Origin of the sequence: Sphingopyxis chilensis, assembly GCF_035930445.1 — a bacterium.
Lineage (GTDB): Bacteria > Pseudomonadota > Alphaproteobacteria > Sphingomonadales > Sphingomonadaceae > Sphingopyxis > Sphingopyxis chilensis.
Genome location: NZ_CP142394.1, coordinates 1648144 through 1705814, shown reverse-complemented (window position 1 = coordinate 1705814; position 57671 = coordinate 1648144). Strand labels below are relative to the sequence as shown.

Below are 57671 nucleotides of genomic sequence, written 5' to 3'. Positions count from 1 at the left end.
TGCCTTTGCGGCCAACCCCGGTGTCGGCGTGCTCCAGGTCGATGGGAAGATGGTCGACGCGCCGCATTTGAAGCAGGCGCATCACATCCTGTCGCTGGCCGACTAAGCCTTCCGCCGAAAGGGCCGATGCCGCCGCATCCAGCCGCGACCGCGATGCCAGCTTTTCCTTAGCCCGCGCTCGGTCAGGCTTTCGAACATCTCGTCGGGGCTCGTCGGATCGAGCAGTTCATTCTCGGCGATGAATTCGTCGAACGGCCCCGGCTTGGTCAGGTCGAGCAGTTCGAGCGAACGGCCTTCGCCGCGAAACGCCTCGATCGTCGCGATCAATGACCCCGTCGCCTCGAAACGGCGGCTAACCTCGGCCGGGTCGATGTCCAGATGTTCGCCGATCAGCGATTCGCGCAAGCGGCGGATGACCGGCTCGACGCCGGCATTCGCGGGCAGCGCGGCGTCGATCGTCACATCGCATTCGCTGTCGAGCCCCATCGAGCGATTGTTCATATTGGCGGATCCGACGCGGATCATCCGATCGTCTACCACCGCGGTCTTGGCGTGGACATAGATGGCCTCGCCCTTCCTCGTCCGGGGGAAATAGACTTTCAGCCGATCGCCATGTTTCGCCTTCGCGATTTCGCGGACGAGTTGCACGCGCGCGGCGTCCATCGCCATCTGCTCGAGCCAGCCGTCGGCGGTTTCGGGCATCACCATCACGAATTCGGGTGGATCATCCTCGTTCAACCGCTCGGCGATCGCGGCGGCGATCTTGCCGCAGGTGAAATATTGATTTTCGAAATAGATGAAGCGCTTCGCCGCCGCGATCATGTCGAGGTAAAGCTGTTCGATCTCGCGGATTTCGCCGTAGCCGTCATATTCGGCGCGCGTGCGCGAGATGGCAACGTCGACGCCCTCGAAATCGGGTTCGAGGTCGTCGGGCCAATTCTCTCCCTTGCCTGTCAGATCGCGGAGAGGCTTTTTCGTCGCGCGCTGCCAGCGCTCGTTGCCGAGATCGGCGAGCGCACCGCCCACCGGTCCGGCCAGAATCATCGTGCTGTCGTGCCAGGGCATATAGGCCTTGCCGTCGGGCGCGGTGCGGTGCGTGTCGCCATCCTTGTGATCGCGCGTGTCCCAGCGGCGCGCGCCCACGTCGATCCCGCCGCACACGGCAAGATGGTCGTCGAACACCGCGACCTTCTGATGGTGGCTGCACCCAACCGGATGCGCGCTGTCGAGGCGGAAGCTGATCGAGCGCGTCAGTTTCCAACGCACGATCATCGACACGATGCGCGGCACCACGAACTGTTTGAGCCCACCGAAATTCCAGCGCAGGATATCGATGTCGCGCTCGGGCTTGTCCTGCGCGAGCTTCAGCAGATAGTGGCCGAGTGGTTCGCCCTTGCCGTCTTTATCGGGCTTCAGCGCGATACGCGGATCGAAATCCCAGCCGATCAGCAGGATACGCTCTTCCGCTTTCGCCATCAGCACTTCGAGCAGCGCGAAATAATCGGCGGCATCGACGATCATCCGCGCTTTGTTGGCACGTTCGATCCGCCAGCAGTTGCGGCCCTCTACAACGATCGGCGCGATATTCCCCATCGCCGCCGACACGCTTGGCGGCGGCGATGGTTGCATCGGCGGCACCTCAGGCGGCGAAGAATTGCTCGGGCGTCAGCGCCATCATCGCCTCGCTGCCCGCCTCGATCTTGCGGCGGAGCGATCCCGCATCGGGCAGGAAGCGCTCGCCGAAGTGGCGCGCGGTCACGATCTTGGCTTCGAGGAAGTCCTTGTTCCCGCGCCCTTCGTCCAACGCCACCTGCGCCGCCTCGGCCATGCGCAGCCACATCAGGCCCAATGCGACGATGCCCGTGATGTGCATATAATGGTGCGCGCCCGCGCCGACATTATTGGGGTTCGCCATACCATTCTGCATGAACCACATCGTCGCGGCCTTCAGTTCGCCATTCGCTTTTTCGAGCCGGACCGCGAAATCGGCCAATGCCGGACGATCCTTTGCCGCGGCGCATTCGGTATCGACGATAGCGAACAGTGACTGAATCGCGCGGCCGCCGTTCTGCGCGAGCTTGCGGCCGACGAGGTCCATCGCCTGGACGCCGTTGGCGCCTTCGTAGATCATCGTGATGCGGGCATCGCGGACATATTGGCTCATGCCCTGTTCCTCGATGTAGCCATGGCCACCGAACACCTGCTGCGCATTCGTCGCGACGTCATAGCCCTTGTCGGTGCCATAGCCCTTGATCACCGGGGTAAGCAGGCTGACGAGATCGTCGGCCTGTTGGCGCTCTTCCTCGGTTTCCGCGAGATGCGACAGGTCAACCTGGAGCGCGCCCCACAGGCACAGCGCGCGCAGCCCCTCCACCGTCGCCTTGCCGTCCATCAGCATGCGGCGCACATCGGGGTGGACGAACAGCGGGTCGGCCTTTTCCTGCGGGTCCTTCGGACCGGTCAGCGCACGGCCCTGGCGGCGGTCCTGCGCATATTGGACGGCGTTCTGGAAGGCGATGTCGGCCTGCCCCAGACCCTGAATGCCGACGCCGAGGCGCGCGGCGTTCATCATCACGAACATGGCGGCGAGCCCCTTGTTCTCCTCGCCGACCATCCAGCCCTTTGCCCCGTCATAATTCATCACACAGGTCGAATTGGCATGGATGCCCATCTTGTGCTCGATCGACCCGCACTGCAGCCTGTTACGCTCACCAGGCGAGCCGTCTTCGTTGACGAGGAACTTGGGCACGATGAACAGCGAGATGCCCTTGACGCTGTCGGGCGCGTCAGGGGTCTTTGCGAGGACGAGATGAATGATGTTGCCGGTCAGGTCGTGCTCACCCGACGAAATGAAAATCTTCGTGCCTGTGACGTCATAGCTGCCGTCGCCGTTCGGCACCGCGCGCGTGCGGATGAGGCCGAGGTCGGTGCCGCAATGCGGCTCGGTCAGGTTCATCGTCCCGCCCCATTCGCCCGAGATCATCTTCGGGACATAGGTCGCCTTCTGCTCCTCCGATCCCTTGACGAGGATCGCGGCGACGGCTGCCTGCGTCAGTCCGGGATACATTGCAAAGGCCTGGTTCGCCGCCATGCGATATTCCTCGACCGGGAAACCCACGACATGCGGCAGCCCCTGTCCGCCGAATTCCTCGGGCTGGGTCAGCAGCGTCCAGCCCGCTTCGCAATAGGCCTTATAGGCTTCCTTGAAGCCCTTCGGCGTCGTGACGCTGCCATCGTCGTGGCGCGTGCAACCCTCGAGGTCACCCGACTGGTTGATCGGGAACAGCACTTCCTCGCAGAATTTCCCCGCCTCGGTCAGCACCGCCTCGATCATGTCCGGTGTCGCATTGGCGAAGCCGGGGAGGTTTGCATAGCGCTCGACGCCGAGCACGTCGTTGAGGAGGAAAAGAGTGTCCTGCACAGGGGCGCGATAGACGGGCATGGGAAATCCTTCTGAAAAGCAGTTCTGGCGTGTCAAACTTGCCTGGGGAGAGGCAGAGGGTCAGTAGCCGCGCGGCCTATCAGGCCGCATCGACTTTCTTCACCATATCGATGAAGCGTGACAGCTCATCTACAGCGCTGTCAATATCGTCGCGCTGGCGGCGAAGCAGCGCGATGCGCTCTTCGCATTTTTCGATCGTCACCTGGCGCTGCAATTTGCGGCCGTCGCCGACGTCGTAAAGGTCGATCATTTCGCGAATGTCAGCGAGGCTGAACCCCGTCCGCTTTGCGCGCAATATCCACGCGAGCCGGGCGCGATCGCGCTTCGAATAGATACGCGACAGGCCCTTGCGCGACGGGCTGATCAAACCCTCGTCCTCATAGAAGCGCAGCGCGCGGGCGGTAACCCCGAACTCGGTCGACAAGTCGGTGATGCTGAATTGCTCGCGCCCCAGATGATCGGGCGTGTCGATATGGGCGTGGCCGTAAGGGTCGGTCATGCCGTTGAAACTAGTTTCCGTTGACGTGAACGTCAATAGCGCCGGATGGGGCGATTTCGGCGCGGGTCAGCCCGCACAGGGACGCGTGATATTGCCGTGTCGATCGCTGATCCGCAAGCCCCTGGCATCATCGGCGGACCAGCTCGCGCGCGGCAGGCGCAGGCCCGAAAGCGAGGCGCGGTTCGGGCACAGCCGCGCGCATTGCGGCGGCAGGCGTCCGGGGAGGCGCAGCTCATCCTCTTCCTCGTGGACCAGCGCCTCGCAGCCTTCCGCGCCGGCGAAACGCATCCGCCACTTGCCGCCCTCGCGCGTCATCGTTCCGGTCGCGAGGCAGGACAGGCTCGTCCCGAAGGACGCGGTGACCGCGAAGCGCCACTTCCCGGCGCTGTCGGGAGCGACGCACATCGCGTCGCGGCCAAGGTCGTGCCGGCGCTCGAACACGCCGGTCGGCGAGTCAGCATCGGGACGCACGATACCCCGCTCGCGCGCCGTGAGCTCGAGCGGATTGCTCGCGTCGACCCCCTTGCGGTCGGAATTGGGATCGGCCCGCTCGCAGCCGGCGAGCAGCATCGCCGTCAGCGCCAAAAGGATTTCAGCCCTGCGCATCGTCCACCAGAAAGGTCAGGCTGCCATCCGCCTCGATGCGGCGATAGAAGCACGAGCGGCGTCCGGTATGGCACGCCGGCCCCGCGGGCCTTACGCGCAGCAGCAGCGCGTCCTGATCGCAATCGACGCGCATCTCGACGAGCGTCAGGCCGTTACCCGAGGTTTCGCCCTTGCGCCACAGCGACGCCCGCGAGCGCGACCAGAAATGCGCCTGCCCCGTATCGCGCGTTTTTGCGATCGCCTCTTCGTTCATATGCGCGACCATCAGCAGGACGTGTGTGTCGGCGTCGGTGACGATCGCCGTCACCAGCCCCGCGGCGTCGAAACGCGGAAGAAATCGGTCGGTCGTGTCGCGCTGGTCATCCATGAAGCGCGCTTTAGAGCAGGATCGAAGCCGCTGCCACCCCGTCCCTTGCCATGCATATGACAATATCGTGATTAGGGGGCGACATTTGTGATCGCCCTCCCTATATGCGCCGCAGTCCCCCTTCCCCCTTGGATCGACATGCTGACGACCCACCCTTTCGACGACGACAAACTCCGCGAGGAGTGCGGCGTATTTGGTATTCATGGCGCCGATAGCGCTTCCGCGGTTGTCGCGCTGGGGCTGCACGCCCTGCAGCACCGCGGGCAGGAAGCCGCAGGCATCACCGCCTTCGACGGCAAGGATTTCCATACCCATCGCGCGATGGGCCATGTCGCGGGCAATTTCGATCGCGACGAGATCATCCGTCAGCTCGACGGCCCGTCGGCGGTTGGCCATGTCCGCTATTCGACGACGGGCGAGACCGCGCTTCGCAACGTCCAACCGCTCTATGCCGATTTGTCGACCGGCGGCTTCGCGGTGGCGCACAACGGCAACATCTCCAACGCTGCGGCTTTGAAGAAGGTGCTCGTCCGTCGCGGATCGATCTTCCAGTCGACCAGCGATACCGAGGTGATCATCCACCTCGTTGCGACGTCGAACTACCGCTCTTTGCTCGACCGCTTCATCGACGCGCTGAAGCAGGTCGAGGGCGCTTATTCGCTAATCTGTTTGACCGCCGAAGGCATGATCGGCTGCCGCGATCCGCTCGGCATCCGCCCGCTCGTCATCGGCAAGCTCGGCGATGCGCATATCCTGGCGTCGGAAACGGTGGCGCTCGACGTGGTCGGCGCCGAATTCGTCCGCTCGGTCGAGCCCGGGGAGCTGGTGATCGTCCGCGACGGCCAGCTGACCTCGCACCGCCCCTTTGCCGAGCAGTCGGCGCGCCCGTGTATCTTCGAATATGTCTATTTCTCGCGTCCCGATTCGATCGTCGACGGCACGAGCGTCTATTCGGTGCGCAAGGCGATCGGCGCCGAACTCGCGCGCGAAAATCCGGTCGACGCCGACCTCGTCATCCCCGTCCCCGATTCGGGCACGCCCGCGGCGATCGGCTATGCGCAGGAATCGGGCATTCCGTTCGAACTCGGCATCATCCGTTCGCACTATGTCGGACGCACCTTCATCCAGCCGGGCGACAAGGTCCGCCATCTGGGTGTCAAGCTGAAGCACAACGCCAACCGCGCGCTGATCGCGGGCAAGCGTATCGTGCTAATCGACGATTCGATCGTGCGCGGCACGACGAGCCTCAAGATCGTGCAGATGATGCGCGATGCCGGTGCCGCCGAAGTGCATATGCGCATCGCGAGCCCGCCGACCCAGCACAGCTGCTTCTATGGCGTCGATACGCCGGAACGCGCCAAGCTGCTCGCGGCACAAATGAGCGTCGGGCAGATGGCGAACTTCATCAATGCCGACAGCCTCGCCTTTCTGACCATCGACGGCCTTTACCGGGCACTCGGCGAAGCCGAGCGGAAGCAGAACGCGCCGCAATATTGCGACGCCTGCTTCACGGGCGACTATCCGACCACGCTGACCGATTTCGACGAGCATGGCCTGGAAGATCAATTTTCGCTGCTTGCCGAACGAGTTGTCTGACACAATGAATATGACGTCTGAAGAACTGGCGGGCCAGGTCGCGCTCGTCACCGGGGCGAGCCGTGGCATCGGCGAAGCCATCGCCGAATCGCTCGCCGCCCGAGGCGCGCATGTCGTGATCACCGCGCGCACCGCGGGCGGGCTCGAGGAGCTCGAAGATCGCATCCACGCCGCCGGCGGCAGCGCGACGATCGCGCCGCTCGACCTCACCGATGGCGACAGCATCGCGCGGCTCGCAAGCGCGATGGCCGAACGCTGGCAGCAGCTCGACATGCTCGTGCTCAACGCCGCGATGCTCGGCACGCTGACCCCGGTCGCGGCAATCGACGGCAAGGAATTCAACAAGACGCTGACGCTCAACCTGATCGCGCAACAGGCGCTGATCGCCAATTTCGACCCGCTGCTCCGCCGTGCCGCAAACGGCCGGCTGGTCGCGCTGTCGAGCGGCGTCGCGCGCGAGCCGCGCGCCTATTGGGGCGCCTATGCCGCATCGAAGGCGGCGCTCGAGACGCTGGTGACGAGCTATGGCGCCGAAATGCGCAATATCTCGGGCGTCCGCACCGCGATCCTCGACCCCGGCGGCACGCGCACCCAGATGCGCGCGCGCGCCTACCCCGGCGAGGATCCGCAGAGCATAAAGAACCCCGCCGCGGTCGGCGAATATGTCGCGAAACTGATGGTCGAGGGCTTCGAAAGCACGGCGTTCCATGCCTTGCCCAAGGTCATGGAAAAAGCTTAACGCCATCTTCGCTCTCCTGCGCTAAGACGCTCGCATAAGAGGGTTTGCGAGGGCGCGGGAATTATGACCAAGACTATTTTGCGATCGGCAATTTCCGCAATCATCGGCATCGTCGTCGCTTTCGGACTGCTCTGGCTCGCGCAATATGCCGGCAGCGAAATTTCCCCTGACGTTTACGATCCGGACAGCGGCGAAATCCTGATCCCCATCGGATCGACGATCTCGCTCATTGCCGGCTGGTTCATCGGCAGTTTTGCGGGCGGCTGGCTCGCGATGCGCGTGTCGGCGGGCACCGGTCCGGGCTGGATCGTCGCGGGCGCGGTCATTGGCGCGGCGCTCTATCGCGCGGTCACCCTCGCCGACAGTTGGTGGATCATGGCGCTGGCCGTCGCCGTACCGCTGTTCGCGGTCTGGCTGGCCCAGCGCGCGACGAGCATCGCCATCGACTGAACAATTGTCATCCCGGCGAAGGCCGGGATGATAAAAATCAGTTTGCAGCCTCTTCATCCACCGCCGCCTGCACGCTCTTGTAGAATGCTTCGCGCGCAGCGCCGACGCCTTCGGGATCGGTCGCGGTCGGCCAGTTGCCGTTCGATGCGATCACCAGCTTTCTCTTCGGATCGATGAAAATCCCCTGCCCGAAAATGCCCTGCGCGGCAAAACTGCCGTCGTCGTTCGTCCACCATTGATAGCCATAGCCACGTCCCGGCACGTCGATTCCCGCCTGCTTCGTGGTCGCCGACGCAATCCAGTCGTCGGGCAGCACCTTCTCGCCGCCCGCAACACCGCCGTTCAGGATGAACTGCCCAAAACGCGCATAATCCTTGAGGCTCGCCGACATGCAGCAGCCGCTGATCTCGTGTCCCGTCGGCCCGAGCATCCATACCGCATCCTGTTCCATACCGAACGGCTTCCAGATTTTTTCGGACAGATATTGTGACAGCGTCTTGCCGGTCGCGCTCGATACGAGCACGCCGATCAAATTGGTCTCGCCGGTCTTGTAAACCCACTTCGAACCTGCGGGTGCTTCGCGCGGTAAGCTCTTCATATAGCTTACAGTTATGTCTTCGCCCTCGACAGGCCTTTGCAGGTTGAACTGCGCCACGTCGGACTTGGGGTCGGTATAATCCTCGTTCCATTTGACGCCCGAAGTCATCGTCAGCAGCTCCCGCACGCTGACATCGTCATAGGCCGAGCCCTTGAGCCCCGGGATATAGGCGGTGACCTTGTCGTCGAGGCTCTTGATATAGCCGTCCTTCACCGCCGCGCCGACGAGAGTCGAGGTGAAGCTCTTCGCGACCGAGAAACTCGTCCAGCGCCCCGCGGCACCATATCCCAACGCATATTTCTCGAGCCGGATCTTGCCGTCCTGAACGATGATCAACCCGGCGTTGCGCTGCTTCGCCATATAGGCATCGACATCGGTGCCAAGATCGATCGGCGCACCCTGCGGCAGCGGATAGACCGCATCGCCCGCCTCTACCATATTCACGGCGACCTTTGGCACCGTCTCCATCGTGCGGAAGGCGGCGTCGCGTTGATCCTGGGTCCAGAACAGCACATTCAGATCCTTTGGCAATTGGTCGGTGGTTTGCGTGGTCGCGGGCGCGCTGCACCCCGCCGCCGCGGTGCACAGAAGCACCGCCGCCAAGAATCTTCGCATTTCGCTTCCTCCCCTGTTTTCAGGCCGTCTTTTCGAGCGTGACTTGCGCGACATCGATCCCGCCGCCACGAAAGCCGCCTTCGCAATATTGCAGATAATAGCGCCAGAGCCGGATGAATCGCTCATCGAAACCCGATGGAAGCTGATCGGCCGCGACCGCTGCGTCGAAGCGTTCGCGCCACTGGCGCAGCGTCTCGGCGTAATCGCCGCCGAAACGGCGCACGTCGCGCCATGCGAGCCCCCTCGCCTCCGCCAGCGCGCGAAAGCGGCTTTCGGAAATCAGGCAGCCGCCCGGGAAGATATAAGCCTGGATGAAGTCGCTGCTCGCCGCGTAGCGTTCGAACAGCGCATCGTTGATCGATATATACTGGATCGCCGCCTTGCCGCCGGGACGCAGCAGCCGGGCGATGGCGTCGAGATAGGCCGGCCAATAGGCTTCGCCGACCGCCTCGACCATTTCGACGCTCGCGATCGCATCATAGGGGCCCTGCACGTCGCGATAGTCGCAAAGCTCGATCCGCGAGCGTCCCGACAGATCGACCGCGTTCAGCCGCGCGTCGGCGATTTCGGCCTGCGCCGGCGACAGGGTGATGCCGGTGTAAAGTACATCATGCCGATCGACAGCGCGTTCGGCGAGCGCGCCCCACCCACAGCCGATTTCGAGCAGCCGGCTTCCCGAACGCAAGTCGAGCCGGTCGAGGATCGCATCGACTTTAGTTGCCTGCGCATCTTCGAGCGACTGCCCCGGATCGGTGAAAAGCGCACTCGAATAATTCATGGAATGATCGAGCCACAAGCGATAGAAATCATTACCCAAATCATAGTGGGCATGGATGTTTCGCCGGGCTCCTCGACGGTCGTTGCGGTTCAGCGAATGGATCGCGCGGTTCAGCCAGCGCCACGGCCCCCGAGCCCGTCCGGCATTGCCCAGCGCCTCGCCATTGCGCATGAACAGATCGAACAGCGGCACCGGATCTGGCGACGACCATTCGCGCGCCTCGAACGCGCGATACCAGCCGACCGACCCCGACAGCGCAAGCCGTGCCAGCGCCGCCCAATTGTGGAGGTGGACGACCGCCACCGGTCCCTTGCCGCGGCCGCCGAGCAAGCGCACGCTGCCGTCGGGCAGATGCCCCTCGATCGTGCCCTGCGCCAGCCCCGCGTCGATCCGGTCGAGCAGGCGGTGGAAAAGGCGCGCCGGCGCCAGGGCAATCAGCCGCGCCATGCCCCCGCCCGCGCGATAGGCGCGATCGGCGCGGAGCAGTTCCTTACCGCGGCGCGGGCTGACATGCGTGTTCATTGTCACCTTCCTGCCCCAAACACACCGCGCTGACAATCGGTTGAAGCGCGCACCGCCATGACGTCACGCGCGCGCTGTCATTCGGGATCGCTGGCGGTATCCGGCGCGGTCAGCCGCACTTGGAAACGATCCTGCGCGAGGGGGTGCATGAAGCGCTGGTCGCGCAGCAGAATCGCGTCCCCGTCTTTTTGCGCGACCGGCATCCGTGCCCAGAAGAGGAAGGCCCGCGCCGCGGGATCGGCCTTTACCCAGGTCGCGAGACGCGAATCGTCCATGCCCGTCGGACTGCCGGTCAGATCGACATGTCCGCCCACGCCGGGCACGAAACTCGCGGTGCCGTAACGATCGGCGGTGCGCCAGAAGATGTCGCGTTTCCAGAACGCCAGTGGCGGCGGGCTGGCCACGACGAGCGCGCCTTTCCGGCCGCCCGCGTCGAGCGCGATCGAGGCCATGCGTTCGGCAGCGCCGGTGATCAGGCCGTTCGCGAAAATATAGGCGCACACCGCCGCAAAGCCGATCCAAGCGGGCCGCCGCCAGTCGGCCGTCGCAAGTCGCTCACGGCGGAGCGACAGCCAGACCGACACGGCGAGGGCGACCCATATCCACAGGTCGATGATGAAGATGCTGTCGCCATAGAACCAGCGATGGCTGAACGGTTCGAGCAGGCGGATGCCGTAATTGTTCAGCCAGTCGAGCGCGGGATGGCTGAGACAGCCGATATAAGCGAGCGCGAGCAGCCACCCCTTATCGATCGGCAATCGATCGGACGGCCGCTTGCCACGCCGTTCCTGCCAGCGGTCGAAAGCGAGCATAAGCGCCCACAGGAGGATCGGCAGCACGACGAGCGCGATGGGCCCATGCGTGATCCCGCGCCGCATCGATAGCGACTCGATGCCGTAAATCGCGCAGCCGGCGTCGATATCGGGCAGGTTCGCCGCGATGATCAGCGTCGGCATCGCGAGGCCGGTCTTCTTCTTGAGCCCCATCTGCCCGAGAAGTGCGCCGACAAGGCTGTGCGTCAGATTATCCATGTCGCGGAATGGATGATCAGAGTTCCGGCCCGCTTTCTGTCACGGTCCAGGTCTGCCCCTTTTTGAGCAGACCCTGCAGGTCGGCCTTCTTGCCTTCGGCCGCCGCCTGGTTTTGGCGGACGACATCGGCCTCGAAGGTCGGGCGCGGGTCATCGTAGAGGACCCCGAGCGCCATAGGGAATTCGCCAAAGCGCATTTCGACTAGCATGTGCGCGACGCTGCGGTTGGTGACGTCATGGACGATCACGCCCGCGGACTGCCAGTCGCCATCGACGACATCGACGGTCTTGAGGTGCAGCGCTTCGCCGTCGAGCGCGATGCCCTTGGTGCCTTTGGCATAGAGCATCGGTTCGCCATTCTCGAGCCAGAGCTGGCGATCCTCGGCGCCCTTCGGCGCCGCAAAATCCTCGAACACGTCTTTGTTATAGACGATACAATTCTGGAAAATCTCTATAAAGGCCGCGCCCTTGTGGGCATGGGCCGCTTTCAAAACCTCGGGCAGCTTCTTCGACACGTCGAAGCCGCGCGCTACGAAGCGCGATCCGGCACCCAACGCAAACGCGGCGGGCTGCGCGGGGCGGTCGACCGAGCCATATGGCGTCGACGGGCTGGTGGTGCCAACGCGGCTCGTCGGCGAATATTGGCCCTTGGTCAGCCCGTAAATCTCGTTGTTGAACAGCATGATCTGGCAATCGAGATTGCGGCGGATCAGGTGCATCGTGTGGTTGCCGCCGATCGACAGCCCGTCGCCGTCGCCAGTGACGATCCAGATGTCGAGCTCGGGATTGGCAAGCTTCAGCCCCGTCGCGAATGCGGGGGCGCGGCCGTGGATCGTATGGAAGCCATAGGTTTCCATATAATAGGGAAAGCGCGACGAGCAGCCGATGCCGCTGACGAACACCGTATTCTCGGGCGCGGTGCCGATTTCGGGCATGGTGCGCTGCACCGCTTTCAGGATCGCATAGTCGCCGCAACCGGGGCACCAACGCACTTCCTGATCGGTTTCCCAGTCTTTCAGCGTCGTCGTCCGCGCGATGGTCGTCATCTCGTTCATTTGAGTGCCTCCTCGATGGCGGCTTCGATTTCGGCGATGGTGAAGGGCTGGCCCGACACCTTGTTCACTGGCTTCGCATCGACCAGATATTGGTCGCGCAGCACGGTCTTCAATTGCCCGGTGTTCATTTCGGGCACGATGACCTTGTCATAGCTCTTGAGCAGCTCGCCGAGATTGGCAGGCAACGGCCAGATGTGGCGGATATGGACGTGACTGACGTCCGCCCCCTCGGCGCGCTGGCGGCGCACAGCCTGATGGACCGGGCCAAAGGTCGATCCCCAGCCGACGACCGCGAGCCTCCCCCCCTCGGCACCGAGTTCAACCACCTGATCGGGCACCTTGATGCCATCGATCTTGTCCTTGCGGATGTCGGTCATCGCCTGATGGTTCGACGCCTCGTAATTGATATGCCCGGTGTCGATTTCCTTCTCGATCCCGCCGATGCGGTGGAGCAGGCCGGGCGTGCCGGGCTTGACCCACGGGCGCTTGAGCTTTTCGTCGCGGCCATAGGGTTTGAAGCCGCCCTCGGGCACTTCGGTCAGGAACTCGACCGGGAACGCCTCATAGGTCGTGAGGTCGGGCACCGCCCACGGCTCGGCGGCGTTGGCAATATAGCCGTCGGTCAGCAGCATCACCGGCGTCATATATTGCACCGCGATGCGGACCGCCTCGATCGCGCATTCGAACGCGTCGCCGGGCGAGCGCGCCGCGATGACGGGCAGCGGCGCGTCGCCGTTGCGGCCGTAAACCGCCTGATAGAGATCCGACTGCTCGGTCTTGGTCGGCAGGCCGGTCGACGGGCCGCCGCGCTGCGAATTGACGATGATGAGCGGCAGCTCGGTCATGATCGCGAGGCCCATCGCCTCGCCTTTCAATGCGATGCCGGGGCCTGACGACGACGTCACGCCAAGCGAGCCGCCATAGCTCGCGCCGATCGCCGAGCAGATCGCCGCGATCTCGTCCTCGGCCTGGAAGGTCGTGACGTCATATTCCTTGAGCCGCGACAGGTGGTGGAGGATCGCCGACGCTGGCGTGATCGGGTAGCCACCGAAGAACATCGGCAGCTTTGCAAGCTGCGCCCCCGCGACGAGCCCGAGCGCGATGCCCTCGGCGCCGGTCAGCGTGCGATAGAGGCCCGGAGCCGCGGGCGCGGGATCGACATGGTGCTGTTTGAGCGGACCCGCGAGCTCGGCGGTCTCACCATAGGCGTGCCCTGCGTTGAGCGCCGCGACGTTCGCCGCCGCGAGATCGGGCGCCTTCGCGAATTTCGCATTGAGCCAGTCGATGAGCGGCTGGCGATCGCGGTCGAACATCCAGAGCGCGAGCCCCAGCGTCCACATATTCTTGCAGCGCAGCGCTTCCTTGTTGCCGAGGCCGAAGGGCTTCACCGCGTCCATCGTCAACTGACTGATGTTGAGCTTGAGCAGCTGCCATTTGGCGAGGCTGCCGTCGTCGAGCGGGTTCGCCTCATATTTCGCCTTGGCGAGATTGCGGTCGTTGAACTCGCCCTCGTCGGCGATGATCAGCCCGCCCTGCTTCAATTGCGGGACATTGGTCTTGAGCGCCGCGGGGTTCATAGCAACCAGCACGTCGGGCGCATCGCCCGCGGTGTCGATCGCCGAGGATCCGAAATTGATCTGGAAGGCCGACACGCCGAACAACGTGCCTTGCGGCGCGCGGATCTCGGCCGGGAAATCAGGGAAGGTCGCGAAGTCGTTGCCCGCGAGCGCCGACGAAAGGGTGAACTGACCGCCGGTCAGCTGCATCCCGTCGCCGCTATCGCCGGCAAATCGAACAACCACTGCATCCGAAAGGGGGGACTGCCGCTCGCCGTCGGCCCGGTCCTCTACCGCTGTCGCCATGTTTTCCTCTGCCTCAAATCTTGCGAACCTCTGACATGGGCGTAGGCCTCTGCGCCCCAAGCCGCAATTGAGAAAAAATTGTGCGCCGCAAAGGGCGAAGCGCAAGTGGGTTTCATTTCGGGATTGAATTTGGCCCGCCGATACCGAATAGCATGGCGGAAATATCGATCAGGGAGAGACGCGAATGACCGACGGCACCACCCCTTACACGCGCCCCGATGTGGCGGCCTTCCTTGCCTTTCTGAACGCGCAGGAAGGTCCGAAGATGGAGGAAATGCCGCCCGAAGGCGGGCGCGAGATGTTCCGGGTGATGGGCCAGCTCGCCGACGTCCCGCGCGGCGACATCGCGCATGTCGAGGATCGGACGATTCCCGGCCCCGCGGGCGATATCGCCATCCGCATCTACGACGATCGCCCTACCCGAGAAACCGGACCGGTGATGGTCTTCTATCACGGCGGCGGCTGGGTGATCGGCGACCTCGACACCCACGATCCCTATTGCGCGGAAGCCGCGCGCCTGCTCGACATGCCGGTGATCGCGGTCGATTACCGCCTCGCGCCCGAGCATCCCTTCCCCGCCGCACCTGAGGATTGCGAAGCCGCGACGCGCTGGGTTGCCGACAATATCCCCTGCACCGGCCTCGTGCTCTCGGGCGAAAGCGCCGGCGGCAATTTGACGATCGCGACCGCGCTGACGCTGCGCGACAAGCCCGCCTCGAAACCCGTCATCGCGATCCATCCCATCTATCCCGCCGTGACGACGCACGACGACTGGCAGAGCTATCGCGATTTCGGCGAAGGTCATTTGCTGACCAAGGGCGGCATGACCTGGTTCGGCAACCATTATGCCGCCGACCCCGCCGACTATCGCGCTTCGCCGCTCGATTTCCCGGCCGAAGGCCTGCCGCCGACGCTCTTGATCACCGCGGGGCTCGATCCGCTGCGCGATCAGGGCCGCGCCTATGCAGCGAAGCTGGTCGAAGCCGGCGTCCCGACAACCTACCGCGAGGCAAAGGGAACGATCCACGGCTATATCAACCTCTCGCAGGGTATCCCGAGCGCGAAAGAAGATATTCGCGGGGCATTGACCGTATTGAAGGCGATCGTCGCCGAAGCTAACGGCGCTTCATGATCGATCACAGCAAACTCCCCTACCGCCCTTGCGCCGGCGTCATGCTCGCCAACCGCGACGGCCGCGTCTTCGTCGGCCAGCGACTCGATACGACGAGCGAAGCCTGGCAAATGCCGCAGGGCGGCATCGACGATGGCGAAGATGCCGAAACGGCGGCCATCCGCGAGCTGGGCGAGGAAACCGGCGTCCACGGCGGGCTCGTCGAGATCATCGCGCGCAGCCGCGAGGAATATTTCTACGACCTGCCCGACCATCTGATCGGCAAGATGTGGGGCGGAAAATATCGCGGCCAGCGCCAGCACTGGTTCCTGATGCGCTTCATGGGCGAGGACAGCGACGTCAACATCCACACCAAGCATCAGGAGTTCCGGGCATGGAAGTGGGCGGACCTCAACGAGGTCGAGAAACTGATCGTCCCATTCAAACGCGTGCTTTACCGCGGTCTCGTCGAGGAATTCGGCCCGCTCGTCTGACCCTTGAGCGCCAGCGCGGTACGAAAGACATCGGCAAACATATCGGGCGTCAGCCTGCCGGTATTCGTGTTATAGCGCGAGCAATGATAGCTATCGATCAGATGCCGGCCGTTGGGCAGCCGATGTACCGCTCCGTGGCCGAAACGATGAACAGATAGTCTCGCGCCGGCCGCACGTAATGTCGCGTCATGCGCGATCCGTCCGAGCGCGATGATCACGCGGACCTGTGGCAAGGCCGCCAGTTGCGTCTCGAAAAATGGTCGGCAATTCGCGATTTCCACCGGCGTCGGCTTGTTCTGGGGCGGCAGGCATTTCACGCTGTTGACGATGATCGCGCCATCAAGCGTCAGGCCATCGTCAAGCCGCGCATCATATCGCCCCCGGCTCAGCCCGAACTTGGCAAGCGTCGCAAATAAGAGGTCCCCCGCATAATCGCCGGTGAATGGCCGCCCGGTGCGGTTCGCGCCATGTTTGCCCGGCGCCAGCCCCGCGAATGCAAGCCAGGCATCGGGATCGCCGAACGCGTGGACCGGCGCATTCCACCAGTCAGGATGCTCTGACTGACATTTGCGCCGCAGCGCGACAAGCCGCGGGCAGCGCGGGCAATCGCGCGGCGGCTCGGTTCCGGGCAATGGGCTGTCAATTTCCACGCGTCTGCGATAGGCGCGAGGTCATGAGCAACGCAACGCCGCTTCCGCTTTATGCCATCGGGCTCGGGTCGAACCGTCGCCATGCGCGTTATGGCGAACCGCGCGCGGTGCTACTGGCGGCGCTCGCCGCGCTCGAAAGCGACGATATCGAGGCCGTCGACGCCAGTCCGATCATCGCGAGCGACCCGATCGGCCCGTCGCGCCGGCGCTATGCAAACGCCGTCGCGCTCGTCGCTTCGGAACTCAGTCCCCCCGAAATGCTCGAACGGCTGCAGCAGATCGAGGCCAGCTTCGGCCGACGCACCGGCCAGCGCTGGAGCGCGCGCACGCTTGATCTCGATATATTGCTCTGGTCGGGGGGCGTCTGGTCTGACGCGGCGTTGACGATTCCGCATCCCGCCATGTCCAACCGCGCGTTTGTGCTCGGCCCGCTCCGCGCGATCGTCCCCGAATGGCAGCATCCGCTGACCGGGCGGAGCATCCGCCAGCTCGCCGCACGCCTGACGCGTCCGAAGCCGGTTGACCGGGGCGCCTCCGCGCACTAGGGCGACGGCTCACTTCGCGCGCCGCAAGATCCCGGCGCCGGATGGGCCCTTAGCTCAGTCGGTAGAGCAACTGACTTTTAATCAGTAGGTCGCTGGTTCGAACCCAGCAGGGCTCACCAAATTTCAATGATTTTCCGCTTTTCGACAAACCCGTAAGAGCGCGTGCGAAATTTGTGCTCCCGGGCTCGAATATCGCATGCAGCCTGACGCGTTTGCCTGTGAATCGACCGATCGGCTTGCTACGCACTGCCAAGGCTGGCGGACGAAAAGGGGAAGAGATTTGACGACGCTTATCACCGGCGCGGCCGGCTTCATCGGAATGCACGTCGCGTCGGCTTTACTCGACCGCGGCGAACCCGTCGTCGGTATCGACAATTTGACGCCCTATTACTCCGTCGAGCTCAAACATGCGCGCGTCGCGCACCTCAACGCCAACCATGGCGAGCTTTTCACCTTTATCGATGTCGATTTTGGCGATGCCGGCGCGCTCGCTGATGCGCTTTCCAGCCACCGGATCGACCGGATCGTCCATCTCGGCGCGCAGCCCGGCGTCCGCTATTCGCTCGAAAACCCCGCCGCTTACATTCACTCGAATGTCGCGGGGCACGTCAACATTCTCGAGCTGGCGCGCCACCGCTCGGTCGCGCATCTGGTTTATGCGTCGTCGTCGTCGGTCTATGGCATGCGCGCCGACGCGCCCTTTCGGGTGGCCGACCGCGCCGATACGCCAATCTCGTTATATGCGGCGACGAAACGGGCCGACGAATTGATGAGCGAAACCTACGCGCATCTCTTCAGGATACCCCAGACCGGCCTTCGCTTTTTCACGGTTTACGGCCCGTGGGGGCGGCCCGACATGGCGGTCTGGAAATTCACCGAAGCGGTTCTCCAGGGCCGGCCGATCGACGTCTATAATCACGGCGACATGCTCCGCGATTTCACCTTTATCGACGACATCGTCAACGGCGTCGTCCTGGCACTCGATCACCCGCCCGAAGACGACCAGCGCGAGAAGCCGGGTGGCTTTACGACGCCGCACCGGCTGTACAACATCGGGAATAACCGCCCCGAACAGCTCACCGAACTTATCCATGCGATCGAAATGGCATGCGGTCGCAGGGCGGAGATCAACCTGCTGCCGATGCAGGACGGCGACGTCTACCAGACGGCCGCGGATATCGACGATATCAGCCGCGATCTCGGCTTTGCCCCGACCACCCCGATCACCACCGGAATACCCGCTTTTGTCGCCTGGTACCGGGAGGAATGGATGAAGCGGCAGGAAACGATCCCAAGCAAGGCGTGACGCGTCCTACCAGCGCAGGAAACGCGGCAGGACCAGCCGCCCCGCAATCGCCGAAAGCAGGACCGCTGCGCCGTGCCAGAGCGCGATGTGGACGACGTCGTCGCTCGCGCAATGAAGCGCGACGATCGTCGCGCCCGCTGCGCCCGCAGCGATGCCGATGACCCAGCCCGCGCGCGTCGGCGACGTCGGCGCGCCGGCCTTGAGCCAGAAGAACAGCGCCGCGCCGACTCCCAAACCCGATGCCACGCCTTGCAAGAGGCAGCGCAGGCCAAAGCCGTGGCGCGCGGATTCCATCGCCGCATGCCCGTCGGTGATGCACGCGACGAGGGCCGCTAGCGGCAGCGACAGCGAGGCGCCGACCGCCCAGCGCCAGCCGCCATAATCGCGCCCGACACCCGGCAACCCCATGCGCAGAGCGCTCCATGTCGCGGCAAGTCCCGTCGCCGCGGTCAACCAGAAGGCGAGCATCGAAAGCGGCGGCATTCCGCGCACCGCCAGATCCTCGCGCAAGCCGAAGATCAACAGCAACGCCGCGGCGCCCGCGACCCAGCCGGCCGCGACCCACATGGACCCGCGCGCGACGCGCCGTGGCCGCACGGGCGTCAAGTCCCCGGCGAGGTCGTCGATCAGATCGTCGATCGATGCGTCCTTCATCTCATTCGCTTTCAATCAGTTCGGCAAGCTTCTTGAGCCCGCGGTGGATATTCACTTTGACGAGCGACTCGCTCTGCCCGCAAATCTGTGATGCCTCGGCTATCGATGCGCCTTCGATCTTGACCAGCGTGATCGCCTGCGCCTGCTTTGGCGGCAACAGCGTCAGCAGATGGTCGATGCTCAGCCGCGCATGGACCGCTTCATCCTCGGCGCCGACCGCGGCATCATTGTCCCCGAGTTCGGCCTCGTCACGCTGGCGGCGCAGCATGTCGATCCAGCGATAACGCGCGATCGCCGCGAGCCACGGCAGGAACGCGCGCCCGCTGTCCCATGTCGCAAGCTTGCGGTGCATCGACACCAGCGTTTCTTGCACCAGGTCGTCGATATGGTGCGGCGCGATCCGCCGCGCGAAATAACGTTCGAGCCATTTGCGGCAATCGACGAGCAGCGCGCGATAGGCGCTTCGATCTCCCCGCTGCGATGCGGCCATCAAGCGCGCCAGCGAAGGTTCGTCGATGCTCATTTCGTGCGCATCCTAGCAATCACCGCGTCGAGCGAAAACAGTCCGCCGCCGCGCACAATCAGGATCGCGGCCATCGCCGCCCACAGCGAGTGAACGGGCCACCAGGCGTCGGGGAAAACGAAAATCTGGATGACGAGCGTCATCACGAGCAGGGCGCCCGCCGACAAGCGCGTTGCGAGCCCGAAAAGCAGCAACGCCGGGAAAAAATGCTCGGAAAAGGTCGTCAGCGGCACTGCGATCGCGGGATCGAGCGGCAGCCCTGAAAATTCGCTGCGGAACAGATCATATTGCGACGGATCGATCTTGACGAAGCTACCCTCGAGCACCTTCGTCTGCCCCGATCGCCAAAAGACGCCCGCGAGCGCGACGCGCAGCAGCAACAACGCAGCCCCTTCGGCGAGCCGCGACCCCGCAATGGCTACGCCCTTGTCATAAAATCCCGTAATCGCATTCATCGCTCAAACCCTCTCGAAAGCCCCGGCCTCGATGAGCGCCGCGATTGCGGCGCCGCCGTCCGGATGCTGTTCGGCAAGATGCGCGATGAGGTTACCGATCGGCGCGATTTCTTGCGCCGTGCCGAGCGCGGCTGCCGCGGCCGGTTCGATCGCGAACAGGCGAACTTCAGCATCTGGACGCGTGACGAGCAGCGCCCGCGTTTCGGACGCGAAGGCCGGATCGACGAGCGGCGCGGCATCGCTGGCCAGCACGACAACGCGCGCCGCGGGGTGCCGCCGGACGGGCAGGTCGAGCAGCCCGGATTCTCCGAGACCGAGCAGGTCGGCTAGCGCCAGCGCGGGCGCATCGGCGGCATGGTAGCTTGCGAGCCAGGCCCACTCGACGCGCGCGAGGTCCGCGGCACGCGGATTGGCAAGCCGGTCGGCAAAGTCCGCGCCGATGTCGTTCAACGAACGGTTCTCGGCCCCACCTTCGTCGACAAACAGGCGCGACAGCCGGTTGAATTCCCTCTCGCCCAGATAGTCGCGGGTGCGCGGAAACGTCTCTTCGAGCGCGACGAGCTGCGCGTGCGATATCGTGTTGGCATGAACGCGAAGCCCGCGCATCACGGCGGCGTCGCCCCCCGCGAACAGATCGGCAGGTAGATGGGCCGGACCACGCAGCAGGGTTGCTGCGATCGCCGCCTGTTGCCGTTCAAGCATGGGCTGGCGCCCGCAGCAGCGCGTCGGCCTTGGCAGACTCGGCGATCAGCGTCGCATAATCGGGAACGTCGGTATCCCATTCGATCAGAACGGGTTTCGGACCCGCCCGGCCCAGAAATCGAGTCAGCAAGTTCCAGCAGCTCGCCCGCACCGGCGACCCATGGTCATCGATCGCGATCGTCCCGCCCATGTCGTCGTCCTTGACCGCATGGCCCGCGACGTGGATTTCGCCGACATGGCGCGGATCGAAAGCGTCGAGCCACGCCACCGGATCGAGCCCGAGATTGAAGGCCGAAACCTCGACATTGTTGATGTCGAGCAGCAAGCCGCACCCGCTGCGCCGGCAAAGCTCGTGCAGGAAATCGACCTCGCTCCAATCGTCACCAGCATAAGCGAGGTAGCGCGAGGGATTTTCGATCAGGAGGGGGCGGCGCAACCGGTCCTGCACGCGGCCGACTTCGGCCGTGAAATGATTGAGCGCCGGTTGGCTATAAGGGATCGGCAGCAGGTCGGGAAACTTGTCGTCGGGCCCGTTGGTCCAGCTCAGATGATCGGAGACCATCGCCGGCGCATAGCGGCGGCAAAGCGCCGCGAGCGCGTCAAGTTCGTCGCGATCGGCGCCCGCCGCCGAGCCCAGCGACAGCCCGACCGAATGAAAGCTGATCGGCAGATGCTCGGCGATCGCGGTCAGCCAGCGGTGCGGCGGCCCGCCCGCGCCGAAGTAATTCTGGGGGTGGACTTCGGCCCAGGCGGGCGCCCTTCCCTGCTCCGCCGCCGCCAGCACATCGGCATAATGCTGCGGCTTGAGCCCGATGCCGGCGCGCACGGGCAGCGTCGGAAGCAGGGAAGCGGTCACGGCCGGTCAGCCCTTCTTGGCGACCGGCTTGGCGTTGCCCTTGTGCGCGGCCAAGGTGCCGCCCATCTTGACGCAGCTGCCGGCGGGCACATGCTTCCAGGCGTTGCCCTGATAGTCGACGGTCGAGGTGCCGGCGCAGCTCGTGCCCGGCCCGGCGGCGCAATCATTCTTGCCCTTGAGCGCGACCCCATAGCATTTTTCCTTGGCGCCTTCGGCGGCGACGGCGGTGCCGCCGATCGCGGTGCCGGCAGCCATGGCGAGGACAGCCGAAGCGGCGAGCGACAGTTTGAGTGCATTGGTCATTATGATCTCCCTTCGAGAAATGGATGATGCGGAGGATGGCATCGTCATGGGTTCGCGGGAGGTGGTGCGAAAGTTACGCCGAGACGCGAGACAATGATTTGGCAGGCCGACCGCGATAGAATAGTCCCTCGACCGAGAGGCACATACGAATGGAGACAAGCGAGGCATGAATATCCTGCTGACGGGCGGCGCCGGCTATATCGGCAGCCATGTCGCGGCGCCGCTGGTATTGGCGGGCCACCGCGTCATCTGCTTCGACAATCTGTCGAACAGCGACCCCGCGGTGATGGATAGGCTCGAAGCGATCACCGGCCATGCTGTTCCGCTCGTCACCGGCGACATCCGCGACAGCGAAGCCTTGCGCGAAGTGCTGCGGGACCATGCGATCGAGGCGGTGGTCCATTTCGCGGGGCTGAAGGCGGTAGGGGAATCGGTCGCCGAGCCGATGAAATATTACGACAATAATGTGCGGGGCACCCTGTCGCTGCTCGAAGCGATGGCCGATTGCGGGACCAAGAAGCTCGTCTTCTCGTCGAGCGCGACGGTCTATGGCCAGCCCCAATATCTGCCGCTCGACGAGAACCACCCGACCTCGGCGACCAACCCCTATGGCCGCACCAAGCTGATGATCGAAGAGATGCTCGCCGACGTCGCCGCCGCCGACCCCGAATGGCGGATTGCAATCCTGCGCTATTTCAATCCCGTCGGCGCGCACGACAGTGGGCTGATCGGCGAGAACCCCAACGGCATTCCGAACAATCTGATGCCGTTCATCAGCCGCGTCGCCGCCGGACGGCTCGGCGAATTGTCGGTGTTCGGCGACGATTATGACACGCCCGACGGCACCGGCGTGCGCGACTATATCCATGTCGTCGATCTCGCCGACGGCCATGTCGCGGCGCTTGAGGCAATTGCGAAGACCATGGATCCGCTGTCGATCTGGAACCTTGGCACCGGCCAGGGCTATTCGGTGCTCGACATGGTCAAGGCGTTCGAGCGCGTGAACGGCGTCAGCATCCCCTATCGTATCGCGCCACGCCGCGACGGCGATGTCGCAAGCTGCTTCGCCAGCCCCGAGCGTGCTGCGCACGAACTCGGCTGGACCGCGAACCGCGATCTCGACGCCATGTGCGCGTCGAGCTGGAATTTCGAGCGCACGCTCGCCGGGCGCAATTCGGACTAGCCGAGCCACCCCGCCGTCTGTGCCAGAACCCAAATGCCGATCACCAGGAACAGCGTGGCTGCTACGATACGCACCTTCGCGAGATCGACGCGCTTCAGCAATTCATGGCCGAGGAAAATCGCCGGCACATTGGCGATCATCATGCCGAGCGTCGTCCCCGCGGTGACCGTCAGCACGTTGTGATATTGCGCGCCGAGCGCGATCGTCGCCACCTGCGTCTTGTCGCCCATTTCGACCAGGAAAAAGGCGACGAGCGTGGTGAGGAACGCCCCGAAACGCGGCTTCGGCGCGTCGTCGTCGTCGAATGTGTCGGGGATCAGCGTCCAAGCCGCCATCGCGATGAATGACGCGCCGATCGCATAGCGAAAGACCGGGCTGTCGAGAAAGGCAGCTGCCGACGCGCCGAGCAGCGCCGCCAGCGCATGGTTGGCGAGCGTCGCCACCAATATGCCGAGGATGATCGGCAGCGGCTGTCGGAAACGCGTCGCGAGCAGGATGGCGAGCAGCTGCGTCTTGTCGCCGATTTCGGCGAGCGCGACGATCGCGGTCGAGGTGAACAGGGCTTCCATGAATACTCCGGGGCCGGGCGGCTTGCGATTCCAACGGACATCTGACCCGCCGCCCGGCCCGGACGGAGGTCGATGCCATTGGTCTCGCCCAAGCGGTGCTCCCGCTTCCACCGCACCATGGCCTCTCGACCAAGTATGTTGACGCGGCGGCCCGTCCCGAAGGACGGCTGGCTACTCCCCAGATGACGGGGGCGGGTTAGACGGCTTGGCCTCGCCTTGCAAGCCTTTCGATACGGCGGCGGCCTTCTCCGCCTCGGCGATGTCGGCATCCATCGCCTTGGCGCGCGCTTCGATCTCCTTTGCCGCCTTGTCATAGCGCGTGTCGAAGTCGGGCTCGTCCTTGCAGGCGGCGAGGAGCAGCAGTGGAAGAAGCAGGAAGGCGGCGCGCATCAATAATCCTTGCGATATCGGATGCTGAGGTTCGACTGCCCCGAACCGCCCGCCTGACTGAGCAATGACAGTGCCCGCGTCAGGCTGATCTCAAGCTGCGTCGCGGTATAGCCGCGCGCGTCGGTGATCACCTCCAGATAGATATCCTTGGTGATATATTGCCCGGCGGCGAGCGCCGCGCCGCGCCCGACGGTATCGTCGGGTCCGAGCACGCGCAGCCGGTCGATCCCCGTCGCCGACTGGAGCGCACCGAGCGGGCTCAATCCACCGCCGCCGCTGCTCAGCGTGTTGAGCGAAGCCGCGAGTTGCACCGCCTGCAACGGCGAGAGCGTCGTGATCGAATCGCCGAACAGGATGCGCGAGACGATCTCGTCCTGCGGCAGGCCTGGAACGCTCGAGAAGGCGACCTGCGGATTGCTCGCGCGCCCCGTCACGCTGACCGTCACCGTCACCGTTTCGATCGTGTCGTCGGCAATCAGGCGGATCGCGGGGTCGAACGCGTCGCCGGTCGGGAAGGTCACCCTTCCCTCCTGAAGTTCGAACGAGCGCCCGGCAAAGCCGAGCGTGCCGCGCACCAGTTCGATTTCGCCGGTCACCTGCGGCGCCAGCGTCGTTCCGCGCAGCACGATGTCGGCGCTCCATTCGGATTCGAGCCCCATGCCCGACACATAGATTTCGTCGGGCGCCTTCAGCGCGATGTCGAGGCGGAGAAGGTCGAACAGGCTGCCTCCCACCGCGGCGAGCCCGTCACCGCTGATCCGCTGTCGCCCGGCGGGCGGTTTGCGCCGCACCCCGGTCAGCACGGGCACCTGCGCGGCGCCCTCGCGCACGATGCGATAGCGTGTTTCGGGCAGGCGAAGGCTGCCCGACAGCACGGCGGCCTGCCCCGCGACCTTTTCGAGCGTCAGATTCCCGGTCGCCCGCGCTGCGATATTCTCGCTGCGCGCGAGGCGCGCGTTGTCGAGCGTCGCCGCGATGTTCATCGGATAGCCATCAGCCGAAGCGAGGCTGACGAAACCCTTCGCCTGCACCGTGCCATCGCCGGCCTTCGCGGTCAGCTGTTCGATCTCCAGCCGGTTGCCCGTGAAGCGCCCATTGACGACGATATTCGTCAGCTTGGTGCCGTAAGTCTGGTTCTCATAAGTCATGTCCTTGCCGCGCACCACGCCGTCGAGGCAGGGATCGGCGACGCTGCAACTGAAATCAGCGGCAACCGCGATCGGCCCCGCGACATGCTGATCGGCGGGGCCGAAGAAAGAGTAGAGCGTGTCGGCGGGGCCGTTGTAGCGGATCCCGCCGCCAAGCGGCGCGGCCATCAATCGCTCGGTCCAGCCGCCCGCACTGGGCCCGAGCGGCCGGAGCGACGCTTGCACCCGGCCGATGACGCTGCCGCGCTTGCGCATCACCGCGCGCGCCTCGCCACCGTCGGCGAGCAGCTTGCCGGCGAAATTGACATCGACCGGCTGGCTCACCGACGCCGCAGTAGTGCGGGTGAAACCGGTGATCGTCATCCGCGCGTCGGCGCGGGGGAAGCTTTCGGAGTTCGCCTGTTCGAAATCGAGGCTGCCGGTCGCGCGGCCGCCCAACCCCATGTCGGGATAGACGGCGTTGAGGATCGCCATATTGACCCGCTCGAGCCGGCTCTGAACCATGATGCCGTCACCGAAGCGTCCCGCGACGCGCGCGCTGCTACCGCGGCCAAGATTGACCGTGGTCGGCAGCAATTCATATCCGTCGGTGCCGGGAATGATGCGCGCGGGCGACGCGGTGCGGAAATTGATCCCCGTCGCACGCCCCTGCACCGACGCGCGCCACAGCTCGGGTGTCAGATCGGCGTTCGCGGCAATGCGGAAGGGGACGCCGCTGGTGCCTTCGACGAGCGCCTGGGCCTTGCCGCTGCCATTCCGATAGTCAATCTTCACCCGCCCGACGGCGATGTCATAGTCGCGGATCTGCGTATCCGCGATCTGGATGTCGGCGACAATATGGGGCTGGTCATAGAGCGTGACATCGGCATCGACGATCGCCGAACCGATCGCGAGCTGCGCCGGGCCGGGAAGTACGACGTCGTTCGCCCGGACATTGATGGCCGCCGCCTGATACTGGCCTGCGGCGCTCAGCCGGACAAGGCCGCCCAGCCCCTGTCCCGACGCGTTGAGCTGTCCGGTGAACGGCCCGGCCTCGCTCTGCACGAGACGCCCGTTGAACCCTATGCCCGCGAGGTCGCCGCGTTCGACATCGATCGTCAACGGCCCCGCCGCCATCAGCAGCACGACGTCGGCCGACAGCGGCCCATAGTCGGTGTCGCCCGTCGCCGCGAGGCGATAGCCGTTCGGCGCCCCATTTACCCGCGCCACCAGATTGGAAAGCCCGATGCCGAGCCCGGGCCGCTCGGCGGTTACCACCGCGCGCGGATCGCTGATCGTCCCGGCAAGCTGGACGCCGACCGGGCCATAATCGGTCGAATTCGCGCGCGCGGTCAGCCGGATCTGGCCGTTCGGCGCATAGCTCCCCTGCCCGCCGGTAATGCGCAGGCGCGGTGCGGTCAGGCGGAGGCTCGAGAAACGGATGACGCCATCGGTGCCATAGCGCACGGCGCTCGACGCGGTGGCATTGCCGCCCAGGAAATCGCGGACCCCCGAATTGAACAATCGGGTCGAGCGTGCGCGAACGTTGCCGACGATCTCGAACCCGCCGCGCGGCGCGGTCTTGAGGTCGGCATCGGTGTCGATGTCGAAGATGCCGACGCTTTCGATGCGGTAATCGTTGATCCGCCCGTCGATTGCGCCGGTATAAAAGCCCTTGTTCAAATCCGCGATCAGGATCGCCTTCGCATCGATGCGCGGCGAGCGCAGGCGCAGATTGTCGCTGAGGATACGTCCGTCCGCATAGGCAAGATCGCCGTCCAGCCGCACTTGCACGAGCGTTCCGCCCGCGACGGTGTCGAGCCCGCGAATCCGCGCCGCGCGTCCCGCAACGGGCACCACGATCTGATCGGCATCGACGCGCGCCGTGCCGGCGAGCATCAGCCCCTCGACAATGATGTCGTTGACCGCAAGGCTGTTGGCATTCGCCTGATAGCCCACCGTCGGCAGCGCGAATTCGCCGTCCAGCCTTGCCGTCGCGCGCAGCCCGTTGGCGCGAACACCGGGCGCGATCGCGCTCGGCCTCAGGATATTCACCGCAAGTTGAAGCGCTTCGAACCGGTTGCCGCCGAGGTCGAGCCCGCCGCTGATCCCGAGGCGCGCCGCGTCGGACGAGATTCGGCCGTCGACCGCGGCTTTTCGCTCCTGCAGCCGCGCGGTGAGGTCGATAGCGGTTTCGGTACCGAGCAATTCCGCCGCCGGCCCGGTCAGCAGCCGTGATGCTTGCGCCGTTCCCTTGGCCGCAAAGGTGCCGTCGCGCGCCGTCAGCGCGACGCGTGCGAGCGGCGCGGCGCCGAGATTGGCGGTCAGATTGCCGTTCCAAACCTTCCAGTCGCCGCGCCCGGCAAGCTTTGCCGTCATTGGCTCCTTGAACCCGCCCATCGCCGCGAGCACGCCGCCCTGGGGCGCGGTGACGTCGAGCGTCATCGCGAGCCGGTTCCGTTCGGGAACGGCATCCAGGACCAGCTTCAGCGTATCGCCCTGCCCGCCGCCACCGCTGATCGTTTCGGCGTTGGCGCTGACCTGCGCCCGCCGATCGGCGATCGCGACCTTGCCGCTGAGCGTCGCCACCTGCCGTTCGCCGGCCGCCGCAGGCTCGAAGACGAAGCGATCGACGCGAAGCCGTCCGACGTCGATGTCGAGGTCGGGTAGCAGTGGTTCGCCCGTATCGGGCACCGGTTTGAACGCGGGGATCTTCTCCATTACCAGCGTCTTCGCGGTCGCCGACCTGATATCGACATGATTTGCGAGATAGCGAACCGGGCGCCAGTCGACACGAAGCTCGGGCGAACGCAGGAAGACGCCGGTTGGATCGGACAGCGTGAAATCGCGAATGATCATCCGGCCATAGAGCGAACCGTCGAGCCGGCCGATGCCGATCTTCATCCCGTTTTCGAATTCATATTTCTCTATCTGGGTGACGACGAAGCGGCGCCCGGCATCGCTGTTGAGTCCGATGAGAAAGAGCGCAAAGACCAGGATGAGCCCAAGCAAGCCGAGGCCGACCCAGCGCAGGATCGTCAGCGGCCACGACCGCCGCGTCGCCGGTGCGTCTCCCTCTCTTGCCGCAGGCGCCTCCCCGGCCATCAGAAGGCCTGCCCGATCGAGACATAGACGCTGACGCGCGCCTCACCCGGCTTGCGTCCGATCGGCGTCGCGATGTCAAAGCGCATTGGGCCGAAATTGGTGTAATAGCGCGCCCCGATCCCGGCGCCGAAGCGCAGGTTCTGGAAGGTCGGCGCAGACGAACGATAGACCTGCCCCGCATCGACGAAGCCGACGACGCCGAAATTGCCGAAGCGATAGCGTGCCTCGACCGCCATCTCGTTCACGCTGCGGCCACCGATCGGGTCGTTGTTCGGGTCCTTGGGGCCAAGCTCCTGATAACCGAAGCCGCGCACCGACCCGCCGCCGCCTGCATAGAAACGCCGTGACGGGGCGAGCCGCTCGCGCGCCGCACCGACGATCGATCCGACACGCACCCGTCCTGCCAGCACGATGCTGTCGGTCACCGGATAATAGCCGCTGATGTCGGAGCGCAGGCGCGCATAGGGCGAAAAGCGCCCGGCGAGCGAGCCTTCGGGCTGGATCAGGCTCGTGATGCGAAAACCCTTGGTCGGATCGAGCAGGCTGTCGGTGCGGTCCATCCCGACCTGTCCGGTCAACCCGAGGATCGTGTAGAAGTCGTACGACCGTTCGCCGGCCGCAAAATCATAATCATCCTCGCGCGTCGCAATCAGTTCGACGCCATAGGCATAGGTGAATTTCTTTTGCCAGATGGGCGTCGAATCGTAACTGACGCGCGCGCCGACGCGGCCCGTGATCGCATTGAACGCATCATAGGTGCTGCGCGTAACTTCGGTCACGAGTTCCAGCGTGCGGTCGCGGCGCCCGGCGTTCGACCGGCGCAGCGTCGCACCGACCCCCTGCTCCTGCGTTCCCAGCACGCCGCGGAAGGTCAGCGCGCCTTCGGGCGGGAGCAGGTTGCGGTGCGTCCAGCTGCCCTCCAGCCGGATCCCCTCGCCCGTGCCATAGCCCGCGCTGGCAGCGAGCGTGCGTGGCGGGCCGGCCTGCTGGGTCACCAGCATCGTCACATATTCGGTATCGTCACCGGCGTTCTCGCCCGTCGGCTGCGGTTCGGCGGCGACGGTCGCGAACAGGCCCGTCGCGACAAGCGCCTGCCGCAAGTCATCGACCATCCGGCTGTCATACAGGTCGCCGCGCTTGAAGCGCGCGAGCACCTCGACATGTTCGGCATCGAAGGCGAGATCGCCGGTCGTCTCGATACCGCCGAAGCGCGATCGTTTGCCGATATCGACCGGCAGCGTATAAACGCCGTCTCCCGTCGCGCCGTCGAGCAATATGTCGCGCTGACCGACCTTGGCGAAGGGATAGCCTTCCTGGGGAAGCTTGAGCGCGATTGCCGCTTCGGCGCCCTGTATACGCTGCGCAACGATCGGCTCGCCGACGCTCAGCGGGAAATTGTCGGCGATCAGGTTCGGCGGAATGGTCGGGTCCGCATTGATGATGATGTCCGCCAATGTATAGCGTTTGCCCGGCTTCACATCGATGACCGCGGTAATCGACCGGCGCCGGCGTTCCTGTCCCTCTTCGCGCGCACCCCGGTCGATCCGCGTGTCGACGACCGCGTCATAATAGCCCTCGGACGCGAGTATCCGTTGCATCAGTTCGCCGTCGGCCGAGAGGCGCGCGCGGATCATCGCGGCATTGTCGGCCTTGCCGTCGCCGCCGTAGAGCGCCGACAGATCGCCGAACAGATCGGCCAGATCGACGTCGGTGCTGTCATCGGCGTCGCTCAGCCCGTTGACCTGTACCGTATAGGAAAGCTCGACATTGTCGCTGTCAGCTTCGGCCTCGGCGAACTCGACGGGTTCGACGTCGAAATTTTCAAGCGGCGGCAGCGGCGCGGCGAGCTCGCTGTCGCTGATCGGCGCATCACCGATCACTTCGGCCGCATCGCCATCGGCAAGCGCGGGAACGGGCACGCCGTCCACCTGCGGCGGCTGGGTTTCCGCGGTCGCGTCCGCACCGTCGTCCGCATCGCCAGCCGCGGCCTTCGCCGCCTCGGCAGCTTGGCGCTTTTCAAACTCGGCGATCGATTCGAGTGGCCGGTCGAGTTCGGCATCGTCTTCGGCGCTGATCGGCGGGATCGATTTTTCGAACTCTTCGTCCTCGATGATCGGCTCCACCACGGGCAGTTGCGCCTCGGGCGGCGGCGGCGAAGGCGCTGCGATTTTGGCCGAGCCCGCATCGAGCGTCGGCACGACCTTCGGCGGCGCGACATCCTGTGCCTGCACCGCGCCCGCCCAAGCCAAACCGATAAGCGAGGTCGCGCCGATCAGCAGCGGGCGGCTCCGCAAGGGCGGACCCCAGCATGATCGACGAAAAATTTCAGATTGTTTCATCTGCTGGCCACCGGTCGACACTTGTGGCTCGCGAGATATGGCCGTGCAACCCGTTTCTCCCCTGTTTCCAAGCTAACTCTCCGAGATCGGGACAGTTCCCGACGTTGCGGCGAGCTGCGCGCGGTGGGAGCGGTCAGGAATCGGCGCCGAACAGGTCGCGGCTATAGACCTTGTCCGCGACGTCGGCGAGATCGTCGGTCACGCGGTTCGCGATAATGACGTCGGCTTCGGCCTTGAAGGCATCGAGATCGCGGACCACGCGCGAGTTGAACAGGCGGTCCTCCTCGATCAGCGGTTCGTAGACGATCACCTCGATCCCCTTCGCCTTGACGCGCTTCATCACGCCCAGGATGCTGCTGGCGCGGAAATTGTCCGATCCTGCCTTCATCGCAAGGCGATGGATGCCGACGATGCGCGGGCGGCGCTTGATCACCTCGGACGCGACGAAATCCTTGCGCGTCGTGTTCGACGACACGATCGCCTGAATCAGATTCTGCGGCACATCCTTGTAGTTGGCGAGCATCTGCTTGGTGTCTTTGGGCAGACAATAACCGCCGTAACCGAAGGAGGGATTGTTGTAGAAGCTGCCGATCCGGGGATCGAGGCACACGCCCTCGATCACCTGACGCGGGTCGACGCCGTGCGATGCGGCATAGGTATCGAGTTCGTTGAAGAAGGCGACGCGCATCGCGAGATAGGTGTTGGCGAACAGCTTGATCGCCTCCGCCTCGGTATTGCCCGTCTGCAGGATCGCGGCATCAGGCTTCAGCGACCCTTCGAGCAGCAGTCTTGCGAATTCACCGCCGCGCGGATGCGTGTTGCCGACGATGATCCGCGATGGATAGAGATTGTCATAGAGCGCGCGCCCTTCGCGCAGGAATTCAGGCGAGAAGACGATCGCATCGGTGTCGAGCTGCGCGCGCATCCGGTCGGTGAACCCCACCGGGACGGTCGATTTGACGATGATCAGCGCGCCAGGCGCCATGACCAGCGCATCGGCGATCACGCTCTCGACCGTGCGCGTGTTGAAATAATTGGTATCGGGATCATAGTCGGTGGGCGTCGCGACGATGACGAAATCCGCTCCCGCATAGGCTGCGCCGCGATCGGTCGTCGCGACGAGATTTAGCGCCCGGTTCGCCAGATAATCCTCGATCTCCGGGTCGGCGATCGGCGATTGCTTCGCATTGAGCTGCTCGATCTTGCGCGCATCGATGTCCAGCGCGACCACCTCATTATGCTGCGCCAGCAGGATCGCGTTGGAAATACCGACATAGCCCGTCCCGACGACGGTGATCTTGACGGGCGAAACGGGAACTGGTGCCAATGATTTGTCCTCTGGATGATGCCGCGCCGTCCCTAGCAACTGCGATGCACCGGCTCAACCGCGCCGGCGTCAGGTGCCGCAGAAGGTTTTGTAGGGCCCCGCGTCGACCGGCGCGGGAAGCGTGAAGCGTTCGAGCCCAGGGCGAACCTCATAGGGATTGCGGACCACGCCGAGCAATTTAAGCCAGGGCGCGAGATCGCCGGCCTCGGCCGCCTCCAGCACCTCCTCGACCAGATGGTTGCGGGGGATATAAAGCGGATTCACCGCGTCCATCGCGTCGGCATGTTCGATCGGCCCCGCGCCGTCGTTTGCGATCCGGTCCCACCATTCGGCGATCCACGGCGCCATCGCGTCGGCGTTCGGAAGCAGGCTTTCGAGCATCGCGCCATCGCCGCGCAGCAGCATGGCGAGCGCGCGGAAGAAGGAGGTGAAATCGACCTGATGCGCCTCCAGCTCGTCGAACAGCGTGTCGATCAATTCGGCGTCGTCGGCACCTTCGCCGCCCAAACCCAGCTTTTTTCTGACCATTGCATGCCAGGTGCTGCGGAACCGGCCCGGAATCGCGTCGACGATCGCCTTTGCCGCCTCGACATCCTTCGGCGACACGCGGTGAATCGCGGGCAGCAACGCCTCGGCGAAGCGCGCCATGTTCCAGTGCATGATCTGCGGCTGGCGGCCATAGGCATAGCGACCGCCCGCATCGATCGAACTGAAGACGGTGCCCACCGCAAAGCGGTCCATGAAGGCGCAGGGGCCGTAATCGATCGTTTCGCCGCTGATCGCGACATTGTCGGTGTTCATCACGCCATGGATGAATCCCACGCCCAGCCAGTGCGACACCAGCTCGCATTGCAGTCCGGTCACGCGATCGAGCAGCTCCAGATGCGGATTGGCCGCGTCGGCAATATCGGGAAAATGCCGCTTCACGCTGTAATCGGACAATTGGACGACATGGTCAGCGCCGAAATGCGCGGCGAAAAACTGAAAGGTGCCGACGCGGATATGGCTGCTCGCGACGCGCGTGAGGACTGCGCCGGGATGCGCGCGTTCGCGCTGCACCCTGTCTCCGGTCGCAACCGCGGCGAGCGCGCGTGTCGTCGGCACGCCCATTGCCGCCATCGCTTCGGACACGAGGAACTCGCGCAGCACGGGGCCGACCGCGGCCTTGCCGTCGCCGTTGCGCGAAAAGGCGGTCGGCCCCGATCCCTTGAGCTGGATATCGAAACGCGCGCCGTCGGGCGCGACGATCTCGCCGAGCAGCAACGCGCGGCCATCGCCCAGCTGCGGCGAGAAATGGCCAAACTGATGACCGGCATAAGCGAGCGCGAGCGGATTTGCGCCCTCGGGTGTCTCCTCGCCCGAAAAGACGCGCGCCAGCTGATCGTCCGTCGCACCCGCGACGTCGATCCCGAGCCGCCCGGCAAGGGCATGATTGAAGATGAGCAGCCGGGGCGCCGAGGGCTTGGCGGCTTCCGCAGGCGTGTAAAAGCCCTCCATGGAATCGTGGAAACTATTCTCGAACGCGAAATCCATTTGTCGCTCCTCGGCTCATTCCAATGTCTGGCCTCGACACGCCGATTGCAAGATCAATGCGGGTGCCTACCGGGCGCCCAGTGTCACGGCCTTCGGGCGCGACCGCCGGTCGACTGGTCGCGCCTCGCGCCCGGTCCTTCGATCAACCGGGTTGACGAACCATCGGATCGCGACTTGTATGGCCCGGATCGACCATCCGGAATGGCACGCGCCATCTCTTCTCCCCCCTCGACAAACCGATCGCACAGGAACAATATGCAAAAGATCAATCGCCGGGAATACGGCCTTCTGCTGGCTGGCGCGGCTTATTCTCTCGGAAGCGAGCCGGCTCAATCGAAACAGGCGCCATCGCGGCGACGCCCAACGGCGGAATTGTCTGCAGCGAGTGGGATCCGCTTCCAGCAATTCGACGATGGCGCGGTCCCGCGTACCGTCGAGGACAAGCTACGCGATAATGTATCGGCGAAGGATTTTGGCGTCGTCGGCGACGGAATTGCGGACGATACCAAGGCCCTGCAGACGGCCTTCGATCATGCCGCCGCAAATGATGTGGGCATGATCATGCTGCCATCGGGTAAGATCCGGCTGACCAGCGATATCATCGTTGCCCCCCAAGTCCGGCATAGCGGGATCGAATCCGCCCAGATCGCGATCATCGGGCGTGGTGCCGGGAAAAATGCCACGTGGCTCTATTTCGAAAAGGGAAGCCTGCGGGTTCGCTCGTCCTCGCATCTGCTGCGCGATTTTCGTGTCACCTCGCGGGCGGGCGACGGGATTAAAATCGAGCCCGGTTCCGACCCCGACCATAGTTCGGCGCGCGGCGCAATGGAGAATATCCGCGTCGAAAATTGCGGTGGCTCGGGCATAACCTTCGAGGACTGTTGGTGCTATCGAATGGACAATTGTTACGCGCGCTTCAACAAAGGATGGGGCATCGAAGGCAAAGCGGGTCCGCGAACAGGATTGTCGGTCAATGTCATCGAGATCAGCGGCGGCGAATATCAGGGCAACGGCAGGATCGCCGGCGCCCGCAAGAACAAGGGTGGCAGCGAAAGAGGCACGGGTGGCGGTATTTCGACCGGTCGATGTGCCCAGTTCAATCTGCGGGGCGTTACGATAGAAGGCAATGTCGGCGACGGGCTGAAGCTCGCGGAACAATCGCGCGGGATTGCCGTCGATGGCTGTTATTTCGAGAAAAACGGATCGCATCCCGAAAACAGGGACATTTGCAACGATCGGCCGGGACAATCAGTCAACGGGCCCAACAGCGTTTTCGTCCTGAACAGCAACTTCAGCCCCCAGAGTGCGAACGGCACGGTCCAGGAAAGAGCGATCGACCTGTGGGACGTCATCGATCTCAAGATCGTCCATCCGCAAATATATGCCGTCGCTGCGGATACCCTCTATTCGAGCGAGCCGATCCGTATCCGTGAGAGCGTTCCCGCAAGGGCCAGGGGTTGGGTCGAAGGCGGCTGGTACAGCTCCGCCAAATATACGCAAAAATGGATTGCGAACGAAACGCAGTGCTTTGGCTTCCCCCGAAAACAGACGTTCAGCCCGGGGCTTGAAATGAAGGTCGAGGGCGAAAGCGTTTCTAGTCAGAATTATTTTGTTCGCGTTTCGCCGACTTGCGCACGGGGGGTCGACGTCGAACTCGTCACGCGCCCCGACGGCGCCGCGGGGACGGCGCGGCTGACGCGCATCCTCCGGCGCGGCCCCACGGGCACGCGTTTCAGCACCACGAGTTTCGACATCGACCACCCGTCGGCGCTCGACAGCGTCTATACACAAACCTCATCGGCGAGCGACAAAATGCCCGGCACCCATGTCGAGGTCCAGATATCGCGGGATTCCGGGCACGAAAACGACCGGTTGCGGTCGTCCCTCTACCTCCAGTCGGTCGAGATCACGATCTACGAAGGCCGCATTTCCACGACCTAGGGCCAGCTCCGAGATCGTGATCGCGCGCGGCGAGCCGCGATCCTCAGCGGCTCGCCGCCGCGAGCACCTCGGCCGCGACGGCTGCCGTCCGTGCCATTTCGTCAGCGGTCAGCGTGGGATGAACGAGCCACATCAGGCTCGTGTCCCCCAAGTCGCGCGCGACCGGGAGGCGTTCGGCCGGGCGCCACGCGCTGCCATCGAACGCCTTTTCGAGATACACTTCGGAGCAGCTTCCCTGATAGCAGGGCACGCCCCGGGCGACGATCTCGGCGACGATCCGGTCGCGATCCCACCCCGCCGCGAGCCGGTCTGGGCGCACATAGGCATAGAATTTATACTGGGCATGGACGCTATTGTTGTCGCCGATCACCGGGGTCCGAACGACGCCATCGGGGCCGGCGTAGGGCGCGAGCGCGTCGCGGATGATGTCGGCGTTGCGCGTTCGCGCCTCGGTCCATCCCGGCATCATCCCGAGCTGAAAGCGGCCGATCGCGGCCTGCATCTCCAGCATCCGCCAGTTCGTGCCGAAACTTTCGTGCACCCAGCGGAAACCGGGCGGGTGAGCGCGTTCATAGACCGCCTCCCAGCTTTTGCCGTGATCCTTGAACGACCACATGCGCGACCAGAGGTCGGAATCGTTGGTCGTGACCATCCCCCCCTCGCCGCCCGTCGTCATGATCTTGTCCTGGCAAAAGGACCAGGCACCGACATGACCAATCGACCCGACACTGCGCCCCTTGTAGCGCGCGCCATGCGCCTGGGCGCAATCCTCGATCACCTTGAAACCATGCCGTTCGGCCAGTGCCATGATCGGGTCCATGTCGCATGGCCACCCCGCCAGATGCACCGGGATCGCCGCCTTCGTCCGCGGCGTCCGGACGGAATCGATCGTTTGGGCGGTAATATTACCGCTCACCGAATCGACGTCGGCGAAAACGGGGATGGCGCCGGCATTGACGACGCAGCTGGCCGACGCGAGGAAAGTCCGCGGCGTGACAATCACTTCGTCGGTCGCGGCGCCACCATTGACCGCTCCGATCCCAAGGCCATGGAGCGCAAGGTCGAGCGCGACGGTGCCGTTCGCAAGGGCAATCGCGTGCGCGCTTTCCGACCAGGTGGCGAATTCGCGTTCGAAGGTTCGGCATTCCTCGCCGGTCCAGTAATTGACACGGTTCGACCGCAGCACGGCGGCGACCGCCTCGGCCTCAGCATCGGTAAAGCTGGGCCATGGCGAGAAAGCGGTATTCAGCATGTCATTTCTTTTCCATGATACGGGCGGGGTTGCCGATAACGGTGGCGCCGGCGGGAACGTCTTTCGTCACGACGGCGCCCATTCCAATGGTCGCGCCCGCCCCCACCGAAACCCCCTGCCGGATGATCGCCCCGGACCCGACATAGGCGTGGTCGCCAATCGTGACGTTGCCGTTGCAACGGACGCCCGGCGCAAAGGTGACATAGTCGCCGATCAGGCAATCATGTTCGATATAGGAATAGAGATTGGCGTGAAAGCACCGCCCGATCCGGATGTTCGACGTCAGGGTAACGAAAGGGGACAGCACGGCGCCAGGACCGACCTCGACATCGTCCATCATCACGACATTGGCGGCGGTCGTTCCGATCAGCGCGACCTCTGCCTCGGCGCAGCGCTGGTCGAGCGTCTCGCGGACACGCGGATTGGCGATCGCCAGCACCACCGCCCGCGTTGCGGCGGGCTCATCCATAAACCGCGCGAAAGTCCAGATGGCGTGGCCGTTGGCAGCATCCGCCTGCGGAGCGTCGTCGATGAATACCAGACGGCTTTCGCCCTTCCCGCGTTCCGCACGCAGCAGCGGCATGACCCCCCGCCCGCAACCGCTCGCTCCATAGACGCCGTAAAGCGACTTCATGGCTCGCGCGTCCCTTCGAATTTCGGCATCGTCGCCTCACCGTCGGCGCTGATTCCGTCGCGCTTGAGAACCTTGACCGCGGTCATCCACAATATCCTGATATCGAGCCAGACAGTCTGGCGATCGACATACCAAAGGTCGAGCGCGAACTTTTCCTCCCAGCTCAGGGCATTGCGCCCGTTGACCTGCGCCCAGCCCGTGAGGCCCGGGCGGACATCATGCCGCCGCGCCTGTTCCATGCTGTACCGCGGCAGATATTCCATCAGCAACGGCCTGGGACCGACGAGGCTCATCTCTCCTTTCAGCACATTCCATAGCTCGGGCAGTTCATCAAGGCTGGTCGAGCGCAGGAAGCGGCCGAATGGCGTCAGCCGGTCGACGTCGGGCAACAATTGTCCGTCGGGACCGGCCGCATTGCGCATCGTCCGGAACTTCATCATCTCGAACGGCCGACCGTGCAAGCCGGGCCGAACCTGCCGGAAAAGCGCCGGCGGCCCCATCTTTCGCCGTATCAAAAGGGCAAGCACGATCAGCAGGGGGGCCAGCAACAACAGCAGTCCGCCGGCAACGATGATGTCGATAAGCCGTTTCAACTCCGGCGCCCTTCCGTCACCCACTCGACCCATTGATCGGCGAGGCGAGACCGGTCGAACCTGCGCTCCGCGAGCGCCGCCGCGCGCTTGCCCATCGCCTTGAGAGCCGCGCGGCCATCGGCCGCCTGCTCCAATGCGTCGGCAAAAGCTGCGGGGTCGTCGGGCGGCACCGCAAATCCGCAGCCTTCCTCGACGAGGATATCGGCAAGCCAACCCGGATAATTGTTCAGCACCGGCCGTCCGGCGGCAATATAATCGAAGAATTTGTTGGGAGAGGTGCCGTAGTAAAAGGCCGGGACATTCGCGAGGATCTGCAAACCCAGATCGGCGCCAGCCATCAGCCCAGCCAGCTTTGCCTTGTCGACGGGCGGATGGAAGATCAGGTTGCGCAGGCCCTCGCGATCGGCCCGTTCCTGCAAACCGGCTTTAAGCTTCCCGTCGCCGACCAGCGCCACCTTGATGTCGTCACGCCCGCGATCCTGCAGGATGCGCGCCGCATCCAGGACGGCATTGAGGCCGTTGGCTACGCCATGCGTGCCGGTGAAAATGGCCAGCAGATCGTCGGACCCAACCCCTTCGGGGCGCCAGGGCTCTGCGCCGGACCGGAATATATCGATATCGCAGCCATTGGGAATCGTCGCGATCGCCGATTCCGCAATTCCGCGCCGTGCAATGCCTTGCGTTATGCCGGGTGCGAGACCGATGCAGCGATCGGCGCTATGATAGGATGTCCATTCAAGCGCAGACATGGCGCCGAGCACCAGCGGGTTGGTGATGACCCCCATGGCGCGGGGCAGTTCGGGCCACAGGTCGCGCACTTCGAAGACGAAAGGCTTGCGCCGCAACAGGCGCGCCGCGATTGCCGGGAGGCCCGCGGTGAGTGGCGTGGTCGTGGCAAAGGCGATGTCGTAGGGCTGGGTCAACGCGATCCGTAGGCTGCCCCACGCATATTTGAGGAAGGTCGCGCTGCGCTTCAAAAAGCCGTCGCGGTTCGAATAGGACAAATCGAATTCGATCACCTCGATGCCGTCGACAACCCCTCGCCGCGCGCCTTTGCGAAAAGGGCCTTCTAGCCCCGTCGCGCCGACGCCGTAACTGCCGCAGACCATCGTCACGCGGTGGCCATGGTGCAGCAACCGGCGCGCCATTTCATAGGAGCGGATGCCAGTAGCGCCGCGCGGCGTGGAGAAATGCTGGTGAAGGTAGAGAATGTGCATGTCAGAAACTTACCCGCGTCTCGACGATCGCGGGAACCGCCACGTGGATTTCGAGGACCGGAACCGGTGTTTTTTGAAGATAATAGCGGGATTCGGTGCCTTCGACCAAGCGGAGCTCCGTCGCCGCGGCATCGCTTTCCACCGTCAACCGGTAGCGACCGTCGTCCAGCCGGTTTCCTTCCAATCGCCAGTCGCCGGGCGGCAGCCGCCAGCGTATGACCGCCGTCGCGGCACGGCCATCGATCTCGTCGCGGCAAAGCAGGCTTTCGTTGTCCAATTCGACCGTTCGTCGATGGCGCGCGCCCAGATGATCGCGATAGGCTGCGCCCGCATGGGCGACATTGCCCTTCCCCGAGACCGGGACCACGTCCGCCGCTTTCGGCCAGGCGCCGAACAGGAACCGGCCGAGGCGCGGCATCTGATCGCGGCCGTCGAACTGCGCCGTGTTATGTGAGGCCGTGCCGCCGAAATAATCGAGATCCTCGTCTACGCCATTATAGCTGTACGAACCGCCGTCGCGCAGGACATTCTCGCCCCGAACCCACAGATCCAGATGCAGGATGTCGCTCTGTCCGGGGCGAAAGGCGAAACGCGGATAACGCAGATAGGCGGTTGCATCGTCGGTGCGCAGGACATGCAAGCCGCCATCGTCGAAACTCGTACCCAGGGGCCGCGACAAAACCGGCTCCGGCCGCGGCATGCCGAGCCAGTGCAAAGGCTGGTCCCACGCCCCGGGTTCAGCAATGGCCCGCGCGCCGAGAAACAGGGTAGAGGCCCACTGGAGCGATGGGCGAAAATCCCGGTAGTCGCCGTCGGTCAGCGCCATGAGGCGCGCGCCATCATTGGCGCCGAAATTCGGTCCGTCGCCCGAGCGCGGCTCGACCATTTGCTGCATCCACCTGACGGCCGCCTGCATTCGAGCGCGCAGTTTCGATGAAAATTCGGGCAGGCCAAGCCGACGTCGCCAGGTTTCGGCAAGCGAATAGCTGTCGAGCATCACGCGGTGATAGACGAGTGAATATTGGCTGAAGCTTCCGTCGGCAGCGATCAACGTCCGCGCGCGTTCCTCCAGCCATTTGCGTCCCGTTCGCGCCCAAGTCGCACCATCGCGGTCGCCGGCGAACACAAGCCAGCTGCCGCCGATGAACAGCGCGGCGGCTTCGGAGGTGCCGTGGTTGTTCTGTTGCCCGATCGCATAACCGATCGTCGGCGCGATCCGCTCGAGATGCAGTTTCACCAGCGCGAGCAGCGCCGGTGTCGCATCGCCCACCTGATCGAGGAGCAGCGCGGTCAGCGCGAGGTGCATGACCCGGATCGACGCTTCCTGACCGCATTTCCAGTTGGCGCCGCGATAGGGCGGATTGTGGCTCTGCCAATCATCCAGCCAGAAATTCAGCCGATCGAGTTCGGCGGCATCACCCAGGGCGGCGCGCTGCGCCATGGCAAGCAACCAGTCGAACCGCGACGCTTCCCATACCGTTTTGATGTCGCCCGCCCCGGAGTCGAAATCGGCAATTTCGAACCAGTTCCGTAAATTGTCGAAACGCGCGCCCGAGAAGGGATTGGCGTGCCAATCGGGCGGCAACGTTGCGGGAAAGGCATGGATGCCGAACCAGTTTCCTTCGTCCCGCCAGTCATCGCGCGCCACGCCCCCCGCTGGAGGAGGCGACGGTCGCGCCACGAAGAACGGCCCACGCGGCGCCTTTGCCGTCAGGCGCTGGACCGGATGCACACCCGCGCGCAGCGCCAGCCGATAGGCGGCAACCCTCGCTAGGTTGGTGAACCCCAATGCTCGATAAGTGGAAAGCTGGACGCCGATTGCGGTCATTTCTGGTGGCGCAACCGCTCGGACGCCGTGATCGTGGCACGCGCCACTTCAAAGAGTTCGTCGGCGGCGATCGGCGACGGGTCGCCCCGTTCGACCGCTTTCAGGAACGCGGCGGCACAGCCGGTCTGTCCCTTGTCCTGGCGCCACAACTTCTGCTTGCGGAATCCCGGCCAGTTGAAGCCACGCAGGCTCAAGAAATTGTCGAGCTGAAGCGTGCGGCCACCGACGAACACTTCCACCCGCTCCTTTGGGAAGGACGCTCCGCCATTCGCGAGATAATGGATCGTCCCGAACGAACCGTCGGCGAAGCCGAGCGTGATGCTCGCCTTGTCCTCGGTCAGTTTCACGGCGTCATTGTCACCCATCCGCCGCGCTTCGACCGACGTGATCGGAGCCCCGGCAAGGAAGCGCATCAGGTCGACGAGATGGCATGCCTCGCCGATGATGCGGCCGCCGCCGAATACCGGACTCTGTGTCCAGTGGTCGGCCGGTATGGCGCCGGCATTCATCACCATGACGAACGCCTTCGGCTCACGCGTGCCGCGCAGCAGCGACTGCATCCGCTCGACGAGCGGTGCGAACCGGCGATTGAAACCCACCATCAGCCGCTGCCCCGACGCGGCATGCGCCTCCTCTACTTCAGCCAGTTCTTCGAGAGTCAGCGCCAACGGCTTTTCGACGAAAACATTCTTGCCGGCGCGCAGCGCCTCGACCGTCAAACGCGCATGGCTATCGTGGCGCGTTACGATCGCCACGGTGTTGATAGCGGGGTCGGCGATCAGCGCGGCCGTGTCGGACGTGGCATGGGAAAAGCCCAATCGCTTGCCGTGAACGACGCCGCTCGTTCCGCCCGCCGATGCGATGCTGTGCAATTGCGCGCCGGCGGCGCGAAACGCCGGGATCAGCATGCGTGAAGCATAGTTGCCCGCGCCGACGAAGCCGACGACGGGCTTGCCGGCCGGGGACGCTTCCACCCCGCCGGCGAGCGGCACCGACGCGATATGCCGCGGCTCGACCGCGTGCGAATAGTCGAGGAGAATGCCGAACGCGCCCTTCTCGTCGGTCAGCGTCTTGTAGGCGTCGGTCGCATCGGTGAAGGCATAGCGGTGCGTGATCAGGCTCGACGTGTCGAGATGACCGGCCGCCATCAGGTCGAGAACCGCCTCGAAATTGCGCTGCTCGGTCCAGCGGACGAAACCGATCGGATAGTCTTGCCCGCGATCCTCATAGGCGGAGTCGTAGCGACCCGGGCCATAGGAACAGGACACCTGGAAGCTCAGTTCCTTTTCGTAGAAATCGGCGCGATTGAGTTCGAGGCCGGTCACACCGACCAGCACGATCCGCCCCCGCTTCCGGCACATCCGTGCCGCCTGGGTGACCGGATCGGAGCTTTTGGTCGACGCGGTGATGATCACGCCATCGACGCCCGTGCCGCGCGAAAAAGCCATGCCGGCGGCGACCGGGTCCTCGCCCGCGCCGGGATTGCAGATCTCGGCACCGAATTTTCGGGCGAGTTCCAACTTGGCGGGATCGAAATCGATGGCGAGGACGCGACATCCCTGCGCGCGCAGGAGCTGCACGGTCAACAGGCCGATGAGGCCGACGCCGGTGACGACGAAAGCCTCGCCCAATGTCGGATTGGCGAGCCGCAGTCCCTGCAGGCCGATCGACGCCACGACGGTGAAGCTCGCGGCCTCGTCGCTGACATTGTCGGGGATGCGGGCGCAGAGATTCTTGGGCACCGAAACGACGTCGGCGTGCGGGCCGTTCGACACGACGCGGTCGCCGGCAGCGAAACCCGGAACATTGCCACCCACCTCGCGTACGCGCCCGACGTTCGAATAGCCGAGCGGGATCGGTTGCGCGAGTTTCGAGCGCACCGCATCGAGCGTGGTCAGCAGCCCGTCGGTGCGGACCTTGTCGAGCACCTGCGCGACCTTTTCGGGCTGCTGCTTCGCCTTGGACAACAGGCCCGCCTTGCCGAAATCGACCAGCATCCGCTCGGTCCCGGACGAAATGAGCGAGATGCTCGTGTCGATCAGCAACTGGCCGCCGCGAACGGACGGCGCCGGGGCATCGATCAACTGCGTCGTGCCGCTACCCAAATCTTGAAGGATTTGCTTCATACTGCCTTCTCGTTCGCGTCATCCGCCAGCTTCGCGAGCTGCCGGCCGACAAATTCCTCGGTATTTCCGATGATCACCCCTGGGCTCCCGATAATGATCGAATGGTCGGGAACATTTCCGCGCACCACCGTGCCCGCGCCGATCAAACAACCGCGACCGATAGTCGTTCCCGGCATGATGATGCTGCCCGTGCCGATGAAACTATACGCGCCGATCGACACGGCCTTGATCTTCCCGATCGGCCGATCGCTGAAATGGCCGTGTGCCTTCGCGATTGTGTAGAGTGACCAATCGTGCGTAAGGACGCGAACGTAGGACGAAATGGTTACGCCCTCGCCGATCGATATCAGCGAATAATCGGTCCCGTCGAAATTCACTCGCGAGGAAATATAGTTGGGGCGGCCTTCGAACCGCATCCCCATCTTTCGATAGATCCGGATGATGAATCGGGTCGACAGCCCGGGACTGAAAAGCGGGATGACGACGCTGTTGATCTGAAGCGCGATGCGCAGCAGCTTCATCTTGAGCTTTGATCTTTTGGCCATGATCAAATCCTTTGCCAAATTCTGGTGCCGAATTCCGGCGATGGGGCGCAATAGGGGAGGCTGGCGTGCATCATCAAGCACCAAGGGCCGCAGACATCAGATCGCCGAAGCGCCGATCGAACGGTCCATACTCCTCGCGAAAGAGGTCTAGCGCCTTGCCATGCGCTGCCACTTCGTCCGGCGCCTTCGCCAGCCGGGCGACGAGCACGAACAGGGCGTCGACATCATGATAGGGAAGAGAAAAGGCGGCACCGGACGATATGAAAGGGTTGGCCGTCTCCACCTCGTCATTGACCACGAAGGGCACCCCGAAAAATACGCAATCGCCCCATTTGTTCGACTCGGCCAAGCGGTTGATCGGAACGGCGGGGTCGTAATAAGTCAGCGCCAGATCCACCTCGCGATAGATTTTCAACGCATCGACCTGACCCAATTCACCGCGATAGCTGACATACGGGTGCGCGATCAATTCGCGCCCCGCCTTGCTGTCCACGCGGCCGGCGACGACCATTTTGACGGGAAGCCGCGATGCCTCGACCCGCTGCATCAGGGCCAGGAAGACTGGCGCACCCCGGGTCTCACCGACCCACCCGTTCGCATAAAGTGTGAACGGTTCGGTTCCGCGATCAGGCCGCACCGCGCCAGCTTTCGCATAGTCAGCCGTCGAAGGCGTATTTCTGAGCACGACCATATTGGCGCCGTTCCACTCATACCGGCTCAGGCTGGGCACGATGTGCAGCAAGACCTTGCGTGACGTCCATTTCTCGAGCGCCTGGACGATATGATTCAAGCCGCCCGGAAGCTTCATCACGAGTGAGAAGCGATCGGCATCGTCGAAAATGATGCGCGCACCGGTGATATAAGATGCGAGCAAGGCGGGAAAGGCGGTTTCCCAGCCAAGGCAAAAGAGATCGGCCTTGCGTCCGAGCCCGAGCACGCGAAAGAAAACGGCCGCCATCCAGAGCGGGTACATGAGGCGCGCGCGCGCCGACGCATAGCCGCCGCCGCGCAGGATGACACGCTCGTCCAGTCCGTCGCTTTGCCACTCCGCGGCTTCGCCTTTGTCGCGCTCCCAGCCGTGGAAGAATACCCTTATACCGAGCGATTGCAGGACAGGCACCATCTTCGCCAGCCGGGTGCGTCGCCTGACCGCCGGCAGCGGCGCCAGCATGAACAAGCGATTCATGCCGCCACCTGTCGCGACGCGAAGGTGCCGATCAGTTGGAGGCCAAGCCCCGTCCGCACGACCCAATTGCCGGCGCTAGCGAGCGCGACCGCATAGATTGACGGGAGGTCCAAGAGCAGGAACAGGCCAAGAAAAACCAATACCGCCAGGCCCAGCGAGCCGATCTGACGGAGGATCAGGTCGTTATAGGAAAGCTTGTCGCCGAACGCGCCGAAATAGGATGCCGGATAAGTGTAGACGAGGCGCGAGATAGACGAGATCGAAAAGAGCGAGAGCAGGACGAAATCCACATTCCCGACTTTGGGCGTCAGGACATACCATAAGCCATAGGCGAGCAACTGGAACAACAGGACGAACACCACGCACAGGCCGATGGCCTGCCATTTCTGTTCATGAAATATCCGCATGAAGCGCGCTTCGTTGCGGATCGCCCACGGAACCCCGATGAAGGCGAGATAGCCGGTGACCAGCGACGATGTGAAAAGAAAATAGATCGTGTGAGTGAAATATTTCGCGGCCGCGAAGTCGGAACCCACGGCGTTGACGAGTACCTGTTCGGCATAAAGCGACAGGGCGGTGAAAGAGGAGATCGCCATCAGCCGGAACGAAATCCCATAGACGTCGCGCGTGCCGCCGGAAAAAAGGACCGCATTCTGCCGCGCTGGCAGGTCCGCGCCGCCGCGCGCGAGCAAATTGAGCAACGCCAGCGCGGCAAGCGAGACGAGGGCGCAAATCTCCACGACGTTCGAAAAGCTCAAGTCATGCGGAATGACCGCATAGAGGACGACCCCTACGAGGAATATGCCCTTCCAGCTCTGCTGACATATCTGCGCCAGGATGAACATGTTCCTGCCGCGATAGAATTGGAACATCGAGATCGACACGGCCGAAAAGACCCCGATCGATGCGGCGACGAACCAGGGGCGCAGGAAATCCGTCGCGGCGACGACGGCGGCCGATGCCAGCGCCATCAACGGGATCTGGACGAGGAGCAATCGCTTCACGTTGGAAGCACGCTCCGGAAACCGGGCCAGGAACTGCTCAAGGCCGAGCAGGCACGCGATCGCCAGCAACCCGTTGAGCGCGCGGACCTTGGACCAATAAGCGACATCCTCTACGCCGAACGCCGATGAAATGATCATGTCGCAAAGCATCAGACATCCCAGCCCCCCCGCATAGATGAGGGGCGGAAGCAGCTTTTTGGCAAATTCAGATCCCGGCATGATGATATCGGGCGGGTAATTCCCTTCGTGCTGGTCGCGGCGACACCCCGCGGCCGAGGCCCCAGAGATAGCCGGTGGAGATATAGAGCAACGCCGACGTCAGCGTCACCTCCCCGCTGATCAAGGCCAATATCAGGTTGGTCAGATACAGGAGGACGAAGAAATCGGTGTACTGCGAATTACGGGCGACCGCTTTGGACAATCCGATGAACGGGCTGAAGATGATAACAGCGTAGAGAAGCGCGATGGCGACACCGACCTCATAAGCCATCTCCAACAGGACGTTATGCGGCGCCGCCAGGAAGGTGATGGCGGAGAAATTACCGAGGCCATATCCCGACCAGGAATAGCGAATGCCGTTAAGCGCGATTTCCCAGAGAAATACGCGATCACCCGAATCCGAGTTCGATTCGATCGACAGATTATCGGGCAAAAACCGGTCGGCGATTTCCTCGGGCATGAAATATAGCGCGACGAAGAAGGTCAACAGCATGAAAGGTGCATAGATCGCGAACTTGCCGAATCCCTTGAGGCCATTCTTCAGGTAGAGAAAATAGACATAGGCGACGATCAGGCACAGGATTGGGCCGCGACTTCCGGTGCGGATTGTCGCCCACGACGCCAAAGCGAACATAGCAAAAAGAATGGCTTTCGAAAAAAAGCCCTTCCGCAAGAATGTCAGAACGAAGATGCAAGGTATGATCGTGATCTTTGCCATCATGGTAGGGCTCAGGTCGATGGCGCTGTAGCGAATATTTTCTTTTGTCGACGAATCAAAGAAACTGAAGACGCAGAACATCAGCGAAAAAATCAGAACGGCATACAAAAGAAATTTGTCGCGATCGCCCTTCACGAAAACAGAAGGCACAATCAGCAAAAAGAACAGCAAAGAAAAAACCAGATTCCTGAGCTTTGTTTCAGCATATTCCGTCAAAGGCGGATTATAAATCTGATGAAAATATACAGATATAAGAAATATAACTGACATAAGAATAAGAAAAAGAAATCTCTTATTATATAGTACATCGGTTATATTAACGAATACGGTATAAGATAGCGTAATCGAAAGGACGATAAGTATGTTAAGCTTCAGCTCGGTATCTTCTATGGGGTAGTATGACACACAGAGGGAAACCAGGACGGCAAACGCAGCCGTCCAAATCGACAATTCGACGCCACTGACTTTACGAGCAATCACCAAAAATACTTTCTCAGCCGTCCGGCTATCCTGTCCTCCCGACCCGGCGTCAGGCAGCTTTCCAAGCGTTTCTCGTATCGATCGCTACACCTTCCGGCCGTTCTTGCGAACGAAATTCCGAGTGATCGACCAACAAAATATGGATGTCGCCCTGCGCTCGCGCCTCGGAATCGGCGCACAGGATGATGCCGTCCGTTCCGGTCGGCAAACTGCGGATATTTGGCTCTACCGCCAACACTCGGCCCGGATGCGCCTTCGCCAATTGCTTCACAATGGCAAGCGCCGGGCTTTCGCGCAGGTCGTCGATGTCGGGTTTGAATGCCAGGCCGTAACAGGCGATCGTCGCATCGCTTATGGATTTGCCGGGGTGCTCCGCAAGCCACTGGTCGATCGCCGCCTCGACCTTGGCGAGAACCCAACCGGGTTTGCCGTCGTTGACTTCGCGCGCCGTGCGGATCAGTCGCGCCTCGTCGGGAGCTTTGGATACGATGAACCAGGGGTCCACGGCGATGCAATGCCCGCCCACACCTGGGCCGGGCTGCAGGATGCTGACGCGCGGATGCCGATTGGCAAGCGCGATCAATTCCCAGACATCGATGGCAAGCTTGTCGCAGATTATCGACAGTTCGTTGGCGAAAGCGATGTTCACATCGCGAAAGCTGTTTTCGGTCAACTTGGCCATTTCGGCGGTCCGCGCATTGGTGATCACGCACTCGCCTTCGACGAAAATCCGGTAAAGATCGGACGCCATCGCCGAACAGGTTGTGCCGTCATGCCGCCGATAATTCTGTCGTTCAGGACCAGTTCCTGCATGACCTTGCCGGGCAGGACCCGCTCGGGGCAATGGGCGACGCGGATATCGGACGCTTCGCCGGCCTGTTGCGGAAAGCTGAGGTCCGGCCTTGCGTCCGCCAGCCAGGCGGCCATTTGCTCGGTTGCCCCCACGGGCGAGGTCGATTCGAGGACAACCAGATTGCCGGGCCGCAGAACCGGGGCGATCGCCCGCGACGCCGCCTCGATATAGCTGAGGTCGGGCTCGTGATCGTCGCCCTTGAACGGCGTCGGGACGGCGATAAGGAATGCGTCTGCCGCCTCGGGCTTCAACGTCGCCGAAAGATAGCCACCTTCGACGGCGGCATGGACGACCGTGTCGAGATCGGGTTCCACGATATGGATGGCTCCGCTGTTGATTGTCTCAACCGCGGCCGGGTTCACATCGACGCCGATGACCTTCAACTTGTGCGATGCGAACATCGCGGCTGTCGGCAGGCCGATATAACCCAGGCCGATGACGGAAATCACATTGAACTGATAGGTCATTTATTCGTCTTCGCCTCTGTCGTCTCTGCCGCCCATTCCCTGATTGTCGCCAGAATGCGCTGCGCCGCATGTCCGTCGCCATAGGGGTTGTGAGCAAAACTCATTTCCTCATATGCCTTCTGATCGTCGAGGAGGCGGGATACCCAGTCGACGATCAGTGCGGTATCGGTGCCGACCAGCCGCACGGTGCCCGCATCGATCGCCTCCGGACGCTCGGTTGTGTCGCGCATCACGAGAACCGGCTTGCCGAGCGAGGGCGCCTCTTCCTGAATCCCGCCGGAGTCCGTCAAGATCAGCGACGCGCGATTCATCAGATATACGAAAGGAAGATAGTCCTGCGGCTCGATCAGCCGAACATTAGAGAGGCCGGAAAGCAACCGCTCGACGGGCTCTTTCACATTCGGATTCAGATGGACCGGATAAATGATTTCGACATCGTCCCGCTGAGCGAGCTGGGCGAGAGCGGCGCAAATCCGTTCGAAGCCACCCCCGAAGCTTTCTCGCCGGTGTCCCGTGACGAGGATCAGCCGCCGTTCGGGGTCAAGATTGAAGCGCCCTGACAAATCGGCATTCAACTCGGCATCGGACTCGATCCGCGCGACCACCTCCTGCAGGGCGTCGATGACGGTATTGCCGGTAACATGGACATGGTCGCCGGGCACGTTTTCCGCAACGAGATTGGCTGCCGATCGATCCGTCGGAGCGAAATGCAGCCTGGCGATCGTTCCGGCAACCTTCCGGTTAACTTCCTCGGGCCATGGCGACAGGATATTCCCGGTCCGCAGCCCCGCCTCGACATGGCCGACCGGAATGCGCTGATAATAGGCCGCAAGCGACGCCGCCAAGGTGGTCGAGGTATCGCCGTGAACCAGCACGAGATCGGGCTGGGTTTCGGCTAGCACCGGTCGCAGCCCGCCAAGCACATTAGCCGTCACGTCGGTCAGATCCTGCCCTGGTTTCATCAGGTCCAGATCATAATCGGGGACGATCTCGAACAATTCGAGAACCTGGTCGAGCATCTGCCGATGCTGGGCGGTCACGCACACGCGCGCGTCGATATCCTCGGCCTTGGCGAGCGCCCGGACGACCGGCGCCATCTTGATCGCTTCCGGTCTCGTGCCAAAGACAGTTAAAACCTTAATGCCGCTGGGCATGGGGGCGGAAACTCCCTTCCTTCAAATAGGGTGAAATCGATGGGGCGCGGAGAATGACGTAGGGGCAATCTGCTTCCGGCCTGAGCGGGCGAAAATCAAGTTCGAAGAGCCGGGGGCCTCCACGCCTCGACAGCAAACGAAGATGGCATCCGGTCCGGACGCGTTGCGTTATCCTCGGCGTTATTGAAGTCAAGCATGATCGGAATCGGGTTCGCTGACTCAACTCGCCGTTTTTGACGCCGGCACCGCGAAGTCGTCGAGGGGGCGAAAATCGGGCACCAACTCGCGCAGTAGCGAAAGAGCGCTCGCGGCATCGCCCGCGCCCAGGCTTTCATCCATTTTGTCGAGTTGGGCGTCCAATACCTCCCATGGCATCATTGCTTCATTGGCTTTCATAATGCGCTCGTGGCCCGTAGGTTCGGGGTTGTCGCCGATCAGCAGCTCTTCATAAAGCTTCTCTCCCGGCCGCAACCCGACCTCCCGAATTTCGATATCCCCGTCGGGATTGGCCTCGTCGCGGATTGTCATGCCTGAAAGATGGATCATGCTGCGCGCCAGATCGATGATCCGAACGGGCTCACCCATATCCAGCACGAAAACCTCCCCGCCCTTCGCCATCGCGCCGGCTTGAATGACGAGTTGCGCGGCCTCGGGTATTGTCATGAAATAGCGCGTAACATCGCAGTGGGTGAGCGTGACCGGTCCCCCTTCGCGTATCTGCTGCTGGAACCGCGGGACAACCGAACCGCTCGAACCCAGGACATTACCAAAACGCACCATCGTAAAGACGGTGCGGCCCCGCTGGGTCCCGTGGAGCGACGCCCGCGCCTGAAGCACGAGTTCGCAAACGCGCTTGGACGCACCCATCACATTCGTCGGGCGAACCGCCTTGTCCGTGCTGATCAGCACGAAATTCTTCACTCCGCCTTCTTCGGCGGCCCGACAAGCGTTGAGCGTTCCGAAAATATTGTTGCGCATCCCCGCCACGGGATTCACTTCGACCAGCGGCACATGTTTATAGGCTGCGGCATGAAACACGGTTTCGGGCCGCCACTGCGAAAATATCCGCCGCGTGGCATTGGGATCGGCGACATCGCCCAGCACCGGAATGATCCGGATCGACGGGTCGAGCGCCGCTGCCAGCGCGCGCAATTCTATGTCGATATCGTAAAGCGCATATTCGGATCGTTCGAGCAGGATCAATTGCGCGGGATGCGATCGCAGGATCTGACGGCAAAGCTCGCTTCCGATCGACCCCCCCGCCCCTGTCACCATGACGCGTTTGCCTGCGATTGTCCGGCCGAGAAGCAGTTCGTTGGGCCTCACCGGATCGCGGCCGAGCAGGTCGTCGATCGAAACATCCCGCAAGTCGTTAAACGATACCTTGCCTTCGATCACATTGCCCATGCTCGGCAAGGATCGGACCGTCACCGGAAAATTCTGCAGCGCCTTGATGATTTCCTTGCGCCGCGATCGCGTCGCGCTGGGAAGGGCAAGCAAGACTTCGTCGATCAAACCGTCATTCAGCAACAGGTCGAGCGCGGTCGAATGATGGACTGCGATGCCGTCGAGCTTTTGCCCGGCGAGCCGTGCGTCGTCGTCGATGAAGGCCGCCAGACGCAGCAAGGGTTCATGCCGCAAGGAAAGCGCGAGCTGTTGCCCCGCGTTACCGGCACCATAGATCGCCACGACGCGGTGCGCCCCATCGGACCAATAGCCGCTGATCATGTCGATCAGAACGAAACGGATAGCGAGGCGGTTGACCGCGAGCAGCGCGAGGAAAACGATGGGCTGGATCAACGCGACCGTACGCGGAATGCCCGAAAAGCTATTGGCCAGGAACAGGACCGCCATGGGGAGGGTATAGACGGCAACCGCGGTGCCAAGGCCTGCCATCGTCCGCCCACCGGAAAAGCGGATGATCGAGCGATAGACGCCGAACCACAGCGCCACGAGGAACCAAAGCGCGAGCGACGCTCCCATAACGAGCAGGGCGGATGAATCGATCGGGTAGAATTCGCCGAGGCGCAGCGAAAAGGCTACCCAAACGGCAAGAACGCACAAGATCGCATCGACCAGCGCGACCATAAACTGGCGGACCGACCGCCGCATCTCGCCCAAGCGCACGAGTAAGGGAATTATTTTGCCCATAATCATCCGCTGCAGCATTATCACCTCGGTCCAAACAGGTTCGCGCAAACCTGGATCGGCCTCCAAGCGGCTCGACATATACGCGCTATGACAGAAAAGGCTTCACAGTAAGTAAGGTTTCTCCATTCGGGTGACCCCATATACGATGGAGCCCCCCGAACAAGAAGTTGTACGATGGCTGCGACGATACGAGCGAAGCGCGTGTCGAGATGCCTGCGGGGCGGCGTGATCGAGCGCCCTTCTCCGTCAGCGGAGGCGGGTGAGCGAAAGCTTGCTCAGGAACGCGTCGAAACCGGCCGAATCGTCCGGGACATGGGCGTCGATCGAGAACCAGTACCAACGGCAATCGCCCGTCGGCACCACGATGTCCTGGTGATGCGTCCCCATCGCGAGATTCATCTGCGGTATGGCGATATTGGGCACCCCCTTTTCCGCGCAGGCCAGGTTGACCGACAGCGAGTCATCGCCAATGGCCTCATTTGCCTCGATCGTCCATGCGACGCGATAATTTCCCGGCTCCAGATCGATCAGTTGCCGCGCGGCATTGCCGAAAGCGCCCGCAATTGCCGAAATGGTCAGCCGCTTGCCCTTCGCATCGATCGAGGATCCCAGATGGCCCGACGTCGCCAGCGCCCAGTCCAGCGGTGGAAGCAGTGGCTGGCGCGCAAAATTTCCGTTCACCAACAGATTGTTGGTCGACGAAATATTCGGGGCACTCTTTTCGAACATCCGCGCCAGCTGGCGCGCATTGTCGAACTGCCCGGCCCCGACGAGGCGCCACGCGAGCGCATAATCGGTGTCCATGATTTCCGCCTGGTTCCACGGAGGTCGCGAAACCGCGACCCGCAACGTCGCCGCATTGGCAAGGCTCGGCGCCCGCGACGCGACAGCTGCCCAGTAATATTTCGCCCATGACGGCTTGGATCCGAGCACGGGCAACAGTGCTTCCACCGCGCCATTTCGGGCTGTCGCCTCCGCCATCGCCCCGACATAGGATGCCCGCAGCCTGGAATCGGTGAGTACCGCGCGCGACAACCAGTTGAAGAAGAGATTCTGGTCGTCTTCAAGCGCTGCCGCCTCAATCGAGGCCGAGGTTATGAGCGAGCTGCGCCGGCTGAGTTTCCCGGCCAGACCAAGCAATTTTCGTCTGGTTCCGACGGGACTTTTGTCTTCTTTCGAAACGATGATCAGCCCGAGCGCTGCTGACGACAGTGGTTCGACGCGATACGCTTGTTGCGCGAGGCGAAGTTCACGGGCGCCAACCGATGCCTGGGGATCCCTGGCCCTCCTGGCGGCAAAGCCCGCATATGCGAAATTCGCCTCGGACGTCGCGGTGTGCCACGGAAAGGACGGGCTCCGCGCCGACGGTGCCCGCACCTGGTTGACGATGACGTAACTCGCATACGCAACGAAAATTGCCAGGACCGCGCCTGCCGACCATATCGAGAAACGACGAAAATTCACTCTCAACCTCTATCCCGGCGATGCGCGTAGCGCATCAATCCTTATTCTGTTCGCCGCCGTAGCTGTAGCCATAACCATAGCCGTAGCCATAACCGTAAACCTGGTTCTTGGCGCCGACCTTTGTCACGATGGCTCCGAACAGCTTTGCGCCGGACATGCGAAGACGGTTGAGCGCCGTCGAGATGACGCGGCTCTTGGTCGAATTCGCCTCGATCGTAAACAGAACACCCTCTACGCGGCGCGCGATCAGCGGCGCATCGGCGAGACCGAGCAACGGAGCCGAGTCCACAATGATATGATCGTAACGCGTCATCAGCGTTTCGATCAGAAGCGCGAACCGGTCGCTGCCCAAGAGTTCCGCGGCGTTGGGCGGCGTAGCGCCGGCGGTAACCACGTCGAACCCGAATTTGGGCAAGGGCGCGATCATGTCGGCAAGTGCGTCATCGCCCGCAAGATAGTGGCTCAGGCCGCGCTTGTTCGGAATGTCCAGATAACGATTGATCGACGGATTCCGCACGTCGGCATCGACCAGGACCACGGACTTCCCATTCCCAGCCAGAACCGTCGCGAGGCAGAGCGAAGAATTGCTCTTTCCTTCCTGCGGCCGCGACGATGTCACCATGATCGACCGCGGCGCGCCGTGCGCCGTCAGGAAGCTCAAATTCGTCATCAACGAGAAATAGGCCTCGTAGATCGCCGACTTCTTGTCGATGACCGCATCGGCGACCGCCTGGTCGTGAATCTCGGGAATCGCGCCCAGCAACGGCAGGCCGAACTGGCTCGTCACATCCTGCGGATTGCGGACCGAGCTATCGAGCTTCTCGATCAGGAACACCAGCCCCGCGGCGAGTGCCAAGCCCAAGATCAGCGCGATCGCCAGGTTCAGGATCAGATTGGGGCTCGACGGCCGGTCCGCCGCCTTCGCGCGATCGACGATCGAAATATTGTTGGTCCCCACGCCGGCGACGCCGATTTCCTTGTAGCGTTGAAGCAGGCCTTCGTAGAGCTGGCGATTGGAATCGACCTCTCGCTGCAGGATGGTCATCTGGATGGATTCGCGCTGCTGCACGTTATAAAGCCCCGTCAGTTCATCGAGCTGCGACTGCAATTGGCGCTCGCGCTTGACGGCGGCATTATAGGCTTCGCGGTTGCCCTGCGATGACCGGCCGGTTTCGGTCTTGATGCTCTGGTCCAGATTGGCAAGTTGTGCCTTCAGGGCGACGACCGCCGGATAATCTTCTTCGAAGCGCGTTCGCATCTGGGCGAGTTCGGCTTCGACTGACGCGCGCTTTTCGCGCAAGCTGCTGATCGTCGGCGCATTGACTTGCGCGCTCCCGGTCATAGTGTTTGCAAGCTCGGATTCCGCAATAATCCGGGCTTCCCTCGCCTTTGACAGCGCGTCGCTGACCGCGGCGATATTTGTCCCGACCAGCGTCTGAGTCCGCGTCCGGCCCTCCGTATCGGTTTCGGAAGACAGCGTGACGATCCCCTTGTCGGTCGCATAGCTGATCAACGCCCGTTCCGAAGTTTCCAGATTCTGGCGCAAGGTCGTGAGACGCGCTTCCAGATATTCGCGCGCGTCCGACGTGGCCGCAAATCGGCGATCGATGGTCGAATCCACGAACTGGCTCACCCAAAGATCCGCCAGTTTGGCCGACAACTGCGGCGACGGTGTCGAAAAGCTGATATCGACAAGGCTCGACGTCCGAACCGGCGAAACGCTGACCCTGTCCAGCAGAAGGTCGATCACGCTGGCCGCCTGCTCACGGCGATCGGCGCTCGTCATGTTCGGATCCGGACTTTCCAGCTTGAAAGCTGCAATAAAGTCCTTGTCGGCGGTCAGATTGCCCGCCCGCAGCACGCGCTCGGCGAGCGATCGCGAGCGAAGAAGTGAATATTGGGTGTTATAGAATGCGAGCTCGTTGATCAGGGCACGATCGCGCTGACCTTCGACCGAAGTGGCGACGGGGGCATCGGGAAGGATCTCGATCCTTGATGTCGACGTATATTGTGGCGTCGCCAGGAAAGTAAACACCAGCCCCAGCAGCAGGGCGCCAGCGATCGAACCAATTACCCAATTCCGGTGATTGATGATCGCTGTGAATATCTGTTCAAGCGCCGGCAAGCCCGACGCGCCCGCGGCCTCCCCGCCGTCGCCATAGCCATAAGGCGACGGATCGGCGGCCAACGGAACCCCATTGCTGTTAACCATTTCGTTCATCCTGCGATCCATCCCCGCCTTAAAATTCTCTGGCCAGAAGGACCAACGGCGACAGGAATGCCGGCGCGGCGCGCAATATTTCCTTATACTCGCGGCGCTGGGGCGAATCGCCGACAATCACGACATCGTTCGGGAATATCTCCGGATCGGCATAATTGCCGCGGCGTATACCCTCGAGATTGTAGATGCCGACAAATTGCTTGTTGCCGATGTTGCGGAACACCACGACATCTTCGAGCTTCGCAAACTCGTTCAACCCACCGGCGAGTGCGACGGCGCGCATCAGCGTCATACGGCCGACGACCGGATAGGAACCGGACTTGTTGACCTGCCCGTCGACGGTCACCGACATCGATTGCAGCGCCAGCGGGTTGCTCGTCGATTTGAAGTTGACCGAAACCTGCGGGTCGCGAACATAACGATGCATCAGCTTTTCGCGAATTTCGCCGGCTACGACGTCGGGCGTCTTGCCTGCGGCAGCGATCATGCCTGCCAAGGGGAAGGAGAAATTTCCGTCCCCATCGGTCATGATATCACGCTGCATTTCCTCGACGCCAAACACCTCGACGCGGAGTTCGGTGAATGGCCCGATAAAGGACGAGCGGGTCGAACGGACCACGTCGCTGGCTTCCGGCATCGGCAGCGATGGCAGCACCGTGATGGGCGTTCCTGCCCGGCTGCCGACGGGCGCCGGGTCCTTTGCGCATCCGGTTAAGGCGGCTGCGATGAGTGCAACGGAAAGGTAGCGATGATTCATAGGAAATATATCAGGTCCAAGATGTGGGCTGGGCAAAGGCTATAGAGGCTGTCGAATTGCCTGCAAGCCTAATCCCGAGAACGCGCGGTCCGTGGGCAACAAAGCAACAGGACGGCCATAATGCCCAATATTTGCAGCGACGGCACCCGCAACGGATAGTCAACAGCGCTTGCGGCAACCAGCAGCAGAATTACGCCCAGCAATGCCAGACGATTATCGCCGCGATGCCCCTTCACCAGATTGCGGAGCCCGTGCGCGACGGCCCGGCGGGCGATCCAGGCCGCCGCAACCAGTGCGATGAGGACGAAGGGCAAACCGCCCGTAATCACCATTTCCGCCAAATCATTGTGCGCGTGGTTGAAATAGCTCGGCAAAAGGAGCGAATCGGGTTCGAACATCTTGTATGCGTCGGGAAAGGAGCCGAAACCGCTGCCGGTCGTCCAGAAAAGGCCCATCATTTGCTGCACGGCCGGCCACGCCAGAACGCGCAAATCCTCGGCGACGCTCTGCTCGGCGAGGCGACTGATCGACGTGCTGCGGTCGGCGAGGCTGATGATCGTCACCGAAAGCACGCCGAGCAGGACCGGCGGCGCCCAGGCCCAGACGAGCGCCATGCGCGAAACGGATATGCGTCGCGGATCGCCGTGTCGTCCGACGGGACGCGTGCGCCAGGCCGGCACGACCATCGCATAACCCAGGACAAAGGCGACGAAGCCGGCCACCAGTCCTGCGCGCGATCCGATCATGACGGTCATCGCCGTGGACAATAAGGCGGCCAGCGCGAGGAGGAGCTGGGCCGACCGCCGTTGCCGCTTGCGCATGAGTTCGTCCCGCAGCAACGCCGCGGCTATGAGCACCGCACAAGCCTGCATGACGGCATGGTGATTGCGGTTCGCGAACAGGCCGACCATCGCGTTGGAATTGGTGATGCGATAAAGATAGGCCGCATTCCCCGTCCCCAGCAGTACCTGCATGAATCCGAGCATGGCACTCACGGCTGCAATTGCGACGAATGCCGCCAGCAGCCTGGGATAGTCTTCGGCATCCAGTCGCGCGATCAGGCAAGCCGCGGCAAGCGGCACGGTCATCCCGAGCAGGCTGTTCCAGGTATCCGACGGCGTCAGGCTGATCGGCCGCCACAAATCGGCTTGTCCAAGCAACCTGTCGATCGCAACGATCGTCTCGCGACCGGGCAGGCCATGCCAGATATCCGGCGGCAGCGGCACGAGTTGCAACGCGATCCAAACGGTCAATGCCAGAAGCAACGCCAGCGGCACGCGAACTCGCCGCCAATCGGCGCTTTCCATCCCCGCAATCGCCCAACACATGAACATCACCGATGCGGCGCGCAGCAATGGCAGGGAAGCAATATCGCTGCGCGATCCGCCGCCAAGCAGGAAAACCAGCACGACAAACAGGATGACGATCAAACCCGGCGTCGCCAGATTCTGCCCGCTCTGCCTCGATCGGTGCGCTCTGGGTTTGCTAGCCCTAGGATTTCGTATTTCTTGCATATGGCCCGGTGCGAGG

The 57671-nt window shown here is 63.2% G+C and carries 49 protein-coding genes, 1 tRNA gene, 1 pseudogene and 1 riboswitch (1 of these 52 running past the window's edge); of the genes and pseudogenes, 11 read left to right on the top strand and 40 right to left on the bottom strand.

Going from position 1 to position 57671, the window contains the following annotated elements:
- On the top strand, window positions 1-106 hold the final stretch of the coding sequence (locus VSX79_RS07685; protein ID WP_326915079.1) for an HpcH/HpaI aldolase/citrate lyase family protein. It extends 746 nt beyond the left edge of the window; the window shows 106 of its 852 coding nt (coding positions 747-852); its start codon lies beyond the left edge, outside the window; its stop codon occupies window positions 104-106.
- Here the strand turns inward: VSX79_RS07685 and VSX79_RS07680 are convergent.
- From VSX79_RS07680 to hisI, 5 genes are all read right to left on the bottom strand, one after another.
- Window positions 103-1629 (bottom strand): phospholipase D-like domain-containing protein, encoded by a 1527-nt coding sequence (locus VSX79_RS07680; protein WP_179496643.1) that lies wholly within the window; start codon window positions 1627-1629, stop codon window positions 103-105. The two genes, VSX79_RS07685 and VSX79_RS07680, sit on opposite strands and share 4 nt — an antisense overlap.
- Window positions 1630-1639: 10 nt before the next feature.
- Window positions 1640-3442 carry an acyl-CoA dehydrogenase C-terminal domain-containing protein gene (locus VSX79_RS07675; RefSeq protein ID WP_326915078.1) on the bottom strand — a complete coding sequence of 601 codons (1803 nt, stop codon included), beginning with the start codon at window positions 3440-3442 and terminating at the stop codon, window positions 1640-1642.
- Between the two features lie 79 nt (window positions 3443-3521).
- Window positions 3522-3941 (bottom strand): MerR family transcriptional regulator, encoded by a 420-nt coding sequence (locus VSX79_RS07670; protein ID WP_326915077.1) that lies wholly within the window; start codon window positions 3939-3941, stop codon window positions 3522-3524.
- A 66-nt stretch (window positions 3942-4007) separates the two neighbouring features.
- Window positions 4008-4547 (bottom strand): hypothetical protein, encoded by a 540-nt coding sequence (locus VSX79_RS07665; protein ID WP_179496649.1) that lies wholly within the window; start codon window positions 4545-4547, stop codon window positions 4008-4010.
- On the bottom strand, window positions 4534-4914 hold the full coding sequence (hisI, locus tag VSX79_RS07660) for a phosphoribosyl-AMP cyclohydrolase (protein ID WP_326915076.1): 381 nt from the start codon (window positions 4912-4914) through the stop codon (window positions 4534-4536). Before hisI ends, VSX79_RS07665 begins: the two co-directional genes overlap by 14 nt.
- A 138-nt stretch (window positions 4915-5052) precedes the next feature.
- On the opposite strand from hisI, the gene purF reads away from it, so the two are divergent.
- From purF to VSX79_RS07645, 3 genes are all read left to right on the top strand, one after another.
- Complete coding sequence (gene purF / locus VSX79_RS07655) at window positions 5053-6510, top strand: amidophosphoribosyltransferase (protein ID WP_326915075.1); 1458 nt, start codon at window positions 5053-5055, stop codon at window positions 6508-6510.
- Window positions 6511-6520: 10 nt separating this feature from the next.
- Window positions 6521-7249 (top strand): SDR family NAD(P)-dependent oxidoreductase, encoded by a 729-nt coding sequence (locus tag VSX79_RS07650; protein ID WP_326915235.1) that lies wholly within the window; start codon window positions 6521-6523, stop codon window positions 7247-7249.
- A gap of 63 nt (window positions 7250-7312) precedes the next feature.
- Window positions 7313-7699, top strand: a complete 387-nt coding sequence (locus tag VSX79_RS07645; protein WP_326915074.1) for a hypothetical protein — start codon at window positions 7313-7315, stop codon at window positions 7697-7699.
- 37 nt (window positions 7700-7736) lie between these two features.
- Here the strand turns inward: VSX79_RS07645 and VSX79_RS07640 are convergent, their stop codons facing one another.
- The 5 genes from VSX79_RS07640 to VSX79_RS07620 all read right to left on the bottom strand — a co-directional run bounded on the left by VSX79_RS07640 (window position 7737) and on the right by VSX79_RS07620 (window position 14159).
- Window positions 7737-8912 (bottom strand): serine hydrolase domain-containing protein, encoded by a 1176-nt coding sequence (locus tag VSX79_RS07640; RefSeq protein ID WP_326915073.1) that lies wholly within the window; start codon window positions 8910-8912, stop codon window positions 7737-7739.
- Between the two features lie 19 nt (window positions 8913-8931).
- Window positions 8932-10212, bottom strand: coding sequence for a cyclopropane-fatty-acyl-phospholipid synthase family protein (locus tag VSX79_RS07635; protein ID WP_326915072.1), 1281 nt, complete (start codon window positions 10210-10212; stop codon window positions 8932-8934).
- A gap of 77 nt (window positions 10213-10289) precedes the next feature.
- Window positions 10290-11243: a metal-dependent hydrolase gene (locus tag VSX79_RS07630; protein ID WP_326915071.1), complete on the bottom strand. Its 954-nt coding sequence runs from the start codon at window positions 11241-11243 to the stop codon at window positions 10290-10292.
- A gap of 16 nt (window positions 11244-11259) precedes the next feature.
- Window positions 11260-12297: a 2-oxoacid:ferredoxin oxidoreductase subunit beta gene (locus VSX79_RS07625; RefSeq protein WP_326915070.1), complete on the bottom strand. Its 1038-nt coding sequence runs from the start codon at window positions 12295-12297 to the stop codon at window positions 11260-11262.
- Window positions 12294-14159, bottom strand: coding sequence for a 2-oxoacid:acceptor oxidoreductase subunit alpha (locus VSX79_RS07620; RefSeq protein ID WP_326915069.1), 1866 nt, complete (start codon window positions 14157-14159; stop codon window positions 12294-12296). The genes VSX79_RS07625 and VSX79_RS07620 overlap by 4 nt, the downstream gene beginning before the upstream one ends.
- Before the next feature lie 184 nt (window positions 14160-14343).
- Here VSX79_RS07620 and VSX79_RS07615 point away from each other — a divergent pair, with 184 nt between their 5' ends.
- Window positions 14344-15291, top strand: coding sequence for an alpha/beta hydrolase (locus VSX79_RS07615; protein ID WP_326915068.1), 948 nt, complete (start codon window positions 14344-14346; stop codon window positions 15289-15291).
- The gene (locus VSX79_RS07610; RefSeq protein ID WP_179496669.1) at window positions 15288-15764 is read left to right on the top strand and encodes an RNA pyrophosphohydrolase; all 477 of its coding nucleotides are present in this window, start codon (window positions 15288-15290) and stop codon (window positions 15762-15764) included. Before VSX79_RS07615 ends, VSX79_RS07610 begins: the two co-directional genes overlap by 4 nt.
- Here the strand turns inward: VSX79_RS07610 and VSX79_RS07605 are convergent.
- On the bottom strand, window positions 15725-16414 hold the full coding sequence (locus VSX79_RS07605; RefSeq protein ID WP_326915067.1) for a uracil-DNA glycosylase: 690 nt from the start codon (window positions 16412-16414) through the stop codon (window positions 15725-15727). The two genes, VSX79_RS07610 and VSX79_RS07605, sit on opposite strands and share 40 nt — an antisense overlap.
- Before the next feature lie 23 nt (window positions 16415-16437).
- Here VSX79_RS07605 and folK point away from each other — a divergent pair, with 23 nt between their 5' ends.
- The 3 genes from folK to VSX79_RS07590 all read left to right on the top strand — a co-directional run bounded on the left by folK (window position 16438) and on the right by VSX79_RS07590 (window position 18265).
- Window positions 16438-16959: a 2-amino-4-hydroxy-6-hydroxymethyldihydropteridine diphosphokinase gene (gene folK, locus VSX79_RS07600; RefSeq protein ID WP_179496673.1), complete on the top strand. Its 522-nt coding sequence runs from the start codon at window positions 16438-16440 to the stop codon at window positions 16957-16959.
- Window positions 16960-17002: 43 nt separating this feature from the next.
- Window positions 17003-17078: transfer RNA gene (locus VSX79_RS07595), tRNA-Lys, on the top strand.
- Between the two features lie 161 nt (window positions 17079-17239).
- Window positions 17240-18265, top strand: coding sequence for an NAD-dependent epimerase/dehydratase family protein (locus VSX79_RS07590; RefSeq protein WP_326915066.1), 1026 nt, complete (start codon window positions 17240-17242; stop codon window positions 18263-18265).
- Between the two features lie 6 nt (window positions 18266-18271).
- Here the strand turns inward: VSX79_RS07590 and VSX79_RS07585 are convergent, their stop codons facing one another.
- The 6 genes from VSX79_RS07585 to VSX79_RS07560 are packed head-to-tail and all read right to left on the bottom strand — an operon-like array spanning window position 18272 to window position 21758.
- On the bottom strand, window positions 18272-18919 hold the full coding sequence (locus tag VSX79_RS07585) for a DUF1109 domain-containing protein (RefSeq protein WP_179496676.1): 648 nt from the start codon (window positions 18917-18919) through the stop codon (window positions 18272-18274).
- A 1-nt stretch (window position 18920) separates the two neighbouring features.
- Entirely contained in the window at window positions 18921-19442 is a 522-nt protein-coding gene (locus VSX79_RS07580) for a sigma-70 family RNA polymerase sigma factor (protein ID WP_325031412.1), read from the bottom strand.
- The gene (locus VSX79_RS07575; RefSeq protein WP_326915065.1) at window positions 19439-19897 is read right to left on the bottom strand and encodes a DoxX family protein; all 459 of its coding nucleotides are present in this window, start codon (window positions 19895-19897) and stop codon (window positions 19439-19441) included. Before VSX79_RS07575 ends, VSX79_RS07580 begins: the two co-directional genes overlap by 4 nt.
- A 3-nt stretch (window positions 19898-19900) precedes the next feature.
- Complete coding sequence (locus tag VSX79_RS07570) at window positions 19901-20599, bottom strand: DNA-binding domain-containing protein (protein ID WP_326915064.1); 699 nt, start codon at window positions 20597-20599, stop codon at window positions 19901-19903.
- Window positions 20592-21455 carry an MNIO family bufferin maturase gene (gene bufB / locus VSX79_RS07565; protein WP_326915063.1) on the bottom strand — a complete coding sequence of 288 codons (864 nt, stop codon included), beginning with the start codon at window positions 21453-21455 and terminating at the stop codon, window positions 20592-20594. The genes VSX79_RS07570 and bufB overlap by 8 nt, the downstream gene beginning before the upstream one ends.
- Window positions 21456-21461: 6 nt before the next feature.
- On the bottom strand, window positions 21462-21758 hold the full coding sequence (locus VSX79_RS07560) for a BufA1 family periplasmic bufferin-type metallophore (RefSeq protein WP_037556955.1): 297 nt from the start codon (window positions 21756-21758) through the stop codon (window positions 21462-21464).
- A gap of 166 nt (window positions 21759-21924) precedes the next feature.
- Between VSX79_RS07560 and galE the strand changes: the two genes are divergently transcribed.
- Window positions 21925-22941 (top strand): UDP-glucose 4-epimerase GalE, encoded by a 1017-nt coding sequence (galE, locus tag VSX79_RS07555; protein ID WP_326915062.1) that lies wholly within the window; start codon window positions 21925-21927, stop codon window positions 22939-22941.
- Here the strand turns inward: galE and VSX79_RS07550 are convergent.
- From VSX79_RS07550 to VSX79_RS07525, 6 genes are all read right to left on the bottom strand, one after another.
- Complete coding sequence (locus VSX79_RS07550) at window positions 22938-23510, bottom strand: TMEM165/GDT1 family protein (protein WP_326915061.1); 573 nt, start codon at window positions 23508-23510, stop codon at window positions 22938-22940. The two genes, galE and VSX79_RS07550, sit on opposite strands and share 4 nt — an antisense overlap.
- Before the next feature lie 15 nt (window positions 23511-23525).
- A riboswitch (yybP-ykoY riboswitch) is annotated at window positions 23526-23703 on the bottom strand.
- Window positions 23682-23900: a hypothetical protein gene (locus VSX79_RS07545; protein WP_326915060.1), complete on the bottom strand. Its 219-nt coding sequence runs from the start codon at window positions 23898-23900 to the stop codon at window positions 23682-23684. (Overlaps the previous riboswitch by 22 nt.)
- The gene (locus VSX79_RS07540) at window positions 23900-28132 is read right to left on the bottom strand and encodes a translocation/assembly module TamB domain-containing protein (protein WP_326915059.1); all 4233 of its coding nucleotides are present in this window, start codon (window positions 28130-28132) and stop codon (window positions 23900-23902) included. The genes VSX79_RS07545 and VSX79_RS07540 overlap by 1 nt, the downstream gene beginning before the upstream one ends.
- Window positions 28132-30426 (bottom strand): autotransporter assembly complex protein TamA, encoded by a 2295-nt coding sequence (locus VSX79_RS07535; RefSeq protein ID WP_326915058.1) that lies wholly within the window; start codon window positions 30424-30426, stop codon window positions 28132-28134. The genes VSX79_RS07540 and VSX79_RS07535 overlap by 1 nt, the downstream gene beginning before the upstream one ends.
- A gap of 178 nt (window positions 30427-30604) precedes the next feature.
- Complete coding sequence (locus tag VSX79_RS07530; protein ID WP_326915057.1) at window positions 30605-31798, bottom strand: nucleotide sugar dehydrogenase; 1194 nt, start codon at window positions 31796-31798, stop codon at window positions 30605-30607.
- A 69-nt stretch (window positions 31799-31867) separates the two neighbouring features.
- Window positions 31868-33331, bottom strand: coding sequence for a protein adenylyltransferase SelO (locus VSX79_RS07525; protein ID WP_326915056.1), 1464 nt, complete (start codon window positions 33329-33331; stop codon window positions 31868-31870).
- A gap of 174 nt (window positions 33332-33505) precedes the next feature.
- Here VSX79_RS07525 and VSX79_RS07520 point away from each other — a divergent pair, with 174 nt between their 5' ends.
- Entirely contained in the window at window positions 33506-35272 is a 1767-nt protein-coding gene (locus VSX79_RS07520) for a right-handed parallel beta-helix repeat-containing protein (RefSeq protein WP_326915055.1), read from the top strand.
- A gap of 43 nt (window positions 35273-35315) precedes the next feature.
- Here VSX79_RS07520 and VSX79_RS07515 read toward each other — a convergent pair whose 3' ends face one another.
- The 17 genes and pseudogenes from VSX79_RS07515 to VSX79_RS07430 all read right to left on the bottom strand — a co-directional run bounded on the left by VSX79_RS07515 (window position 35316) and on the right by VSX79_RS07430 (window position 57571).
- Complete coding sequence (locus tag VSX79_RS07515) at window positions 35316-36524, bottom strand: DegT/DnrJ/EryC1/StrS family aminotransferase (protein WP_326915054.1); 1209 nt, start codon at window positions 36522-36524, stop codon at window positions 35316-35318.
- Window position 36525: 1 nt separating this feature from the next.
- Entirely contained in the window at window positions 36526-37158 is a 633-nt protein-coding gene (locus tag VSX79_RS07510; protein WP_326915053.1) for an acetyltransferase, read from the bottom strand.
- A complete protein-coding gene (locus tag VSX79_RS07505) occupies window positions 37155-37751 on the bottom strand; it encodes a sugar transferase (RefSeq protein ID WP_326915052.1) in 597 nt (198 codons plus the stop codon). Before VSX79_RS07505 ends, VSX79_RS07510 begins: the two co-directional genes overlap by 4 nt.
- Window positions 37748-38968 (bottom strand): glycosyltransferase family 4 protein, encoded by a 1221-nt coding sequence (locus tag VSX79_RS07500; RefSeq protein WP_326915051.1) that lies wholly within the window; start codon window positions 38966-38968, stop codon window positions 37748-37750. Before VSX79_RS07500 ends, VSX79_RS07505 begins: the two co-directional genes overlap by 4 nt.
- 1 nt (window position 38969) lies before the next feature.
- Window positions 38970-40796, bottom strand: coding sequence for a heparinase II/III family protein (locus VSX79_RS07495; protein ID WP_326915050.1), 1827 nt, complete (start codon window positions 40794-40796; stop codon window positions 38970-38972).
- Entirely contained in the window at window positions 40793-42922 is a 2130-nt protein-coding gene (locus VSX79_RS07490; protein WP_326915049.1) for a bi-domain-containing oxidoreductase, read from the bottom strand. Before VSX79_RS07490 ends, VSX79_RS07495 begins: the two co-directional genes overlap by 4 nt.
- Window positions 42919-43548: an acyltransferase gene (locus tag VSX79_RS07485; protein WP_326915234.1), complete on the bottom strand. Its 630-nt coding sequence runs from the start codon at window positions 43546-43548 to the stop codon at window positions 42919-42921. Before VSX79_RS07485 ends, VSX79_RS07490 begins: the two co-directional genes overlap by 4 nt.
- Window positions 43541-44653, bottom strand: a complete 1113-nt coding sequence (locus tag VSX79_RS07480; protein WP_179496722.1) for a glycosyltransferase family protein — start codon at window positions 44651-44653, stop codon at window positions 43541-43543. The genes VSX79_RS07485 and VSX79_RS07480 overlap by 8 nt, the downstream gene beginning before the upstream one ends.
- Window positions 44650-45795: a hypothetical protein gene (locus VSX79_RS07475; RefSeq protein ID WP_179496723.1), complete on the bottom strand. Its 1146-nt coding sequence runs from the start codon at window positions 45793-45795 to the stop codon at window positions 44650-44652. The genes VSX79_RS07480 and VSX79_RS07475 overlap by 4 nt, the downstream gene beginning before the upstream one ends.
- A 67-nt stretch (window positions 45796-45862) precedes the next feature.
- On the bottom strand, window positions 45863-46810 hold the full coding sequence (locus VSX79_RS07470) for an O-antigen ligase family protein (protein WP_326915048.1): 948 nt from the start codon (window positions 46808-46810) through the stop codon (window positions 45863-45865).
- Between the two features lie 313 nt (window positions 46811-47123).
- A pseudogene (gene wecC, locus VSX79_RS18595) lies at window positions 47124-48394 on the bottom strand (UDP-N-acetyl-D-mannosamine dehydrogenase).
- A complete protein-coding gene (gene wecB / locus VSX79_RS07455; protein ID WP_179496729.1) occupies window positions 48391-49548 on the bottom strand; it encodes a non-hydrolyzing UDP-N-acetylglucosamine 2-epimerase in 1158 nt (385 codons plus the stop codon). The pseudogene wecC and the gene wecB overlap by 4 nt, the downstream one beginning before the upstream one ends.
- A 219-nt stretch (window positions 49549-49767) precedes the next feature.
- On the bottom strand, window positions 49768-51699 hold the full coding sequence (locus tag VSX79_RS07450) for a polysaccharide biosynthesis protein (RefSeq protein ID WP_326915045.1): 1932 nt from the start codon (window positions 51697-51699) through the stop codon (window positions 49768-49770).
- A gap of 246 nt (window positions 51700-51945) precedes the next feature.
- A complete protein-coding gene (locus VSX79_RS07445; RefSeq protein ID WP_326915044.1) occupies window positions 51946-53163 on the bottom strand; it encodes a hypothetical protein in 1218 nt (405 codons plus the stop codon).
- 34 nt (window positions 53164-53197) lie between these two features.
- Entirely contained in the window at window positions 53198-55384 is a 2187-nt protein-coding gene (locus VSX79_RS07440; protein WP_326915043.1) for a GumC family protein, read from the bottom strand.
- Window positions 55385-55403: 19 nt separating this feature from the next.
- Entirely contained in the window at window positions 55404-56177 is a 774-nt protein-coding gene (locus tag VSX79_RS07435) for a polysaccharide biosynthesis/export family protein (protein ID WP_326915042.1), read from the bottom strand.
- A 32-nt stretch (window positions 56178-56209) separates the two neighbouring features.
- A complete protein-coding gene (locus VSX79_RS07430) occupies window positions 56210-57571 on the bottom strand; it encodes an O-antigen ligase family protein (RefSeq protein WP_326915041.1) in 1362 nt (453 codons plus the stop codon).
- Window positions 57572-57671 lie beyond the last annotated feature (100 nt).

What these genes read in the sequence shown, in the direction of transcription:
- VSX79_RS07680 (WP_179496643.1), bottom strand. Translation starts at nt 1,629, where the DNA reads ATGCAACCATCGCCGCCGCCAAGCGTGTCGGCGGCGATGGGGAATATC.
- folK (WP_179496673.1), top strand. Translation starts at nt 16,438, where the DNA reads ATGAGCAACGCAACGCCGCTTCCGCTTTATGCCATCGGGCTCGGGTCG.
- VSX79_RS07625 (WP_326915070.1), bottom strand. Translation starts at nt 12,297, where the DNA reads ATGAACGAGATGACGACCATCGCGCGGACGACGACGCTGAAAGACTGG.
- VSX79_RS07635 (WP_326915072.1), bottom strand. Translation starts at nt 10,212, where the DNA reads ATGAACACGCATGTCAGCCCGCGCCGCGGTAAGGAACTGCTCCGCGCC.
- VSX79_RS07670 (WP_326915077.1), bottom strand. Translation starts at nt 3,941, where the DNA reads ATGACCGACCCTTACGGCCACGCCCATATCGACACGCCCGATCATCTG.
- VSX79_RS07495 (WP_326915050.1), bottom strand. Translation starts at nt 40,796, where the DNA reads ATGACCGCAATCGGCGTCCAGCTTTCCACTTATCGAGCATTGGGGTTC.
- wecB (WP_179496729.1), bottom strand. Translation starts at nt 49,548, where the DNA reads ATGCCCAGCGGCATTAAGGTTTTAACTGTCTTTGGCACGAGACCGGAA.
- VSX79_RS07560 (WP_037556955.1), bottom strand. Translation starts at nt 21,758, where the DNA reads ATGACCAATGCACTCAAACTGTCGCTCGCCGCTTCGGCTGTCCTCGCC.
- VSX79_RS07620 (WP_326915069.1), bottom strand. Translation starts at nt 14,159, where the DNA reads ATGGCGACAGCGGTAGAGGACCGGGCCGACGGCGAGCGGCAGTCCCCC.
- VSX79_RS07570 (WP_326915064.1), bottom strand. Translation starts at nt 20,599, where the DNA reads ATGCTTGAACGGCAACAGGCGGCGATCGCAGCAACCCTGCTGCGTGGT.
- VSX79_RS07490 (WP_326915049.1), bottom strand. Translation starts at nt 42,922, where the DNA reads ATGAAGCAAATCCTTCAAGATTTGGGTAGCGGCACGACGCAGTTGATC.
- VSX79_RS07440 (WP_326915043.1), bottom strand. Translation starts at nt 55,384, where the DNA reads ATGAACGAAATGGTTAACAGCAATGGGGTTCCGTTGGCCGCCGATCCG.
- VSX79_RS07515 (WP_326915054.1), bottom strand. Translation starts at nt 36,524, where the DNA reads ATGCTGAATACCGCTTTCTCGCCATGGCCCAGCTTTACCGATGCTGAG.
- VSX79_RS07500 (WP_326915051.1), bottom strand. Translation starts at nt 38,968, where the DNA reads ATGCACATTCTCTACCTTCACCAGCATTTCTCCACGCCGCGCGGCGCT.
- VSX79_RS07450 (WP_326915045.1), bottom strand. Translation starts at nt 51,699, where the DNA reads ATGGGCAAAATAATTCCCTTACTCGTGCGCTTGGGCGAGATGCGGCGG.
- VSX79_RS07610 (WP_179496669.1), top strand. Translation starts at nt 15,288, where the DNA reads ATGATCGATCACAGCAAACTCCCCTACCGCCCTTGCGCCGGCGTCATG.
- VSX79_RS07640 (WP_326915073.1), bottom strand. Translation starts at nt 8,912, where the DNA reads ATGCGAAGATTCTTGGCGGCGGTGCTTCTGTGCACCGCGGCGGCGGGG.
- VSX79_RS07580 (WP_325031412.1), bottom strand. Translation starts at nt 19,442, where the DNA reads ATGAGCATCGACGAACCTTCGCTGGCGCGCTTGATGGCCGCATCGCAG.
- purF (WP_326915075.1), top strand. Translation starts at nt 5,053, where the DNA reads ATGCTGACGACCCACCCTTTCGACGACGACAAACTCCGCGAGGAGTGC.
- VSX79_RS07675 (WP_326915078.1), bottom strand. Translation starts at nt 3,442, where the DNA reads ATGCCCGTCTATCGCGCCCCTGTGCAGGACACTCTTTTCCTCCTCAAC.
- VSX79_RS07510 (WP_326915053.1), bottom strand. Translation starts at nt 37,158, where the DNA reads ATGAAGTCGCTTTACGGCGTCTATGGAGCGAGCGGTTGCGGGCGGGGG.
- VSX79_RS07650 (WP_326915235.1), top strand. Translation starts at nt 6,521, where the DNA reads ATGACGTCTGAAGAACTGGCGGGCCAGGTCGCGCTCGTCACCGGGGCG.
- VSX79_RS07550 (WP_326915061.1), bottom strand. Translation starts at nt 23,510, where the DNA reads ATGGAAGCCCTGTTCACCTCGACCGCGATCGTCGCGCTCGCCGAAATC.
- VSX79_RS07540 (WP_326915059.1), bottom strand. Translation starts at nt 28,132, where the DNA reads ATGGCCGGGGAGGCGCCTGCGGCAAGAGAGGGAGACGCACCGGCGACG.
- VSX79_RS07545 (WP_326915060.1), bottom strand. Translation starts at nt 23,900, where the DNA reads ATGCGCGCCGCCTTCCTGCTTCTTCCACTGCTGCTCCTCGCCGCCTGC.
- VSX79_RS07615 (WP_326915068.1), top strand. Translation starts at nt 14,344, where the DNA reads ATGACCGACGGCACCACCCCTTACACGCGCCCCGATGTGGCGGCCTTC.
- VSX79_RS07585 (WP_179496676.1), bottom strand. Translation starts at nt 18,919, where the DNA reads ATGAAGGACGCATCGATCGACGATCTGATCGACGACCTCGCCGGGGAC.
- VSX79_RS07645 (WP_326915074.1), top strand. Translation starts at nt 7,313, where the DNA reads ATGACCAAGACTATTTTGCGATCGGCAATTTCCGCAATCATCGGCATC.
- VSX79_RS07630 (WP_326915071.1), bottom strand. Translation starts at nt 11,243, where the DNA reads ATGGATAATCTGACGCACAGCCTTGTCGGCGCACTTCTCGGGCAGATG.
- hisI (WP_326915076.1), bottom strand. Translation starts at nt 4,914, where the DNA reads ATGGATGACCAGCGCGACACGACCGACCGATTTCTTCCGCGTTTCGAC.
- VSX79_RS07480 (WP_179496722.1), bottom strand. Translation starts at nt 44,653, where the DNA reads ATGAATCGCTTGTTCATGCTGGCGCCGCTGCCGGCGGTCAGGCGACGC.
- VSX79_RS07475 (WP_179496723.1), bottom strand. Translation starts at nt 45,795, where the DNA reads ATGATCATTTCATCGGCGTTCGGCGTAGAGGATGTCGCTTATTGGTCC.
- VSX79_RS07575 (WP_326915065.1), bottom strand. Translation starts at nt 19,897, where the DNA reads ATGAATGCGATTACGGGATTTTATGACAAGGGCGTAGCCATTGCGGGG.
- VSX79_RS07525 (WP_326915056.1), bottom strand. Translation starts at nt 33,331, where the DNA reads ATGGATTTCGCGTTCGAGAATAGTTTCCACGATTCCATGGAGGGCTTT.
- VSX79_RS07665 (WP_179496649.1), bottom strand. Translation starts at nt 4,547, where the DNA reads ATGCGCAGGGCTGAAATCCTTTTGGCGCTGACGGCGATGCTGCTCGCC.
- galE (WP_326915062.1), top strand. Translation starts at nt 21,925, where the DNA reads ATGAATATCCTGCTGACGGGCGGCGCCGGCTATATCGGCAGCCATGTC.